Here is a 43,289-nt window from a genome sequence, read left to right as displayed (position 1 = left end):
CACCACGATCATCGACGGCGCCGGCGAGAAGTCCGACATCGAGGGCCGCATCTCGCAGATCAAGGCGCAGATCGAGGAGACCACCTCGGACTACGACCGTGAGAAGCTGCAGGAGCGTCTGGCCAAGCTCGCGGGCGGCGTCGCGGTGATCCGCGTCGGCGGTTCGACCGAGGTCGAGGTCAAGGAGAAGAAGGACCGCGTCGACGACGCCCTGCACGCCACCCGCGCGGCGGTCGAGGAAGGCATCGTCCCGGGCGGCGGCACCGCGCTGCTGCGCGCCATGGCGGCCGTAAAGGCGCTCTCGAACGACAACCCCGACGTCCAGGCCGGCATCAAGATCGTCCTCAAGGCCCTCGAAGCCCCGCTGCGCCAGATCGCGCAGAACTCAGGCGTCGAGGGCTCGATCGTGGTGGGTAAGATCCTGGCCGACAGCTCGGAGACCTTCGGCTTCAACGCCCAGACCGAAGAGTATGTCGACCTGCTCCAGGCCGGCATCGTCGACCCGGCTAAGGTCGTGCGCGCGGCGATTCAGGGCGCTGCCTCGGTCGCCGGCCTGCTGGTGACCACCGAGGCGATGATCGCCGAGGCGCCGCGCAAGGAGGCTCCGGCCATGCCCGCCGGCGGCGGCATGGGTGGCATGGGCGGCATGGATTTCTAACCGGCCGAAACAGGTCCGTAGCGCTCTCCGGCACGCCGCCAGACGGATCGTCGGGGGGCGCTTCGGGGCAGGACGCCGTGTTGGATTGACCCGGTCAGGCGATCGACCCGGGATCTACGGTTCGCTCGGCGCAGGCGTCGGGTTCATGACGGGGATCTGGTGCTCGGTCGTGAGCGTGCTTCCCGTGCCCAGACGCAGTCACGTCGTTCCTGCGCGTGAGCCCGAGGTCCTCGTTGACTCGAGCAAGTCGAACGCCGGACTTCGCGCGACAGATCCTTGCGGCCGACGCTACCGGGCCGCCAGAGGGCTGAATGGATGGTCGGCACGGTCGAGCGGATCGTCGCCGAGTCTCGGGCCTGACTTGGTCTCGGGCCTGCCTCGGGAGCCGAGATCTCGCTCCGGGACGAGAGTCTCGAGCGCAAAGCCGCGCTCACCGATCGGGCGTCGGCTCGTCCTCAAGCAGGGCGATCGCGGTCGCGATCGGGCCGTCCGGCGGTCCCACGTGGGCTATGAAGCGTGCCCGCGACCAGAGTTCGACCCGGTCTCCGTCGCTCAGGTAGAGGGCACGTTCCGTCGCGTCCGCGTCGGTGGCGGCCTCGATCGGGATGGTCGACCTGACGCTGCCATCCGGCGCGAACCGGTAGGCCCGGTACGGCGAGAGCGCGCAGGAAGAGGAGCGGCCGTTCGGGAAGCTCACGACGTCTGCCATTCGCGCCTGCCCGCTCCCGTTGCGACGACCCGCCCCAGCTATTGGAACGCGAGGCCCTCGATCCGCCGAAGCCGGCATCCTGCGCCTCCCTGCGCGGCAATGATAGCCCCGATGACGGGGCCGCCCGAGCGAACGCCGGCAACGCCGTGAAGGCCCATGCGATCGCCCGCTAGCGTCATCGGGGTGATCCAACGTATGGAACGGTCGGCCGATACGGCCGGTTCGAAGCTCACGGCACGCCGCGTTGGCGTGCCGGCGACCAGGGTTATTGCTATGGCTACCGGCACTGTGAAGTGGTTCAATGAGACCAAGGGCTACGGCTTCATCCAGCCCGACGACGGCGGCAAGGACGTGTTCGTCCACATCTCGGCGGTCGAGCGGGCTGGGATGCGCAACCTGATCGAGGGGCAGAAGGTCTCCTACGACGTCGAAGCCGACCGGCGCAGTGGCAAGGAGAGCGCCGCCAACCTGAAGGGCGCCTGAGCCTTCCTTGGTCGGGATCGCGGCACGTGCCGTCGTCCCGCATCGGCTGACTCAAGTCCGCCGACCCTCATCGCCGCGAGCCACGTTGCGTATCGGCTCGCGCCGATGAACCGATGACCTGTCTGTCCCCGCGCGCCATCGATGTCACCGCGCGGGGATCGCTCCGCCCCGGCTCACCAGGGTGGCATCCCGGTCGGATGCCTGCCACACCGGCAACGACCCCTCCCGAACGAACATGGCGAACGCCTCGACCACCTCCGCTTGGTCGAAGGCTTGCGCCCCGTCCGCGGCGCGCCCGACGATGCAGGCTGCGTCGGGCGCCTCTGCGATCGGTGGCCGGCTCTCCAGCGAGAACACCACGCCCGACCGATCCGGTCTCAGTTCATCCGGCAGGGCTCCAATCTTACGCCACAGGCAGTGCCAGCGGGCGCAGGCCTCCGGGCGCTCGGGATAGATCCCGCACGCCGTGCCGGTGTTGTGGCGGCACAGGATCCCCGCGGGCTTGTGCAGGGCCTTGATCTCCAGGACCCGACAACACACCGTGCACGGGCCGCATGATCGGCCCCGCGCGAGAGCGGCGGTCTTGTGTGGGGCGTCCACCGGGCGATCGCCTTGCCCATGAGGCTTCTTGATGATGGGTCGGTCCTCGGTGTCACGTCGTCGCGGCCTGACGCGGGGGGCGAACGTCACGGCCGTCGGACGATACCACGTCCGCGATCCGGCCGCGGCCTGGAGTGCCTCGGGCCGCGCGCGGATCGAGGTCTCGACAGCGACCTCGGGCTCATGCGCAGGAACGACGTGACTGCGTCCGCGCCCTAGGCGGCCCGAACGGTGGCCAGGAAGCGGGCGACCTGCGTACCCAGGTGTTCCGAGTGCTGCGACAGCTCGGACGCGGAGGCCAGGACCTGCGTGGCCGCCGCCCCCGTATGCTCGGATGCCTGCGCCACGCCCGCGACGTTGGCCGTGACCTCCCCCGAGCCGGTCGCGGCTTGGCTCACGTTGCGCACGATCTCCTGCGTGGCTGCGCCCTGCTCCTCGACGGCTGCCGCGATGGTGGATGCGACGGCGTTCATCTCCCGGATCCGGCCGGTGATGCCATCGATCGCCGCCACGGACTGCAAGGTCATTGCCTGGATGCGGGTGACCTCGCCACCGATCTCCTGCGTCGCACGAGCCGTCTGCTCGGCCAGCGCCTTCACCTCCGCGGCGACCACCGCAAAGCCCTTGCCCGCCGGACCGGCCCGCGCGGCCTCGATGGTGGCATTGAGGGCCAGCAGGTTCGTCTGGCTCGCGATGTTGCTGATCAGGCCTGTCGCCTCGCCGATCCGCACGGACGCGGTCTGAAGCGCATGCACCAGGTCCGTCGTACGGAGCGCTTCCGTGTCCGCGGCTCGCGCCAGCTGGGCCGAGCCACTCACCTGCCGGGCGATCTCCTCCACCGATGAGCCGAGTTCCTCGGCGGCCGCGGCGACCGTACCGATGTTGGTCGAGGTTTGCTCAGCCGCCACCGCCACGGTCGTGGACTGGCTCGCAGTCTCGGCGGCGATCCCGGCCATGCTCTGTGCCGTCGCCTGCAACTGGGTCGCCGCCGACGTGACGCTTGCGACGATGCCGCCGACCGACCGCTCGAACCCGTCTGCGATGCCGAGGAGCGAGGCCTTGCGCTCCGCCTCGGCCGCCGCTTTGGCTTCGACCGCTTGCCCCTCAAGGGCGCGAGCCCGTATCAGGCCTTCCTTGAACACACGGGTCGCCTCGATCATCCGACCGATCTCGTCGGTGCGGCGCGCGTTGGGGACCTGCTTGGTCAGATCGCCCGCGGCCAGCGCGGCCATGACGTCCGCCAGCGCGAGCGCTGGCCGTGCGATCCCGCGGCCGATCAGGAAGGCGATGGTGCCGACCAGAGCGGCGGTGACGAGCAGTCCGGCGAACAGGCTCAGCATCGTCGGGCGCATCTGCGCGGCGGTATCGTTTGCGTACACGCCGGAGCCGATAATCCAGCCCCACGGCGCGAAACCCTTCACATAGGAGATCTTATCGACAGGCTGATCCGCTCCGGGCTTTGACCACTGGTATGGCACGAACCCGGCGCCTGCCGCCTTCACAACCTCGACCATTTCGCGGAACAGGGCCTTGCCGTTCGGGTCGCGCATCTCGCCGAGATCCGTCCCATCGAGCTGCGGTTTGGCGGCATGCATGATCATGCGCGGTTGCATGTCGTTGATCCAGAAGTACTCGCTGCCGGCGTAGCGCAGGGCCTTGATGGTCGCGATGGCGGCGGTCTGGGCTGCGGCGCGCTCCATCCGACCGGCGCGCTCGTGGGCCTCGAAGTGGGCGAGGATGCCGTGGGCGGCCTCGACGAGATCCCGGGTTTTGAGCGCGCGCGCCTCAGTGACAGCGCCGTACAGCCCGTGGGCAGCCAATCCGACGAGGGCGGCGAGACCGATGAGTGCGACGATCGTGATGGCCTGAATCTTGGCGGCGACGTTGAGCTTCATGACTGGGTACCGGCATGATGAAGAGGAGCCGAATGCAGCCCAGTTAAAGATTATCGGGCGCGTCAGGCGGGTTAGACAAATCTATTTCTAAGTCGCTGTTCCGCTACGACTGATTACCCGCATCGTCGAAATCCGGTCGCTTCGCAATAAATTGCCCGCAAAAAATGGACGATATACGCTCATTTCGACCGTGTGCCGGCCGCTTGTGGCCGATTAGAAGGCTTTTGCAACCAAAAAATGCAGTATTCAGATCGAACAATCTGTGACTGATTAAATTGTCGTTCAGTCACCGGCCTCGGAACGCGTGCTCATTCGTCAAATGATTGAGATCCACTGTGACTGCAAACGTAGGTTGAATTCCCGGTGAAAATCGCGTGGTTGTCAACAATCGAGGCGCCTGGTGAAACCGAGAGGGGGGATCGGAGCTGCCTCCGTGCAATTCGCGTCCGGGTCCGCCAGGGGCGCTCATATCGATCGTTGACAGGCGCCGGACCGGATCGCCTTCACGGTGAGGCACAGCGCCCAATTCGGGCCGCGAGCAGGTCCGATGAACGCTGTTTCAGTGCATTGGCCTCTCCGAAGCGGACCGTCGCCACACCACGCGACTGAGACGCTCGACGCCTCCGACCGGCATTTCCGAACATGACTTGGGACGGTCCGTGCGCGTCCGAGTGGATGTGCCTGGAGTCCCTGACCATCGGACCGGATCCTGCCGCCTCTCCTCCGACCTGTCGGACTGGGAGGTTAGGCGGCTCGCGGGCTGACGGCAGTCATGTGGGCGCCGGCGCCGACACCTCGGATGCGGCGCGTCCCATGCGACCTTCTCTCCCCTGCCGGCATCCCTGCTGACGCGGGCGGTTGGGGCCGCATGCCGGACGGGTACCATTCCGCTCTCGCAACCGGCCCGATCGGGGGCGTCCTGTTTAAACCCTGGCACCGTCCTCACGCGCCGGTGTCTGCCCGCGCCGACGCGCCGTGCAGCCGTGGCGCGGAGCGGGACGCAGGCGAGGTCCGGTCAGCCAAAGATCGGCGCATCAAACAGCGAGACGGCACCGAGGTCCTGTCCCGCGACCGCCCTGTAGCGGCCGGTCCCGCCGCCCGCGGGCCTGCCCCGCCTGCGGACGACCTCTCGCTCGAAGGCGATGAACGCCTCCAGACGCCCATCCAGTGCGTAGAACGGGCGGATGTCGATCTCGCACAGGTAGGCTTCGCCGGTCCTGCGGTAGTTCTGCAGGCGTCCCAGGAAGCGGCCCTCGCTCCGCAACGCACGCTGGACCTGCCGCGTGCCCTCCCGGCTCGTGCCCGAACCCTGCAGCATCCGAGGCGACCGACCCAGCACATCGTCCGCCCCATAGCCGCTCATCTTAAGAAACGCGTCGTTCGCGTACAGGATGGTCGGTCCAGGTCTGTCGAGTTCCGCATCGGTGACCAGAACGCCCACGTCGAGCGGGGCGGCGATGTACCGGACGAGATCTTTCAGAGTCATGGCCCGCTCCTCGGCAGCCCGAGGAATATTCAGCATCCATTAACCCCCACTTAAAGGGCATGACAGGAAATATATCACCGATTTTTCGCGTGTGGCCCTCCAAGTTCAGGAGCCATTAGGAACTTACGAATTAAGTCTTCGCAGACTGATCTGATTGCAAAATCATAGCATTTGGCAGGCTCAATCAGAATTCATCGATGACGTTCGGTGTTTTGGAGGGTGTGATGAATTGGATGCGGAAGATCACGCCGGCCGGCGGCGCCAGCGAGATCGCTGCCTTGGCTGCGCTGCGCACCAACGTGATGATCGCCGACGCGGGCATGAACATCACGTACATGAACCCGGCTCTGACGCAGTTCATGCAGGAGGCTGAGGGCGACCTGAAAGCCGAGCTGCTCCGCTTCGACGCGGCCAAGCTGGTCGGCAGCAACATCGATATCTTCCACAAGGATCCATCCCATCAGCGCCGGATGCTGGCGACGCTCGACACGCCGCACGAGGCGACGATCCGCGTCGGCAAGCGCGTGTTCGACCTGCTCGTGACGCCGCTCACGGCCGCCGGGCGTCGCATCGGCTTCGTGGTGGAATGGGCCGACTCGCAGGAGCGGCTGCTCAACCTCGACTACTCGGCGCAGATCGCCGCGATCAGCCGCTCTCAGGCGGTCATCGAGTTCCAGCCCGACGGCACCATCGTCACCGCCAATCACAACTTCCTCGCCCTGATGGGCTACAGCCTCGACGAGGTCCGGGGCCGGAACCACAGCATCTTCGTCGAGCCCGAGAGCCGGGCAGGCCGCGAGTACAGCGACTTCTGGGATCGGCTTCGGAGGGGGAATACCAGGCCGCGCAGTTCAAGCGGCTGGCGCGCGATGGTCGGCCGGTCTGGATCGAGGGCTCGTACAACCCGATCCTCGACCGCCACGGCAAGGTGGCGAAGATCGTCAAGTTCGCGACAGACGTCACCGCCGACGTGATGCGACTCACGGAACTGAAGGTCCTCATCGACGAGAATTTCGCCGAAGTCGATCGCGCGGTGGGACGCTCGAACCGGGAATCCGAGGAAGCGCGGATCGCGGCCGGCAAGACGTCCGACAGCGTCCAGTCCGTGGCCGCTGCCGCCGAGGAGCTTGCCCGCTCGGTCAACGAGATCGCGGCCAGCATGAGCAAGGCGCGCGCGACCAGCGACGCGGCGCACCATCAGACCCAGGCGGCCGGCGCGCTGACGCAGAAGCTGAGCGACACGGCGACGGCCATGAGCGGCATCGTCGGCCTGATCCAGAACATCGCCAGCCAGATCAACCTGCTGGCGCTGAACGCGACGATCGAGTCCGCGCGGGCCGGAGAGGCCGGCCGCGGCTTCGCGGTCGTGGCCCAGGAGGTGAAGAACCTCGCCAATCAGGCCTCGCGCGCCACCGACCAGATCGCCGGCGAGATCGGCAACGTGCAAGCCGTTTCCACCCAGGTGGTCGGATCCCCGCAGACCATTCTGGCCTCGGTCGAGACGATGCGCGACTGCGTGGTGCGCACGGCCGCCGCGGTCGAGGAGCAGAGCGTGGTCACCCAGGACATGTCGGCCAACATGCAGGACGCGGCCGGGGCAGTCGGTGCGATCGCTCAGAACATCGGCGCGATCTCGCAGGCGGTCGGCAGCGTGTCCCAGGCGGTCGAGACCACCAAAGGCGCGGCCCGCGTTCTCGCACGCTGATCGGCGCCGCGGGATCGCGGCTGCGGCCGCGCCTCACGCTGGGACACCGCAAATCCTTTCGTCATCCGACCATCAGAGCGGAAGAAACGATCATGGCCGCCATCCACGCCCTTCCCGTACGGCTCGACGGTGCTGCCAGTCGTCGCCTGATCGCGGAGCTTGAGGCCTGCATCGCAGCGGGCGCCGATCCAGGCCCGCGTGTGCATCAGATCGAGGTTCTACGGCAGTCGCTGCACACGTCGCTTCGCGCACTGTCCGTGGCCTTCGCCTCCGTGGCGGACGCCCTTCCGCCTGACGACCCGGGCCGTCGCGCGGCGGAGATGTCGATCCAGCGCTTCGTTCAGTCGGTCGAGAACCTGATCGCGGATGCAGAGGCGTCGCGGGCGGCACGACCGGGCATCGCGTTGATCCCCGCAGCCTGAGACACCCCGATGGGAGGGGCGACGAGGATGCTTCGGCGGTCCTCGCCGCTCCCTTCGGAGGCGGGTCTCGGCGTCCGCCGGTCCACCGCCGAACGGTCGGCTCGGCGCCCCGCTCCGCATGCAGCCGGGGCGATACTTCGGCGACGTTCCGCTCCACCCGCGCCAGCGATTCCGGTTCGGCCGCCGGCCTCTCGTCCAAGGAATCCGGAACGCGCTTGAGCCCGTCGGCCGAAGCCCGCGGCCTGCCGGCGACCGGGGAGGCCCTGTCCGCGCCGGCGTCGACGGCGCCGGTCACGGTTTCGATCGCCGGGTCGCCGGCGTTGACGATATCCTGCATCACCCCGCTTCCGGCCGCCCGCACCGGGGCGTGGAAAACGGCCCTCTCGCTTCCGAGCCGCTCGGGCTGGAGCGGGGTCCGGGGGCGGACGCCAAGTCTCGGCCTGCCACCGCGCCGGTCTCCTCAGAGACTGACGCCGCGCTGTCGATGGTCGAGGTCACTTCGCGCGTGCCGCTCACGGCTCGAGAGGCGTTGTGCGACCCCTGCGCACGATCTCCTGTGCGGGGGCGCAGTGCGGCTCGAGAGTTGCGGCCACCGCACCGATCTCACGGATGCGTCCTGCGATGCCGCCGCCAAGCCGGCCTCACACGATCTGGTGTCTGTCTTCCGGCCGTCGCAGCGTTGCGTGCACCCTGCCGGTCATGAAGCGCGAACCAGCGACAGGACCGGGCGCGGGGCGGATGCCGGCATCGCCTCGGCCGCCGGAGCGAACCCCGTCGCGACCGGGTCGCCCTTCGGATGGTCCCCGCTGGCGCAAGGCGCCGGAGCCGCACCTTCGATCCGCCGAATGAGGGCCGCGACCTCGGAGGCCGGACGCGCAGGGCTGTAGAGGAAGCCCTGCGCGATGTCGCATCGCTTGTCCCTGAGGACGTCGAGTTGCTGGCGCGTCTCGACCCCCTCCACCGTCACGTTCATCGACAGGGCACGCGCCATCCGGGCGATGGCCTCGACGACCGCGATCTTCTCGGGGCGCCCCTGCAGGTCGCGCACGAACGAGCGGTCGACCTTCACCTTGTCGAACGGGAACTCGGTCAGGTAGCTCAGGCTGGAATAGCCGGTGCCGAAGTCGTCCAGCGCGATGCGGACGCCCGTCGCGCGCAGACGCTTCAGGTTCTCCAGCACCTCCGGCCCGTGGTCGAGCAGCACCGACTCGGTGATCTCGATCTCCAGCCGCTCCGGGGCGAGGCCGGTCTCGCGGAGGACGGCGGCCACCTCCGCGTGGAAGCTCGGCATGCGCACATGGATGGAGGAGATGTTCACCGCGACGTGCAGGTCGGGCCAGGTGCGGGCGTCCGTGCAGGCGCGGCGCAACGCCCAGCGGCCGATCTCGACGATGAAGCCCGTGGCCTCGGCGATGGGGATGATCTCGCCCGGCGAGATCCAGCCATGCCCGGCCGTGTTCCAGCGCAGGAGCGCCTCGAATCCGGTGACCCGGCCGCTCCGCATGTCGACGAGGGGCTGGTAGTGCAGCTCCATCTCGTCCGCCGCCAGGGCGGCGCGCATGTCGAGATCGAGCTGGCGTTGGCGGACGACCCGCGCCTCCAGCGAGGGGTCGAAGGTGCGCCAGCGGCCCTTGCCATCGGCCTTGGCGGCGTAGAGGGCGAGGTCGGCGCGCATGAGCAGAGTCGTCGGCTCGATGGCATCCTCCGGCACGTAGGCGATGCCGACGCTGACCCCGACCTCAAGCTGGGCCTCGTCGATCCGGAACGGGCGACACAGCGCGGCCACGATGCGCGAGGCCAGATCCTCGGCCTCGACGCGTCCGACGTCACGCACGACCACCGCGAACTCGTCGCCGCCGAGCCGGAAGACGCCGTGCGGTTCTCCGATCGCGCGCAGGCGCACGGCGACCTCCTGCAGGAGCCGGTCCCCGACCAGGTGGCCGCGGGTGTCGTTGACGGCCTTGAAGCCGTCGAGGTCCAGGTAGAACAGGGCGCTCCGGCGCTCGGCCGTGGTGCGGATATCGCGGCACAGGGCGACCAGCGCCTCCTGGAAGCCGCCGCGGTTGGGCAATCCCGTCAGGTTGTCGTGCCCCGCGAGGAACGCGATGCGGGCCTGCGCCTCCCGGCTCTCGGTGGCGTCCGAGCCCACGCCGCGGTAGCCGGTGAAGGCCCCCTGCGCGTCGCGGACGAGCTTGCCGTTGAGCGTGAGCCACCGCGTGCCATCGGCCGTCTGCAGGCGGACGGTCCGGTCGCGGAAGGGCGCGCGCGCCTCCATGGCGGCGGCGACCGCCGCGGCGTCCGCATCGCCGCCGTCCGGATGGGCGAACGTCCGCAGAAGGGCCGGCAGCGTCCTGTGGCGCAGGCCGGCGGCGTCGACGCCGAGCAGGGCGGCGACCGCCGTGCGGGCCTGTCGGAGCCGACCGGCCGTGTCGGTCTCCCACAGCCAGTCGCTCGTGCCTTCGGCGAAGTCCTTGAGGAGGAACCCGATGGTCTCGCTCTGCGTCTGCACCATGACCCGGTCGCGGATGCGCTGGTAGGCGTGCCGGCACATCCGGCGTGCGCTGACGAACACGAAGGCCGCATAGATCGCCAGAAGGACCCCGACATACGGCCCGACCGGACCCTCGCAGCCGGCGAGCCCGACGAACGTGCCGACCACGACGGGCGCCACCGCAAGCACCGCCAGGGAAAAGATCGAGCCCGCGACGTAGGCATGCGAGATCAGGGCGGCGCAGACCGCGCCGACCACGATCCGATAGGCGTTGTCGAGGGTCGGCAGCAGGACCGCCGGCATGCTCGCCCAGGCGAGGCCGCGCCCGAGCGCGAGCGCGTGAAGGACGAAGAAGGCTTCCCGGGCGCGCGCACCGTCGCCGAGCCGGCCGCGGTAGCGCCGCAAGGCAACCATGGCCGCCATGCAGAGGGCGGTCACCGCCGCGGCGAGGCCGGCGAGGTAGGCGTGCGGAACGATGTCCCAGAAGATAACGGCCAGCGCCAGCACGACGGCGGCCTGGGTCACCGCCGAGTATCTGCCGAGCTGGAGCGTCTCGGCGAGCATCGCCGCGCGCGTCGCCGCGCGCTGGCGGGCGTCCTCGTCCTGAACGAGTGCGCTGTCGTCGGCCTCAGCCGGCAGGATGATCTCGCTCATGGCGGTCCACCTCTACGCGGCCATCGGCGGCGCGCCGCGATCGGGCGATCCCGGACGTGCGGCGGGGCATGCGCGGGAACGCGCCCGCATCGTCGATCGCAAGCCCGAAGGTCGCCTCGATCCGTCCTTCCGCGGGCCGCCATGGGCGGACGCCACCTGGCCGTCGGAGCCGCACGCGACCGATGCCCGCACGGGATCGAGCGCGTCGAGCCCGACCCCGAGATCAATACTTCGAATGAGCATGTGATATCCCAATGCTGAAGGGAGCCTTCGCCGCTCTTTCTGTGAATATAAAATTCCCACGCTGCCAGAGCCTCAAAGCGGTCCATGAAACACGCGCGTATTCGCCGGTTTGTCGGACTGATTTTCTGTCTTTTCGGAGCCTTGCCGGCGTGCCGGGTCTGGATGGCGGTTTTTCTTCCATCGGCGACCATCGTCACTAACTGAGCTCAGGCCATTCGTTGCCGAGATATGAACTTGGTCTCGGCACGGCCGCGATGCTGTTCGTGCGCCGCCCTTTCGCCCTTACCTCCTATTCCGCGAGCGAAAACCTTCCGGTATCGGCTCCGTGTGACCCGATGCGTGCCTTTTTAACGATCCGGACACCGTGGCCATGGCATGAAGATATCCACGACCTGCGGGGCTGGTGACGGACGGAGAGACGATGCCCACACGGACTCTGATGCGGCGCCAGGGCTCCGCCGAGGCCGGCGCGGCGCCGCGCCCGATCTCCTCACGCCACTTCCTCAAGCTGATCGAGGACACCGGCAAGGTCGGATTCTGGTCGGCCGACCTGCGCTCGGAACGGCTGGAGGCTTCGCCGGGCCTCTATCGCATCCTGGGCCTGGACCCAGCCTCCGACATGACGTTCGGCTTCGGCCTCGACATGATCCACCCCGAAGATCAGGCTGCGCACGGCGACCAGATCGCGGTGCTGCGCTCCGGTCAGCCGATCAGCCGCGAGTTCCGCATCGTCCGGCCGGACCGGACCCAGCGCTGGGTGCTGCACCATGCCGAGGTCGTCCTCGGGTCGGACGGTCTCCCGAGTCAGGGCGTGGGCGTCGTGTTCGACGTGACCGTGCAGCACGACACCATGACCGCGCTCATGCAGCGCCACGACCGGCTGAACGCCCTCATCGCCGCTACGGCCTCGGTCTTCTGGGTCAACAAGGCCAACGGCGAGCCCAGCGAGATGCCGCAGTGGATGGCGCTGACCGGCCAGACCCACGCGCAGATGAAGGGCCTGGGCTGGCTGGATGCCATTCACCCCGACGATCGCGCCCGCACCCTCGCGGCCTGGACGACGGCGGTCGAGCACACCGAGCCCTACAATACGGATTACCGCGTGCTCTGCGCGGACGGCATCTACCGCTGGTTCAACGCCCGCGGCGCGCCGGTCCTGAACCGCGACGGGGCGGTGCGCGAGTGGGTCGGCGTCTGCCTCAAGGTGGCGGGCCGTACCCGCTACGGTGCCCCGTCCTCCGCGACCGATGCAGCGGTGGCGACCGCCGCGCCCAAGCCGTTCCACGGCGAGGAGCTTCTCACCCCCGGGCAGATCCGGGCGGCACGAGCCCTGACTGGCCTGTCGAAGGACGAGTTGGCCGCGCTGGCCAACGTCTCGGTTTCCACGCTCAACCGGATGGAGGATCCCGCCTCCGCAGTCCGATCGCGCTCCGAGACACTCCTGGCCGTGCGCCGTGCCCTGGAGGAGGCCGGCGTCGAGTTCATCTTCGAGGCGGGCAAGAAGCCCGGCGTCCGCGAGGCGTGACGGCGCGCGGTCGCCAGMGCCGACGCGGGCGGGGTGGTCAGCGGCGGGGGCTGGGTCGGGTTGCCCGACCAGCCCCGCCCCGAGAGAGTTCCGTTAAGCGACACGGTGATGGCACCCAAGGGTAGTCAAGCGCTGCGCACCTTTCGCGAGGGGCTGGCCGAGAAGGCCCACCGTGCGCTCGAGGGCCACATGGACGCTCTCGATCGGACAGCCGCGTTCGCGGACGCCCGGGATGACGAATTTCCAGGCTTTGCGCCGAGCACCGAAGAGGATGCCTGAAATGATCGAGCAGACCGCAACTCCTGCCGCCGAGCCTGAGGTCGACGACGCTCGGGAACGGGCCATCGTCGAGGCGACGGGTCACCGCCGCCAAATCGGCCGCTGCCGCGAGATGGAGCGATACGGCATCAAGATGGTCCTCGTGGATGCACCAAGGAAAGGCGATCCCGAGGCGCATGGCTGGACGACGCACTTCTCCACTGGCTCGTCCCTGTTCGGCGTCCCGCTCCGCACGGTGCGATCCGCCGACCGGGCGTCCGGGATCCGGATGAACTCGGAGGATCGCAGATGACCCGGACGCTTTTAGGGGTTCAATCCAGCATGGGGCTTCCGCACCAAGCGGACCGGTTCTGCTGAATCGACCTGCGAACGAGCCTCGATCCGATGCGACATGCGACCGACGCCCATCATGGATTGAAGCTTCGCGGTCACGCCGATCAGGACCAGCAGTCCCATCACCAGCGCGAAGACGGTCAACGTGTGCCGGATTGCGTCATCGTACTGCCGCCCGGCGTAGATGATCAGCCAGCCCACGCCGACGAACGCTGAGGCCGAGATCAGCGGGATCATCGGATCGAACATCGCGGCATCAACGGCCAGGGCTTTAGTCGGGTTCAGCGGCTCGGCGTCGCGCCCCTCCCGGCGAGCGAGGAGGGCGTCGCGGCATGAATGACTTAGTCGGTGCCTCCGCGAGCGATCCCGACTTGGAAGCCGCCAGGGCGTGTCATTGCTTGAGCCAGTCGAGGGCTGCAGCGCGGGAAAGGACGCCTATGAAGCTGGCGGTGGTTTTCTCGTAGCGGGTTGCGATRGCACGCCATTCCTCGAGCCTGGCCCAGAGGCGCTCGACCTGATTGCGGTTATTGTAGATCCAGTCCGGGAAGGCGGCGGGGGCCTCGTGGCGCTGAGGCGGGATCGCGGGACGCGCACCCATGTCCCAGATGTGCTCGCGGAAGGCGTGACCGGTGTAGCCGCGGTCTCCGACGACCCACTTGGGCACCGCCGGGCAGTTGGTCGAGCAGTGGAACCGCATGGGGCAGTTCATGGGCCTGCCCCGGTGCCAGCCGGAAGGCGATGGCGCGGCCTTGCCCGTCGGCGATCACGCAAGCCTTGGTGCCATAGCCGCCACGCGAGCGGCCAACAGCCTCACGAGTGTCTCGCTCGGCCCCAGATCCCCACTTTTGGCGGCACCGGCCGCCGTCGGGTGCGCGTGAATGTTCGTGCCGTCGAGGAACACCATGCCGAGTTGAACCCCACGCTCCTGCACGAGGCTGAGGAGCCGTTCCCAGGCGCCAGCACGAGACCAGCGGATGAAGATCTGCGCGGGCCGCCACCAGGGACCCAGATCCTCCGGAATGGCCCGCCATTTGGCCCTGTTCTGATGCCGCCAGAGAATGGCCGAGAGCGTGCGTTGCAGGTCCTGCGGTGACGTCTTGGCCTTCGGCCGGCATGCCTCGACCAGGGGCTCCAGCTCAGACCATTGCGCGTCGCTCAGCATCATCCTTCTTATCTTGGAGAGAGTAAAACGCGAGCCTCACCAAACCGTTCAGGCGACAACAGGCCCTAAGGGTGGATTTCCGCCAGTCAGCTTCGGAGCTTCGAAAGTTGATAGCTGCCGGTATGGGAGACGTTTGATCTTTGCACCGCAGCCATGCTGAGCCCGCTGGTTTCGCGGCCATGCAGTCGGCAGCGGCGGGATCGTCATAGCCAGCGGCGAACCGCGGCCCTGTAGCGGCGGTAGTCGTCGCCGAACTTCGCTTCGAGATAACGCTCCTCGCGGGCGATCACCTGCGTCTGGATCGCGATCAGCACCAACGGGAGCAGGGCCAAGGCGACCGGCCCGTCGAGGCTGATGGCAAGGCCGGCATAGATTAGCGCCATGCCGAGATACATGGGATTACGGGTCCACCGATAGGGACCGGTCGTTGCAATGAGGGCCGTTGGCTGCGACGGCCGCACGTTGGTGCCTAGCCGCCGGAACAGCCCCGCCGCAGCGAGCATCRTGGCAACGCCGGCGACGAACAGCAGCCCGCCCGTCGCGACCAGCACCCGCCCGTCGATGCCGAACGAGCGAAGGGTGACGAACCGCTCGGTCGTCAGCCCCAACAGCAGCGCTCCCAGATAGATGAGGGGCGGAGGGAAGCGCACACCCGCGCTGTCCTGTTCGATGGTCATGCTCATTCTCCAATCGGTGCCGTCAAACCAGCATCGACTGCTGGGCGAAGATCCCCGCCATCGCACCTTGCGAGGATGCCTGGGTGACCGAGGGCATGCCGGGAGTGGTGAGGTCGCCGGCGGCATAGATGCCGGGCATGCTGGTCTCGCGGCGCTCGTCGACCTTGAGGGCAAGGCCCAGAGGCGTTTCAGCCGTGGCGAGGCCCAGCGTTTCATGGAGGGTTGCGGACGGCTTGTTGCGGGGATGCGCGAACAGGATGTCGACCGCGACACTGCGGTGATCGAGGCTGACAAGCGCGCTATGGCCCCCGGCATTGGCGACCTGCGTGATCCGGCCGTCGACGACGGGGACGTTGCGCCGCTCCAGATCGGCCCGAATATCTGGTGGAATGTCGTGGCCATCGGCGAAGACCGTCAATCTATCGGTCCAATCGTGGAACAGCCGGGCTTGATTGTGCGACTGCCGGCCGGACCAGACGAGACCCCAATGCTGGCCGGCAGCTTCGAAGCCGTCGCACTAGGGGCAGGGCACGATGGACGTGCCCCAGTTTTCGGCAAATCCCGGGACATTGGGCATCTGGTCGACGACGCCGTAGCTGAGGATCAGGCGGCGCGCCCTCAAGGTCTCGCCGTCGCCGGTGTCCACAGAGAAATCGTCGATGGCGCCGGTGACGCTGTCGGCCCGAGCGTTGACCAGCCTGATCGTAGGATAACGCGTCAGCTGCTGCCGCGCCTCGGCCARGATGTCCAAYGGTGGCTTGTGATCGTGGCCGAGCAGGCCRTGCGAGYGGCCWGCGAAGCGRTTGCGYGGCAGGCCGGTATCGAGAACGGCGACCTTACGACAAGCACGGCCGASCTGCAGGGCGGCTGCAAGRCCGGCAAAGYTGCCGCCGATGATGATGACATCATCCATGAGTTGGGCTCCGGGTTGCGGATGGAGTGGCTTGCCCATTTCGGAAACCGCGTGGTATCGTAATTCGATAATTAAGATACCGTCAAGGACTGAAAATAAGGTGACCGGTAAAAGCCAAGGCCGTCGCGGCCGCCCCGCCAACGAGACGCTTGGCCAAACGATCATCGACGCCGCGGGCGAACTCTTTAAGGAGTTAGGTTTTCAAGCGACGACTTTGGACAAGGTCGCTCGGCGAGCGAAAATATCTAAGCTCAGCATCTATCGGCATTTCGAGAACAAGGAGGCACTGTTCAGCGCATCCGTCGCGGCGAACTGCCATCAGTTAGCACCGGTAGCCCTTTTTGAAGGCGTCGACGGCTCGGCTGAAGATCAGCTCATGGTGGTGGGATCATCCCTGCTTCGCACGCTGCTGAGCACAGACGTCCGCAGCGTCGAAGCCATGATCATGACCGACAAGACAAACCAAAAATCGCTAAGTAAAATTTTCTACGACGCCGGATCCGTTCATGTCATGGCTCAAATCGAGGCCCTGCTGCGTCAGATGCATGCGAAGGCGCTTTTGAAAGTGCCCGATCCTTTCCAGTCCGCCCGTTTGTTTGCCGCGCTCATTAAAGGATCCGACCTCTTGATCATCGCACGCTTCGATGAGGCCAGAGCAGAGGACAACACTGAAATCGAAGCCTATTGCCGGTCGGCAGTCGCCATGTTCGTCGCCGCGCATCGCGGCAACGAACATGCGGGCAAATAGCGTCGGTGTAGACCCATGGTCAGTCCCTCCCCCGGTTACGGACGAAGGTCTGCTTCAGGGAATCACTGATGGCTATCCGTGCGACTGACTTGGTTCGATGGGAGGCCGTCCGCTTTTTCGGCGAACCTACTCGGAAGCGGACCTGCTGCTTTCGGCCGGATCCGGCCAGCACCAATGGCCTGCCGAGCATCATGATCGCGTGGGCTTGCGAGGGCCCGATTCGAGGCGGGAGGCGGATAGGATTCAGGCGGCCCTACCGTCCTGGCCCGGTAAACAAGCTGGTGCGACGCAAGGCCCCGGAAGATCTGTCGCAAATCCACGCGCCTGAGGGTCAGCATTTCGGCCCCCTGGCCGGGATCCACCCCCGCCGGAACGGGGATGGGCACAGGGGCGCAATGTGGCTGGTCATCCCCCAGCGCCGGCGACGTGCACGATCAAATGAGCGCTGTCACCCTGTGAGGCATCCACGGCCCGTGCAAGCTCTGTCCTGGCTATGCCGTCCGCAAGCGCCAGTAGGCCGGCGAGCACGAGCACGATCGAGGCGCCACGAAGAACGATGGAGTGGTTGAGCATGGCCGGCGCCCCAAGGACGCTCGAACCATAGCTGAGCCTTCGTCCAACTGCTGCCGCACCATCGCCACAGCAGTACGAAAAGTGAACGACTGTGTCGGGGCCGCGAGCCTGCCTGCGGCCTGAGCCGGTGAACGAGGTGCCGCGCTGAGACGGCGGTATCGAACCGGCCCTCAGGCAAGCGCCTGCGGATGCGGTGATGGAGTTCCGCTATAGGTTTCAAGCTTGAGCAAGCAGCCGGTGTGGGATCGACGGTGCTGAATCTTCAGACTGCCCGCGCCGACGGTTCCCTGTAAGGTTCACTCGGCCGTGACAGGATGGGCAACGCTTCTGCTCCATCGTGTACAAACCGCGCGCGTCAGCGAGGGTGATCAAGCGCTACGTTCCATTCACCTTTACTTCGCGCGTCGGATCGCCAGCCATCAGTATACTCGTTCCGTCGAAGTTGCTGCATCGACCTGCGCTCGAGCGCGCATGCTTGCGCTGCCATGGCTGATGGTCCGTTGCCTTATCCGACGTGGCGGGCCGTCCTTAACCGGGACGGGCGGCAGGGCGCCGCCCCCCCACTTCCTACTGGCCATCGCGGCACGGGCGACGACTGCGCCCGCAACGGCTCAATCGAAACCTTCTGCTGATGCAGCCGCGGCGCTCACAACGCCACATGGCACTGGTCCGGAAGGACACGTCGCGTCCTGCGCGTCATATCCTTGCATGCCGTCCGTGAAGCCGAGGCCGGACCGTCGCGTGAGGGTCGACGCAGCCGGAAAACCGGACACCGCGGAGCCCTGGCCCACGGATTTCGCGTCACTCGGTCTCCGCCAACTGTTCGGCACTGGATGCAACCGTGAAACCCTCGCGGTCGAACACGTTATAGAGGACACAGGCTGGATCGAGCCCGAGGCCAGCTATGTGCCCGACCGCGGCGTCCTTGGCTTCGGCCAACGTGCTGAACGGATCTGACAGCTGATACAACCTCGCTGGCTGATCTTCGCCGTCGATCTGCGCCGCCGGCGTCGTGATCTCGACTGTGTAGGGCATGATTAGGATCTACAAAGCCTAGTGGAATACGCCAAAGAACCACAACAACAGGATAATTGGCAGGGGTATCCCTAGAAGCCACAGCAATCCGCCGCGCATCATTCGCGCCTCCTCAAGGTGTGAAAGTGTACCGAATATCGATCCACTCAGGAGTAGAACGCGGGAGCAGGGGAAAGCGATGCAAATTATCTGCGACTGTGCGCGGGGGCCGGGAACAGAAGCACTTCAAGTGGCCCACACATAACTCTCAGCGTGCACGGACTGCCTCAACCTATCCCCAGCGGTCTTGAGGCCGGCGACGGAGTGCGGACTTTGATCATCCGTCCGGACGGGAGATGGATGGTCCGCATGGCCTCATCTCGCCGGATCATTCCGATTTTTGAATAACGATTGAACGTCGCGGCGTTGTGCCGGGATCAGGCTTGATCCATCGACTAAGCGATTCAGAGATCCGGGATTATTTTGCCAGAAAAGGATCTTTTATTAAAACTGGAACGGATGGTTGCCTCAAGGGATTGCTTGGGTCCAGACAAATTCGGAGCTTGCCATGCGTACCCCCGTCACCGTCGCTCTGCTTGTGACCCTGCTTGGGTCAAGTGCTTACGCTCAGACTACAACGACCGGCTCACCGGCTCCTTCAGATGCGAAGACGAGCCAGCAATCCGGCGGCCAGGAAAGCGTTACGCGCCCGAACACTGATAAGCTTGGCCCGGACGGCAACGCTACTGGCGCCCTCGCGAACGTCAAGCTCGAGAAGGGTGCCAACAGCTTCACGGAGGGAGAAGCCCGGTCACGTCTCGACAAGGCCGGCTTCAAGGACGCCAAAGACCTCAAGAAGGACGATCAGGGCATTTGGCGCGGCACGGCCATGCGCGGTGGGAAGTCCGTCGCCGTGGGTCTCGATTTCAAAGGCAATGTCGCAGCGCAGTGATATTATAATTTTACCTTAAGGATATACATCATGACTCAGCAGACCATCACGGCACTATTCGACCGCTACGAGGACGCGAGCATCGCTGTCGGGAAGCTTGAAGCCGGCGGGATCCCACACGGCGACATCAGCATCGTCAGCAACAACGAAAATGATCGACACGCCGGCATGATCGCGCGTCACGGCGACCATGTGAGCGCCGACACGAAGGAGAAGGCTAAGGACGGCACTGGCGCGGGGGCTACGCTCGGCACCGTGGTGGGCGGCGCAGCCGGATTGCTGGCCGGTCTCGGCTTGATAGCGATCCCTGGGGTTGGACCGGTTGTCGCCGCCGGTTGGCTCGTTGCCACACTGACCGGCGCAGGCGTTGGTGCAGCCGCTGGAGGACTTGCTGGCGGCCTCACAGGAGCGGGCGTCAGCGAGAAAGACGCTCATGCCTATGGCGAGGGCGTGCGCCGCGGTGGCACGCTGGTCACAGTCCGGGCGGACGAGTCACGCGGACCGATGGTGATGGACATCCTGGAGCAGCACGGCTCAGTCGACTTGGACCAGAAGGCGGCCGCTTGGCGCCAAGACGGTTGGACACCGGCAACAGCATCGGATGTCGGCACCTCGGCTCCGATGGGAACGAGCCTTGCCGGAACGAACGCCGGCCGGCGGGGTGTGCGCTCTTACCCCGGCACGGGTAGCGGACTCTAATTCCCGCAGATCGCGAAGAGGCCGGGGATGTTCCCTGGCCGTCCCGAGTTTGCCGAAGGTCCCTCGAATTCAGGGCGCGGCAACGGATCCGCCCCTGATTTCGCAGAGTCGGGGAGCCAGGTTCGTGTTTTGTTTGGCCTGCCTGGGCTTGAGATAGCCGAGCGTCGAGTGGATGCGCTGCCGATTGTGGCAGCGCTCGATGTCAGTGAACGGGTCGCGGAGAGCCTCATCCCGGGTCGCCATCTTCGCTGATGGACGAACGCGACCTTGAGGTTATGGAAGAAGCTCTCCCTTGGGGCATTGATGCTCCTATACCGGTCAAGCCGTTTTTGCGTCGCGCACTGAAGCTCCCCCAGAACAACGATGCCGGTCGATTTCTCGGGCGATGTAGCGCTTCACGCATCGGCGGATCTCGCGAGGCGACTGGCCTTCGTTAGTTCGGCGCTGGATGTATTCCCGAGTTGGCCGATGATACCGCATCCGGACTACAGCGACGCGGTACAAGGCGGCGTTTGCCCGGCGATTACCACCGCGGTTCAGACGATGGCGGCTGATCTTTCCGCTCGATGCCGGCACCGGGCACACGCCGCAGAGTTTCGCGAATGCGGCTTCCGACCGGATCCGCTGGGGATTGTCGCCCAGAACGACGCGCATCTCGGCAATGGTACCGGTCGACACGCCAGGCGCATCCATCAACGCTGGCGCCTGGGTCCGCACCCACTGCTCGAGGACGGCGTCGTGCTCCTTGATCGCGGCATCCAGTACCAGCCATCGATTGGCCAGCGCGCGGAGCGCCAGCTTGGCGGACGCCGTGATGGACACCGGCGCTCCCGGCCGCAAGGCGGCGATCGCGCGGATGAGTGTCATCTTGCCGGTGATGCCGATGAACCGTTCGCGGAGCGCCTGTGGTGCATTGACCAGCAGCGTTTTGAGCGTGACCCTCGCCTGGGTTCGCGCCTTGAGCGCGGTGTCGCGGGCGATCTTGAGGTGACGGATCATCTCGACGGCCCCGTCGCCGAGCTTGGGCTCGTCGGTAGCCTCACCGGCCAAAACGGCCCGTGCGGCCGACTCGGCATCGACGGTGACAGTCTTGCCATAGCGGCGACGGAGCTGCCGGTTGACCCGACCAACGTCGATGACGCGCAAGCCCAGGGCGGTCAGAGCCCGCGTGAGGCCGGCACCGTACGAGCCGGTTCCCTCGATGCCGAAGGCATGCCCGACACCGTGCTCGGCCGCCCAGGCGGCCACCTCGCGATAACCCGCGCTGGTCACCGGGAAGGATGCAGTGGCAAGCCGTGCGCCCAGTCCGTTGATCGCGACGGCGACGTGGACATCCTTGTGCGTGTCGACGCCGATGACGACGGCGTCCGGCGCGATAGCGTGCATACAGGCCCTCCTGGTCGATGGAACCCGAAGGCGATCTGCGAGCGGACAGGACTGTGACGGGACGGCACTCCCTCAAGCTCCTATCAGGTCACGTCTCGTGACGCCCTGGGTGCAGCCTGGAGGGCCGACAGATCAACGCCATGACACGTGGTCAATCGGAAGCACGGGTCGGCCTTCCAGGCTGCACGCACCTTCTCACAGTCGTAGCAGCGGCCGTCGGTTCATGGAGGGCGTCGCCCCCAGGCTGGCAAGCTGCCTCCGGTAGGCCTCTGCCGCGTACGGGCTGCCGCGATCCGCGTGGCAAATGAGCCCTGTGACCGCTCGCAGCCGCTTAACGAAGATGCTGATGGCCTTTTTTGGTACGTCGCGATCCTTGCGCTCAAGCTCACACCGCAGCCGGGCGATCTCAGCGGTCAGATCGGACGAGGATGCGAGCTGATGCGGGACGAACGCTAGGGCGTCTCTGCAAAGGGTTCATAGGTTGCGGGGTCGACTCCATGTGGTCGGGATGCGACGCTTTGAATTGACTGACGCGCAGTGAGAGCCGATCGCCCCGATGCTGCCTTCGCAGAAGCCACGCACGGGCCGGCCTGCGGAGGATCACCGCCAAGTACTCAACGGAACTGCGGCAGGGCGACGGCGTCGCGTGCGAACTCACGCCGCGTCTTCTCCTTCCAACACCTCGCCGCGCAGCCAGGACGTATCAGAGGTGTCCGCGGAATCGAGGGCGGATCACATTTAGACCCGCAAGATCGACCTTGCTGTACAAGGTCTGATCGGATGACCTTGGCAGTGAAATGGGAATGGCGCGCCAGTCCGAACAAAAACGCGAACACCTAAGTCATTGGGCTAGTGAGATATATCCAGTGGTCCTGCCGCTCCGCGTCGGTTTTCCGCCGTTGTGCGCCCTCGTCAAACCGCAACGCGTCCTCCAAAAACGGACGTTCCGCAAAGCGCACATCTCGGTCATTCAGCCTATTCAGGCGAATGCTCCGAAGTGGGCGTAGCAATGGTCGAGGTCGTGGGTCTGAATCGCGCCAACTACAGACCTTCACTTTCGATGGGTTGAGGGTCGGCTCATTCGTGGGAAGCGGACGCTGATTCTGCAGCATGGCGAATCCCGCTTAGAGGCATTGCGAACGTAACCGGCTGGCTCGTGGACCAATAGAGGCTTTTGAACGCCGATCGTGAACGGCACGAGAAACTCGCCAGCTCGCTTTGCGCCGAGATCCAGTTCTGTTTGACATGTTAAATGCTACAAAAATACACAATATCAAATACAAAATCTGTAGTTATGCTGACAACATGAGCGAAACACGCTCGTAGTCGGGATTGCTCATCACTCAGGACCGCGCGACAGCTAAGACCTTACCTTCGAAGACAGTTCCCGATACAGGGATGTTATTGATATTCGCCGGATCGACAGTCAGCGGGTCATTTTCGAGGATGCTGAAATTGGCGAGCTTACCTGGGACGATGCTGCCCATGTCGTTTTCCATGCGCAAGGAGTGGGCGGCGCTGAGGGTCACGCCCTTCAGGGCGCCGAGCCGGCTCGCGCGCTGATCCGGCGCCGCGATGCGCCCGGACACGGTCGTGCGGTTCACCGCGCAATGCATCAGGAACAGCGGCTGACCGGGCGCCATGGGCATGTCGGAGTGAAGCGAAAAGGAAACGCCCGCGCGCTCGATGTCTCCGAGGCGCACCATATTGTTGGCCCGCTCGGGACCGAGGCCGTCCTTCGAATAGGCGTCGGCCAGCGCCCGCACGTAATAGGGGTTGGCGCTGACGATCACGCCGAGCCGCTTCATGCGCTCGAGGAGCGCCCTTGCCCTCGGGCGCGGCGACGTTGGTGAGCACGCGCCGGGTCATCTCCATGGTGATGAGCGGGTAACCGTAGATGTAGGCGTCCGTCGCCAGCTCCAGCGGATCGGCCACCGCGTTGTTGCTGATGATCGGCGCATCCTGAGCTGTACTTTGCGCCCACGCCGAGGGCCGGCTGATGCCGATGAAAGGGATCGTGGCGGCTCCCACTGCGGAGATCCGTCTGGTGACATCCATGCCTGCCTCCTGGGACTGGCCTGCTCAGCCGGACCGCTTCGTGGCAATCCGATGGTTGTCATGCCTTCATCATGGCGCGCTGCCGCAAAGCGGCCTGGAAGATCACCGCTGCTTAGACCGCGCTACCAGCGGCGAAGGCCACGCCGGTAGACGACCCGACGCGGGCCATAAACGCCGCGCCGCACGGCGACCGAGCCCCGTGGCCCGACGCAGCCGGCTCGGTACACGCCTCGGGCACAGACAACGGCATTCGCCTCAATCGGCACGAATGTGACGAGGCCCGCGAGGAGACCAAGCATCGGCAGGACGTATCTCATGATGAGCCTCCGAACGTTTTCGAGGTGACTGTTGCAGCGATACCGGGCCTGAAGGGAGAAATTACGATAGCGGCCTCCGGAGAGGCTGCTTGACCGCTTGGGACGTCAGTTGGGGCGGGCCGCCCAGCCTTGTGATGGCCTATCCGCCGCGATCGCGGGTGCGACGTGGCTACGAAGGTCGAGTTGCGCGGCTGAACGTGGGTCTGGAGGAGCCTTGAGACCTCATCGCCGCCTTGCGGCAGGTACTGGCCCAAGATGCGTAGGACGCGAAAGGTGCCCAGCATCGTAGGGCCGCCATGATTCGGAAGTGAGGTGTCCGCTTTAGCGTGTTAGTCGTCATAAAACGGACCAGCTGCTTTCGGCCAAAGCCGGCCAGCAGCTCTGCACAGCCCTCAAGGCGCTTTGCGGTTCAAGCCGGTAAAGTGGTGCTGATCAGGAGAGAGCCTATGCGAGACATTTCCTTGGGCGCAAGGGTAGCTTCGCCATGCTTGTTCGTACCCCGCATCTGGCGATTCAGTTCAAGGACACCATCCTGCCGCTCGTCTTTGCCACACCGATCATGATCTTGATGATGGAAAACGCAGCTCTGAACGCCACCCGGCAGTTCCTTGAGCCCGGCGAGAGCGCCGTCGGAACGAAGGTCGACGTGAGCCATATGGCGGCGACCCCAGGCAAGCACCGGGTGAGAGCGGAGGCCGAGATGGCGGGCGTGATGGGACATCAGATCCAATTCCGAGCTGCGGCTGGGATGAGGCAGGGCAGATCGGATCTGGGACGCACGAGCGCAGGGTGGTCGACCTGGAGCGACTCGAAAAAAGTCTCGTCGACAAGCGGCCCGCCACATCATGAAGCGTGTGCGCGCCTGTCCGGCTCTGAGGCGGATCGTCTCTGAAGCGGATGTGCGCCTTTTCGGCCAGATTGCGTCACCCCCTGATCGCCACTGCGCGCCGGATCGGACGTTCGGCTTGGCGCCCACTTCAGCCACTCACGCCCGGAATAGAGTTCCAAGGAACTACCGTTCGTGGAGCGAGCGTTTTGCCCGGGGATGAAGTCGGCCTGAGGCTCGATGCGGCGAGAGTGCTGGTCTCGGCTTGCGGCATGGGCGTGAGGTAGCCCACACGCCGCTCCTGCAGCGGCTGGCGTGGGCTTACACCGAAGCACTCGACAGCGTGTCGGCAGGTCGCTTCGGCGGGAACGGCCAGCGCGCCGTTGCATCGAACACTCTCTCAATCGAAAGGCTTTCAACCTCAGTCTGAAGTTAATCCCGCTACTCGAGACGAATTTTCTTCTTTCATAGCCTGCGATTAAATTGCGCTCGACAACGGAGCGTAGAGGAATTTGATCTTGCCTCAGCAATTACATATTCGGGCCGCTCTTGAACAATATTCCTGCCTGTGCAAAGAAGCGGTGTCCGTAAGAGGCGATGCGGGAGAGCCCAGGCTGGCGTGAGCCGGTTATGGCGTCGAGGAGCGACCGCCCCCGGAAGCTCTGAGGCACAATCTCGTATCGTTGGACGATCTGGAGTGCGACGCATCCTGCGTCACTGACGAGCCGCGACCGCCGACGTAACGGTGGGATCGGCCTGCTGGCACCCGCGACAGAGGGGGGCGACCGAAATGCTGAGACGGGCATTTCCTCGCCCGTTTGTCGAGGGATCGCGGTATGTTTCCAGACGACGAAGAATTCGAATTCAGCGCCCCAGACCGCGGCTGGAACTACGAGCCGCCGCGTGCCGATCTCTTCCGGGAGTTCAGGTCACCGGTCTACACGACCGACGCCGACGGCTGGCTGACCTACTACAACGATGCGGCGGCCGACCTTTGGGGCTACCGCCCCGAACTCGGCAAGACGCGCTGGTGCGGGTGCTGGCGTATCTATACGCCTGACGGAAGGCTCCTGCCACTCGACGAGTGCCCAATGGCCGTAGCCCTTAAGTCAGGGCAGCCCATTCGCGGGGTGCAGGCCGTGTTGGAGCGGCCGGATGGTACACGCATCCCGTTCATGCCGTACCCGACGCCGCTTCGAGATCCGTCCGGCAATCTGGTCGCCGCGTCCAACGTCCTTCTCAAGATCACGAACCTGAACGAGTCCGACCCGATCGATCTTCCAACCGAGCAATGGGCCGACCCGGTGCTGGGGATGCGGGTAGCAGCTCTCCCTCTCGACGACCTGACAGGCTCACTCCAGGCCACCTTGGCTGCCTTGGCTGACGTCGAGTTCATCTACCAGGTCGACTGCGAGCGCCTAGAGGGCTGGTCTGGTTCTGACGACGAGAAAGACCGGATTCTAAACCAGCTTGGACAGAAGCGGCAGCGTCAGCGCGAAGCTCTGAACACGCGGTTCCAGCAACTCCAGCAGTACGCCAGACGAGCCATGATGCGAGGCTCGTCCGACCCGGAGCGAGAGACAACACTCGTCCCGTCAGGCTACGACACGGTCCATTGACTGCACTTACGCCTTGTCGAGCTCAGTCGGACGCGTCGGCTGAGTTTACGGGCGCAACGCGGGCGCGGCCTCGCTGGCCTGACACGTACCGTGCGTGAGTAGCGCCACCGGAACGGAGAGGTCAGGCTCAGCGACTTCTGGAACGAGACGGGAGAGCCTGATCGGTGGCGCAGCCATCGCTGGCTCGGCATGAGCCTCCGTGAACGCGACGATCTCCGGCACGATCTCGGTTCGGAACCGCGATCCGTTGAAGATGCCGTAGTGACCCGCCCCCATCTGGAGAAGGTAGGCTTTCTTCTCGGCTGAGAGGTTGAGGGTAAGATCAAGGGCCGCTCGGGTCTGGCCGATGCCGGTGATGTCGTCCTTCTCGCCCTCGATCGCCATCAGCGCGCAGCGCCGGATCGCAGTGAGATCGACAGGCTTCCCCCGGTGGCGCATTTCGCCCCTGGGCAGGAGGTGCTCGATGAACACGGTCTCGACCGTCTGAAGGTAGTATTCCGCTGTGAGGTCCATCACGGCGAGGTACTCGTCGTAGAACTCACGATGTTTGGCCGCCGAGTCGCCGTCGCCCTGCACGAGATGCTTGAACATGTCCCAGTGCGCCGTGTGGTGGCGGTCAAGGTTCATGCTGATGAAGCCCGCCAACTGGAGAAAGCCGGGGTAGACATCACGGCCGTGGCCTCGGTGGGTCCATGGGACCGGGTGAATGCAGTGCTGCTTGAACCAGCCGATCCGCTTCTCCTGCGGCAGCCTGTTCACCGCAGTGGGTGAGCGGCGGGTATCGATGGGGCCGCCGACCAGCACGGCTGAGCGAGGCACCATGGGGTGAGCCTCGTCTTCCATGCGTGCTATAGCCGCCAGAACCGGGACTGAGGGCTGGCACACCGCCATGACGTGCAGGTCGGGCCCGAGCGCCTCGAAAATGGCCGTGCAGTAATCGATGTAATCGTCGAGGTCGAAGCGTCCGGCGGAGAGCGGCACCTTCTTGGCATCGGCCCAGTCGGTGATGAACACCTGATGCGTGTTGAGGAAGGCCGCCACCGTCCCGCGGAGCAGGGTCGCGTAGTGCCCGGAGAGGGGGGCGACCAGCAGAAGTTTCGGCTTGCTCGCGTCTTGCGAGGCCTCACCGAAGGCGATCACGCGGCAGAACGGCCGCTCCCACACCACTCGTTCACATGTGGGGAGGTTGAAGTCCGGCTTGTGATAGGTGCGCGTTGCCCGCTCGAACAACTCGCAGGAAGCCGCAACGGCTCGGCCGTTGGGCGTGTAAGCGAGGGGACTGAACGGGTTCTCACACGCGGTCCGGGCCATCTCTGCCGCCATCCGCATAGGAGAGAGCATCTGGTCGTAGGCATCACGCATCAGGTACAGCATACGACCAGTTCCTCCGGCTGCCTCACGGCCGCCCGTCTCCGAGATGCCCAACGCTTCAGCACTATGATGCGTTGCATGCACCCGGTCTGGGCGAACCGCTCGCCAGATCGGCACAAAATTGCCAGCACGAAATTGTTTTGACCATGGCGGTCTCGGGTGCGTGCTGGCAATTGCGGGGCTGTGATGCCGGCGAGCAACAGGATCGCATGCAAGCCCTTCGGGAGTGCCTGGCGGTGGCAGTCGATCAACCGCGACTTCCAAGTTCGCGTTGAACCGGGGTTCCTCCACAATATTCTCGTTTAGTGCGGCTCCCGAATTATTTCCGCCGCTCTACAAGAAGTGAGCGGAGGATGCGCTCGTGAACATCGCCCCGAACCTTGAGTACCGAACGCGTTGTGCAAGCTGACTGAGAAGGGCATCGACCAAGCGCGCCATGGCCTGACCGGCTGGCTTTGGGCCGGGCTCATTGAGAGGATCAGCCAGGACCGAAGGAGTGGGACATGCGGCGAGGTCAGAAGACGAGCGCGGAGCAGGTTGTGCTGAAGCTGCGCTAGATCGAGGTGCAGACGGCCGAGGGCAAGAGCTTGGCGCTGGCGTCCAAAGAGGCGGAGATCTCCGAGCAGCTGCGCGACGAGTGCCTGCGCCAGGAAGTCTTCTACTCGTTGAGGGAAGCGCAGATTGTGATGGGGCTGTGGAAGAACACCGATAGCTGCGTCGGGACTGTCAGGAATTTCGTGTGGGGGCGGCCATAGTGGATCCGAAGGAGGTTCCCGATGGGACGACGCAAGGCACCCCGTATCCCTGACGCGCTCCTGGATCAGCTTCTGGGCAGGGTCATAGGAAGTGATCCATTTGGATGAACGAATGACCGCTCACGCTTGTGTGCGCTTCGGCTCGACGCAGATGGAAGGGTGACTGACGCCATTCCACTTCACGCAGCGAGAGGCGGCCCGGCTTGCCCGAGCGGTCACCTGGTTCGAGGACAGCAGGCTCTTAGGGTGGCGAGAGTTTCCTTCGCGAGGTTCAGGCGGTTGGCTCGCCGTGAAGGGCGCTCGTTGAAGGGCGTTTGTTGTCCTTTCGAGCTACCAGGGGCAATAGAGCGTCGCTGGCCCTATATGTTAGATCGTGATAAATAAGTTAATTCTAATTTATCGGACGTGCTCGCATGGATGCCGCGTTACCCGCTGATCTGCTGCGCCTCCAGGACAAGGCCGCCGACGCCGCGCGACTGCTGCGCCTGCTCGCCAACGAGAAGCGCCTACTCATCCTGTGCCTGCTGATCGCGCGCGGCGAGATGGACGTGAGGAGCCTCGCCGAGGCGGTCGGGCTCAGCCAGTCGGCCCTGTCGCAGCACCTCGCCAAGCTCCGCGAGGACGGGATGGTCGCGTACCGCCGCAAGAGCCAGACGCTCCATTACAGGTTGGAGGACCCCCGCGCCGCCCGGGTGCTGGCGACGCTCAAGGACATCTTCTGCCAGGACCTCGGCTGACCGCGTCAGGCGCGGAGGATCTCTGCCTCAAGCCCCGTCCGGTCCAGCCGGTTGCGCAGCCGCAGGCTCAGCCCGCTTCGGCGCGACGCCATCTCGGCGATGGCAAGGCCGAGCCCGCTGCCCGTCGCGCTCTTGTGTCGGCCCCGGAAGAAGCGCGTCGTGACATGGGGAAGTTCCTCGGCGGGAATCCCGGGACCCTCGTCGCGCACGAGGACGCCCTCCCCACCGGGATGTGCGAGCCATTCCACCGTGCCGGCCTCCATGTGCTGCACCGCGTTCTCGTGCAGGTTGCGGACTGCCAGACGCAGGCTCTCAGGATCGGCCCGCAAGGTATAGCCGCGCAGCCTCGGGTCGATCAGGGTGCGGACCCCCGGCGGCACCCGCATCCCGTCGACGGTCTCCGCTACCAGCGCGCCCACATCAACCTCCGCCAGGGTCGGCGTCTCCCCGGCGGCGTCGAGCCGGGCCGCGTCGAGCAGTTGCCGAACGAGGCGGGTGGTGCCGTCGACAGCCGCCAGGATCTGGCGGAGCGCCGCCTTCGCCACGTCCGGGTCGGTCGTGGCCATGGCGACCTGTGCCTGGGTCTTCAGCCCGGCGAGGGGCGTGCGCAACTCGTGCGCGGCGAAGGCCGTGACCTCCCGTTCGTGCCGGCGCGCCGCCTCAACCTTGTGGAACAGCCCGTTTAGGGCGTCAGCCAACGGCCGGACCTCGGCGGGGGCCCGGCCGACGTCGATGGCGCTCATGTCGTCGGCGGCGCGGCCTGCAAGGTCGCGGGCCATCAGATGCAAAGGGCGCAGACCCCTTCCGAGGCTCGCCCAGATCAGCAGCCCGAGAAGTGGCACGACGAGGAGCGCGGGCGTGACGAGGCCCATGATGAGGTCGGTGACGAGGCGCTCGCGCAGGCTCAGGCGGTCGCCGACCATCACGCGCACGCCCTTCTCGGCGTCCTCCACCGTGAACACCCGCCACGTCTCGCCATCGACCTCGCGCTCCGAGAAGCCGGCCGGCGCATCGGTCAGGCGTCGTTCCGGAGCCCCACTCGACCGCGCGACCATGCGCCCGTCCAGGGACCAGATCTGGCAGGAGAGCTGTCGCTCGTAAGCCGTCGGCGCCGGGAAGGTGGACGGTGTCCCGTCGGAGGCCGTGCCGCCGACCGCCCCCACCAGGGAGCCGACCATGCGCGCGGCTTCCTGCAGGCGGGTGTCGAGGACCCGCTCCACCTCGTGCTTGGAGCTGAGATAGATCCAGGCGACCGCGCTGAGCCAGATGAGTCCGGTCGCGAGGACCAGGATGGCGAAGAGCCTAACGCGCAGGGACCTCATGCGGGCGCCCTCATCCGGTAGCCGACGCCGCGCACCGTCTCGATGGCGTGCTTGCCGATCTTGGCGCGCAGGTTGTGCACGTGGACCTCGACGGCATTGCTCTCGACCTCTTCCTGCCAACCGTAGAGGCGCTCCTCCAGCTCGGCCTTCGAGCGGAGCACGTCCGGGCGTTCCATCAGCGCCGCCAGGACCATGAACTCGCGCCGGGACACGCCGACCGGCACGCCGTCGACCGTGACGGCGAGGCTTCCGGGATCGAGCCGGATGCCGCCGTGCTCCAGGAGCGCGGCGGCCCGCCCCGAGGCCCGCCGGACGACGGCGCGGATGCGGGCCGAGAGTTCGTCGAGGTCGAAGGGCTTGCCGAGGTAGTCGTCGGCGCCGCCGTCGAGCCCGGCGATCCGGTCGGCCACCGCGTCGAGGGCGGTGAGCAGGACGACGGGCGTCCGGTCCTTCCGGCGGCGCAGGCCGCGCAGCACGTCGAGGCCGGAGCCGTCGGGCAGCATCAGGTCGAGCACGATGGCCGAGAACGCACTCGTGGCGAGCGCCGCCTCTGCGTCGGCGCAGGTCGCGACGCAGTCGACCGTCGCCCCGCCTAGCTCGAGCCCCGCCCTGAGCCCGTCCGAGAGGATGGGATCGTCCTCGACGACGAGGATGCGCATGCGTGTCTCCCCCTGACCGTCCCTCATCCTCCGGGCCTGGCTTAAGCCTGGCTTAAGCTGCGTTTCGGACCCGCGGCGGACCGTTCCGAGCCCGGACCCCGCCCATGCCGAAACCGCTCGCCCCCCTCATCCTCGCCGCCTTCGTCTGGGCGGGCGCCTCGCCCTGGTCGCCGGGATGGTCCCAGGACGGCGCCGCGCGGCAGACACCCTTCCCCCTCGTCGCGACCCGCGACGCGAACCTCGCCCTGCACCTTCGCTGGACCATCGCCCGCGGCACCTATCTCTACCGCGACAGGATCCGCGCCGAGGCCGGAGCCGGCGCGGAGCTTCTCGTCAGCACGCCGCCCGCGGAGACGAAGGACGACCCAAACTTCGGGCCGACCGAGGTCTACCACGACTCCGTGGAGGCCATCGTGCCCGGCGCGGCGCTGGCCAGCCTGCGGGAGGTCCGGGTCACCTACCAGGGCTGCGCCGAGCGGGGCATCTGCTACCCGCCGGTCACGAAGCGGCTGGACCTCGCCTCCCTGGCGAGCGCCGGCGCATCCCCAGCCGGCGAAGCCACGCCCGCCGCCGAGCACACGAGCGGGACGGTCGCTGCGGAACCCCGCCAGGGCGTCTTTCCCTCCGGACCTGCCATCTTCCTCGTCGGCAACTTGATCGGCGTCCTGATGGGGATGTTCGGGCTCGGCCTCCTCCTGGCGTTCACCCCCTGCGTCCTGCCGATGGTACCGATCCTGTCGGGCATGCTGGTGCGCTCGGGCCAGGGGCTCACGCCGGGGCGGGGCCTCGCGCTGTCCGGGAGCTACGTCCTCGCCATGGCGGCGGCCTATGCCAGCCTCGGCGTCGCGGCAGCATGGCTCGGTCGCAACCTGCAAGTCGCCCTCCAAACCCCGCTCGCCCTCGGCCTGATGGCCACCGCCTTCGTCGCGCTCGCCCTGTCGATGTTCGGCCTGTTCGATCTGCAGGCGCCGCGCTGGTGGCGGGACCGGTTCGGCGCCCCGGCGGCGCAGGGAGGGTCTGTCGCGGGCGCCGCGCTCCTGGGTTTCAGTTCCGCCCTCGTCGTCGGGCCCTGCGTGACGCCACCGCTCGCGGCCGCGCTCCTCTACGTTGCCCAGACGGGCAACGTCCTGCGCGGGGCTCTGGCTCTCTTCGCCCTCGGCCTCGGGATGGGGGCGCCGCTGGTGCTGGTCGGCACGTTCGGGGCCGGCATCCTGCCGCGGTCCGGCCCGTGGCTGGAGCGGGCGAAGCAAGCGTTCGGCTTCGTGTTCCTCGCTCTCGCGGCCTCGCTCGTGACACGCCTGCTGCCGGACGGGTTGTCCCTTCTGCTTTGGGCGGCGCTCGCCCTCGGCACCGGGCTGGCGCTCGCGGCGGTGACCACGAACGGCCGCCCGTCACGCGCCGGTCGCGCGGCGGGCTTGCTGGCCTTCGCCTATGGGGGGCTCCTCCTCCTCGGGGCTGCCACGGGCGCGGACGACCCGCTACGGCCCCTCGCCGGCCTCGGCCCGTCTCGACCGGACCACATCGCCGGGGCCCGTACGGTCTCCTCCGTCCCGGATTTCGAGGCCGCCCTCCTTGCAGCCCGAGCCGAGGGTAAGCCGGTGCTCGTCGAGTTCGCCGCCGACTGGTGCACCGTCTGCAGGACGAACGAGCGGACGGTCCTGGCGAACGCCGACATCCGGAAGCGGCTCAAGGCCGTCTCGGTCATCCGGGCCGACGTCACCCGCGACGACGACGCCACCCGGGCCCTGATGCACCGCTTCGAGGTGGTCGGCCCGCCGACCCTCATCCTGATGCGTCCCGACGGCGGCGAGGTCCGGGAGGCCCGCACCGAGGGCGAGCTGACGGTCGAAGACCTAGTGCGCCGCCTCGCCCTCGTCGGAGCCTGAGCTCCCCCTCTCGAACCACCCATACCTACGGAGACCGTCATGAACCGCAGGACCCTGCTCGCCCTGATCCCCGCCGTCGCGCTCGCGCCCGCCCTGGTGTCGTTGGCGTCCCATACCGGGGAGGCCTTCGCCCAGGGCGTCGACCCGAACGCCATCCTCAACGACCCCGAGGCGCCGGTCTCGGGCAACCCGAAGGGCGACCTGACCATCGTCGCCTTCCTCGATTACAACTGCCCTTTCTGCAAGAAGGCCGAGCCCGACCTCATTCGGCTGGTGAAGTCGGACGGACGCATCCGCCTCGTCCACAAGGACTGGCCGATCCTCGGCGACGCCTCAGTCTACGGCGCCCAGCTCGCCCTCGCGGCGAAGTACCAGGGCCGCTACGACGACGCGCATCGCGCGCTCATGGGCATCCCCGGCCGCAAGATCCCGAAGGAGCGGATGCTTGAGGCGGTGTCGGCTTCCAGCATCGACATGGCCCGGCTGGACGCGGACCGGACGTCCCATCAGGGCGAGATCTCCGCCTTGCTCCAGCGCAACCTCGACCAGGCGGACGCCCTCGGCCTGCAGGGCACGCCGGTCTTCCTGATCGGCCCGCTGAAGGTCGCGGCCGCCCTCGACTACGACGGCTTCAGGCAGGCAGTCGCCCAGGCGCGCGCCAAGGGCCGCTCGTGATGCGGCCGGTCCTGCGCCTCCCGGCGTTCCTTGCGCTCGCCGCGGCGCTCGGGGCCTGTTCGGCATCGATGGGCGCCCCCGGTCCGGTCGCTGAGGCGGGGCCGCGCCTCCCGGCGGATGCCGTCCGCCGCTATACGGCCATCACGGACGAGCCGTTCCCGGTCGATGCGGTCGAGCCGCGGGACCTGAAGGCCCGCAACGTCCGCCAAGTCGTCGATTATCCGACCAAGCGGCCGCCCGGCACCCTCGTGGTCGACCCCTACCGGCGCTTCCTCTACCTCGTGATGGAGGGCGGCAAGGCGATGCGCTACGGGGTCGGGGTGGGCAAGGCTGGCTTCGAGTTCACCGGGGAGGCCACGGTCGCCCGCAAGGCGTCCTGGCCGCGCTGGACGCCGACCCCCGACATGCTCCGGCGTGACCCGGAGCGGAACGGGCGCTGGGCCGGCGGGATGCCGGGGGGCGCACGCAATCCCCTCGGTGCCCGCGCGCTCTACCTGTTCAAGGACGGCAAGGACACGCTCTACCGCATCCATGGCACCACCGAGCCCTGGAGCATCGGCGAAGCGGTATCCTCAGGGTGCATCCGCATGCTGAACCAGGACGTCATCGACCTGCATCGCCGCGTGCCCACCGGCACGAAGGTCGTCTTGCTCGGGTCGCGGAGCACCGGTCAAGCCGCGCGGCCTGCAGCGCCGGAGACGACCGGCAGCCTCGGCGGCGACGCTGGGACCAGGCCGGCCACGAGCGGCGGCCTCGACCGTGCGCGCCTCGACGACCTATCACGCGGCGCCTCGGAGGCGCCCGAACCCCTGACGGACGAAGGAGCGGCGGATGACGACGGTCTTTAGGAGCCTGATGCTCGCGATCGTCTTCGCGACCATGGGCATCGGGACGATTCACGCCGGCTCGGAAGCGCCGGCCGGCTACTACGCCGACCAGAAGGTAGTCTACCACAACGGCGGAGGCGGCCCGGACGGAGCGGCCTACTTCAAGCGATTGCTGGCCAACCTGCGCAACCACGTCGAGGCCGTGGGCAAGGCGCATGTCGAGATCCGCGTTGTGAGCCTGGGCGACGGGGTCGGCCTCTTCCAATCGGCCGCGAGCGACAAGGAACTCGCTGGCCGCATCGACGCCCTCAAGGGGATGGGCGTGCGGTTCCTGGTCTGCGCCAACACCCTGCGCGAGCGGAAGATCGACCGCAGTACCCTTTACGGCGTCGGCGAGGACGACCTCGTGCCGAGCGTCGTCGCCGAGCTGGCGCGCCTGCAGGGCATGGGGTTCGCCTACATCCACCCCTGACGCCTGGCACGGCTTCGGCGATCGACCGCGAAACCCCGCTGGTGCGCCGCCGCACGTGACCCTCGGCCGCTCCTCCGCCGGGCCGCATTCCCGCTTGTCATAACATTAGATAATGCTAATTGAGTGTCAGCTAATGTTTGTGCGGGGGCAGCGTTCCCCGCGGCCGGCCCGGGCACCAACCCGGACCGCAATTCGGGACAGATCGAGATGGAAGGCTTCACCCCCGTCAGCGCGATTCTCGGCGGAGCGATGATCGGCGCATCCGCCTCGCTGCTGCTGCTGCTCAACGGGCGCATCGCCGGCATCAGCGGCATCCTCGGCGGACTGCTCGCCCGACCATCGCGCGAGACCGGCTGGCGCGCCGCCTTCGTCGCAGGCCTCGTCCTGGCGCCATTCGCCTACGCCGGCCTGGGGGGCAGCCTACCGCCGGTGAAGGTCGGCGTGTCGTTCCCGCTCTTGATCCTCGCGGGCCTGCTGGTCGGGTTTGGCGCGCGCCTCGGCGCCGGCTGCACCAGCGGCCACGGGGTCTGCGGCATCGGCCGTGGCTCGCCCCGCTCGCTGGCCGCGACCGGCACCTTCCTGGCCGTCGCCGTCCTCACCGTCCTCGTCGTGCGTCATCTCGTCGGAGCCTGAGCCATGGCCAAGACCGCCTCCGCCTTCGCCGTCGGCCTCCTGTTCGGCCTTGGCCTCCTCGTCTCGGGCATGGCCGACCCGGCCAAGGTCCTCGCCTTCCTCGACGTGACAGGGCGCTGGGACCCCAGCCTCGCCTTCGTCATGGCTGGCGCCGTCGCGGTCTCAGCCGCCGGCTACCAACTGGCGCGGCGGCGCGGACGGCCTGTGCTCGCGCCCAGGCTCGACGTCCCGGCCCGGCGCGACCTTGACGCACGCCTGATCGCCGGGGCCGCGATCTTCGGCCTCGGCTGGGGACTGGCCGGCCTCTGCCCCGGCCCCGCCCTCACCATCCTGACGGTGGCCCCGACGGAGGCCGTGACCTTCGTGGCGGCGATGGTCGCCGGCATGCTGCTGTTCCGCCTCGTGCCGGCGGCGCGCCTGAAGCCGACGACCGTGCTGGGAGCCGACGCATGATGCCCGGTCCCCTTACATCCGGCCTCGCCGCCGGCTCGGGCGGGGTCGTGGGCGTGATCCTCGGCCTCGTCGGCGGGGGCGGCTCGATCCTGGCGGTCCCGCTCCTGACCTACGTGGTCGGCGTGTCCTCGCCCCATGTCGCCATTGGGACGAGCGCCCTGGCGGTCTCGGTCAGCGCAGCCGGCAACCTCGTCCCGCATTGGCGGGCCGGGACCGTGAAGTGGCGCTGCGCGGCGGCGTTCTCGCTCGCCGGAATCCTCGGCGCGCTCGTCGGCTCTGCGGCCGCCAAGGCGGTCGACGGGCGGAGCCTGCTCGCCCTGTTCGGAGTCGTGATGCTCGTGGTCGGCGGCCTGATGCTGCGCAGGCGGCGCGGGGACGGCGACCCGGACGTGCGCCTGACCTGGGCGAGTGCCCCGATGCTCCTGCCCTGGCTCCTCGGCATCGGCCTCGCGGTCGGCCTGTTCTCCGGCTTCTTCGGCATCGGCGGGGGATTCCTGATCGTGCCGGGCCTGATGCTGGCGACGTCGATGCCGCTGCCCGTGGCCATCGGCACCTCGCTGGTCGCGGTCAGCGCCTTCGGGGCGGCGACCGCCGCGAGCTACGCCGCCTCCGGCCTGATCGACTGGCCGCTGGCCGGCCTGTTCATCCTGGGAGGCGTGCTCGGGGGCCTCGTTGGCTCAAAGCTCGGCCAGCGCCTCGCCGGGCGCAAGCGCGCCCTGACCGTCACCTTCGCTGGCCTCGTCATCTTGGTCGGCCTGTACGTCGTCGCCCGCGGGGCCCTGCCGCTCCTCGGTATGAGCGCCTGAACCCGAGAAGGAGGAGATCCATGTCGAACCAGACCGTCGGAGCCCTGCGCGGGCATCCCATCGTGACCGGCTTCCACGACGAGCCGACCGGCAGCATCCAGTACGTCGTCGCGGACCCCGAGACGAAGCGCTGCGCCATCATCGACCCGGTCCTCGACTTCGACCCGAAGTCCGGCGCGACCGCGACCCGCTCCGCCGACGCCCTGCTCGCGCATATCGAGGGGGAAGGCTACACGCTGGAGTGGATCCTCGACACCCACCCGCACGCCGACCACTTCTCGGCGGCCGGCTACCTCCACGACCGGACGGGCGTCCCGACCGCCATCGGCGAGAAGGTCGTCGACGTGCAGCGGCTCTGGAAGGGGCTGTACGACCTGCCCGACACGTTCCGGACGGACGGTTCGCAGTGGTCCCGGCTCCTCGCCGACGGCGAGCGCTTCCGGATCGGCGACCTCGACGTCGAGGTGATGTTCACGCCGGGCCACACCCTGGCCTCCATCGCCTACCGGGTCGGCGATGCCGCCTTCATCCACGACACGCTGTTCATGCCCGACAGCGGCTCGGCACGGGCCGACTTCCCGGGCGGCAACGCGCATGCCCTATGGCGCAGCATCCAGCGCATCATCGCCCTGCCGGACGACACGCGGCTGTTCACGGGGCACGACTACCGCCCGGGCGGCCGAGCGGCGGCCTGGGAGAGCACCGTCGCCCGGCAGCGGAGCGAGAACGCGCACCTCGTCGAGACCCCGACCGAGGAGGCGTTCGTGGCGATGCGCGAGGCGCGCGACCGCGAGCTGCCGATGCCGAAGCTCATCCTGCATGCCCTGCAGGTGAACATCCGCGGCGGGCGCCTGCCCGAGCCCGAGGCGAACGGCCGCCGCTACCTGAAGATCCCGCTCGACGCCCTCGACGGCGCGGCGTGGGGCGAATGACGGAGACGAGCATGACCACGACCAGCGCAAAGGACCTGGTGGCGCAGGCCAACCGGGAGGTGGAGACCCTGTCGGCCGAGGAGGCGCTCGCCCGCCTCGGACAGCCGGGCACGGTGTTCGTCGACGTGCGCGAGGGCGAGGAGCTGGCCAAGACCGGCAGGATCGCCGGCGCCGTCCACGTGCCCCGCGGCGTCCTGGAGTTCCAGGCCGATCCCGCGAGCCCGACCCACCGGGCCGAGCTCGGCGGGGGCAAGCGCCTGGTTCTCTACTGCGGTTCCGGCAACCGCTCGGCCCTGGCCGCCAAGACGCTCAGGGACATGGGGCTCACGTCCGTCGCCCACGTCGCCGGGGGCTTCTCTGCGTTAGAGAAAGCGGGCGGCCCAGTGGAGCGGATGTGACTGGAGCTAACTGCACGCGGTGCTTGGCCCCTACAACGGTTATCCTGGGCGATTATGTCCCTACCTGGGGCAAGCGTCGGCGTGTAGCTTGAGGCATCAGGTACAGGCCGAAGTGAACTAGACGAGTGTCTACCTCAAGCCAAGAAGTGAGCCTCACAATTGTCTCCGCTCACGGTCCGCTTTGAGTCACATGAAGATTGACTGAGCCGCAACGAAGGTCCGCTTCTGCGGTCTGAGCGCCGGAAGCGGACGAGCCGCTTTCGGCCACTTTCTGCCGTCCGGATTGCGCCATAAGCGGACATCAGCTCAACGCCCGGTAGCGGACACTCAGATCCGGATGGTCGACCGTCCGGTGTCGACCCAGTCCAGCCGCCTGAGAGGCCTTTGGCGCTTCCCGAAAGCGGCCGTTCGTTAGCCCTCCGGCAGCTTCGGTTCCGGGTGGTGATCCACCGTTGGATTGCCGCCCGAAAGCCGACATTCAGCTTCGCTCACCTGGACGCCTTAAAACTGCGTAAGACCGCATCGTCGGTGCAGTGAAAGAGGTTCCCAACACCAAGCTCTTCTGTCAAAATGAGCTTCAGGCCGATCGCTTCGGTCTACAATTTCCTTCAAAAATACTGACTGTTCTCAATTTTTCCAGCCGACTAGGCAGTGGAGCGCCTCGCAATAGCTCACCAGATTTGTGCGAGCCGAAACGAATGCCTTCAGCGGCGTTTCGATGTCATAGAAGTGAATGTTCGCAAGGAAGCCATAGATGGCTGCATCAATGCTGGTCGGGCTTCTTCCAAACACGAAAGCTCCCTTTGGCACAAGGTTCGCCAGAACTTGTAGGTCGGCGGTTCCGCGCACGTACGCTTCAGCTTCGCTGTAGCGTCCAATTCCTTGGTAGTAGTACCGTTTGAAATTAAACTCCCGAGCATTCAGAAGCTGATCTTTGGTGAATTCAGAATGCTCTCGGAGCAGTGCGTCCCGGAACGCAGGCCAGAACCTTTCGTCTTTCCAGCGAGAGTAGGACATCACCCAATACAGATCGTCGAGCAAACGGTTGGTGAGTTGTCCTATATCCCGCTGAATCGTCGTCAGACCATCGTCGACAGTCAAGCCGTAGCGACGCGTGAGATGCGAGATGATGCTGTCACTATCCCCGATTATCTCCCCGCCGTCTTCGATGTACGGAAGCTGACGACGTGGCGCCGACGACGCATCCAAAATATGCCTGTGTGTAAAAGATAATCCCGCCAGCTTAAGAAAGGCGAATACCTTGAGGCCGTAAGCGTTGTTGTCGGCGACACCGAACAGACCTGGATACGAGTAAAGAGTGATCATGCGCCTCCTCCTTCGTGACCGGCTAGCTTCGCGAAACGCTTCCGAGCTTGTACCGGGCTCTCCAGAGCGTTCCTTCAGCCCCGTCCTGTTAGTCTGCCATCCAACAATCTATCGGCTATCGGTGCTCACATCCTCGAGAGCCCTTTGCTAGACCTTGGCCGGCCATCAGTCCTTACGAGCGGCATGTTGACGGCGGGCGGCCCACCGAAATGAAGCCAATATAGCCTCTCGATAGCCCGTAGGCGAAAACGTCGGATTGCGATTGATAACAGAACCTCTGCATCCAGCGGATCAGCTTGGCTCAGAGATGGCGGATAGGCAAATTACGATCGGCACCCTATAAAATATTCAATGTGCCGCCGAATTCGGCCGGAACAGGGCATAAGCCGAATGACCTCTGATCCTAATCTGAGCGGCCGAAGCAAGCTTGTTCAACCGCCGCCAGGGCGCCCCCGTTTATTCCGTGACCCGTTGAGTTGGTTCGCGGGTTGGCGATCCATCCGTAGCAAAATCTTGGCTGTCGCGATCGCTCTGATCGTTTTTATGCTAGCGACCTCTATCGTCTCAATGCTTATGTCGGCGACCGTCAGCATCCTACTTGAGGAACTGACAGGCCGGTACATACCCGCATATAGTCACCTAGCGCGCGCGAATGTGCGATCGCTTGAGCGTGCGTTGGCACTGAGGCGAATGGCTGTCGCCAGGATGCAAGTTCCGCCTGATGATGACGGCTACAAAGTCCAGCTGCGGATCGCTACCGAAAAGGGTACGCAGGTTACGCTTGAGGCTGGCGAAGCGCGAAATCTTATCAACGCCATTATTGATGACAAGCGTACGCCGTCGGACAACGCTGCCCTCGGGCGATTGGACGCCCGCATTGAGAACGCGACGTCTGAGCTTCTTCAAGAAATTTCAGCTGAGGATACCAAATTAGTTCAACGACTCGATGCGAACGATTTCGCAGAAGCTCGTCAATCAATGGTCCGCATCGATCTGATGCGTGATCAATTCATTCGTAGAATTGATGAAATTAGGTCGGACATGCTCGCGCAGGTGGATGCGAGTTCTTCCAATGTGATTCGAGATCAGCGTCGCGTTCTCGTGACCTCTGTGGTTGTCAGCCTTCTCGCTGCATTTCTTGGGATTGGCGTGGCGATGATGGTCGCTAGCGGCATTACTCGCCCGGTTAGAGAACTCTTGAAAGGCACGCGTGAGGTGGAGCTAGGCCACCTCGACGGTCGCATTAATGTGTCCACTTCGGACGAAATCGGCGAGCTGTCAGCCGCCTTCAATACCATGCTCGATCAGCTTCGAAGGACGAGACACGCCAGGGAGACTTTCGGCCGGTACATTGATCCGAAGGTGGCAGAAAGACTTATCGACTGGTCGGAGGCAGCCGCCCCCGACGGCCAGAGGCGCGTTATGACGGTGATGTTCTGTGACATGAAGGGCTTCACGTCGTTATGTGAGGGGATGACGCCGCAGGGGTTAGTGAAGGTCCTCAACCTCTTCTTGTCGACGATGTCGGCTTCGATACGTGAGAGTGGTGGCATCGTCGACAAGTACATAGGCGACGCGATAATGGCCTATTGGGGCTCTCCATTCGTAGACGATGCCGAGCAGGCGTCATTGGCCTGCGCTGCTGCCTGCGCGATGGTGCAGCAGTTGCCCACTCTGCGGCAACAATTTCCAGAGTTGCTCGGCTTGCGGCACATGCCCGGCGAGCTCGACATACGGATCGGGATTGCGACCGGCGAGGTCCTCGCGGGTAGTATCGGATCCGAGTTGATGATGAGCTATACCGTGATGGGCGATGCGGTTGTTCTTGCTTCTCGACTTGAGAGCCTGAATAAGGCTTACGCGACCCGCATCCTCGTTGCGGATCGCACTGCAAATATGGCGCGTGGGATCTTTGAATACAGAGAGGTTGATCGCGTAATCGTGTACGGTCACGAGTCCCAGACCACGATCCACGAATTGCTCGGGAAGTCTGGAGAGCTGTCGGCTGCCCAAGAGGCAACACAGACGGCGTACGCCTCGGGCTTGGAAGCTTACAGGCAGCAACGTTGGGAGGAGGCGCGGGAGGCTTTCGAAAATGCGCAGGAGGCCGTCCCAGGAGATGGGCCGTCCCGTGTACTCTTGTCTCGCATCAAGGATCTTGAGACCAAATCGCAGTCTAGCGCTTGGGATGGCTCCTGGAGAATGGACAAGAAATGAGAGCAGCTTAGCTGCTTGGGCAGCTAGAACCGTCACCGTTCGAATCTTTAGTGAGCGCCTCAAGGCGCGAGGTGCGCGTGGGCGACACCAACGTCGCAGACCTGCGCTTCTACGTTGCGCCGACCCGAAGATAGAGTCTGCGTCGGCATGCGAGCCTTGCGGAAGCGGCTGCACTGCTTTCGGCTAGCAGCCGCCCACTTTGACCCGTCAAAGTGCTCGGAAGCAGACGTTCCATGCTTCTGCAAAGGGTCAACAGCTTCCGTCAGCATGTAAGCAGTGGATTGCTGCGAGCCGGGCCGAGCTCAATCAGTGAGGTGCTGGACCTGCCCTGGACTGTGCCGACAAAGCACGCATTGCTCTGGGCGTGACAGGCTGATGATCCGCAGCCCGGTCCGACCCCGCTGGCCCATAGCCACTCGCGGGGTCTGCTCAGTGACAGCGCTACGCTGCCGCCAAAACCGGATCATGCCGTGTACCGCAAATTCAAGTCCGACACGCTCAGCCCGATCCAGCACCTCATCCTCACCGCCGCCGTCAGCCATCCAGGACACCGGCTCGCCCGGCCTGAGGACATCAAGCCGCCGACCTATCGCTCTGCCCTTCGGGCCCTGCGCCGCCGCGGTTTTGTCATCGACAGCGTTGCAGAGGATGGTTCGGGACGCCGGTCCGCCGCTCCCGTTTTGTCGGAGGCCGGCTTCGCCCACGTGGCCCCCGCCACTCACGAGGTGCAGACGGTCGCGAAGCCCGAGCTGCCCACGGTCCGCTCCCCGCGTGCCGGCTCGAAGCTCGATCGCCTCGTCGCCATGCTCGCTCGCCCGGACGGCGCGGGCAGCGACGAGCTCGTTGGTGCCCTGGGATGGCTGCCACACACCACCCGCGCCGCGCTAATCGGGCTGCGCAAGCGAGGCTGGACTTGCCTCGAGAAAGTGGAGAGCTCTTTTCCTGAAGGAGGGGGTTTCCGATGGCGGACCGGAAGCAGACCTTTACCCCTGAGTTTCGCGCTGAGGCGGTGCGATGAGCGCAGACGAGCGGGCGGTCCCGCCGCGAGGTAGCCGCCGATCTCGGCGTCGGGCTCTCGACGCTGCGCACCTGGATCGACGGCCGGCGTGAGCGGGAGATGGATCACCCGCCGGCCGATCGGCAGGAGGACATGGCCGCCGAGCTCAAGCGCCTGCGGCGCGAGAACGAGGTGCTGCGTCAGGAACAGGAGATCCTGAAGCGGGCCACAGCTTTTTTCGCCAAGGAGGGAAGTCGATGAGGTTCCGCCTCATCGACGCGGCGAAGAAGGACTTCCCGGTCGCGCGCCTGTGCAAGGTCCTCGACGTCAGTCCGAGCGGCTATTTCGCCTGGAAGAACCGCCCGGCCTCGACGCGCCAGCGCGAGGATCTCGTGC

At 66.0% G+C, this 43,289-nt stretch carries 37 protein-coding genes and 11 pseudogenes; 29 read left to right on the top strand and 19 right to left on the bottom strand.

The genetic code is table 11. The features are described from left to right. The coding region (locus AC1DXK_RS15910; RefSeq protein WP_477298308.1) for a TCP-1/cpn60 chaperonin family protein at positions 1-658 on the top strand (658 nt) is incomplete at its 5' end. 430 nt (positions 659-1,088) lie between these two features. Here AC1DXK_RS15910 and AC1DXK_RS15905 read toward each other — a convergent pair. Beyond that, complete coding sequence (locus tag AC1DXK_RS15905) at positions 1,089-1,367, bottom strand: hypothetical protein (RefSeq protein ID WP_457107683.1); 279 nt, start codon at positions 1,365-1,367, stop codon at positions 1,089-1,091. Between the two features lie 273 nt (positions 1,368-1,640). Between AC1DXK_RS15905 and AC1DXK_RS15900 the strand changes: the two genes are divergently transcribed. Then, entirely contained in the window at positions 1,641-1,850 is a 210-nt protein-coding gene (locus tag AC1DXK_RS15900) for a cold-shock protein (RefSeq protein WP_457107682.1), read from the top strand. 144 nt (positions 1,851-1,994) lie between these two features. On the opposite strand, the gene AC1DXK_RS15895 is transcribed toward AC1DXK_RS15900, so the two are convergent. The 3 genes from AC1DXK_RS15895 to AC1DXK_RS15885 all read right to left on the bottom strand — a co-directional run bounded on the left by AC1DXK_RS15895 (position 1,995) and on the right by AC1DXK_RS15885 (position 5,831). Then, entirely contained in the window at positions 1,995-2,390 is a 396-nt protein-coding gene (locus AC1DXK_RS15895) for a hypothetical protein (protein WP_457107681.1), read from the bottom strand. 275 nt (positions 2,391-2,665) lie between these two features. Continuing rightward, positions 2,666-4,345, bottom strand: a complete 1,680-nt coding sequence (locus AC1DXK_RS15890) for a methyl-accepting chemotaxis protein (protein WP_457107680.1) — start codon at positions 4,343-4,345, stop codon at positions 2,666-2,668. Positions 4,346-5,360: 1,015 nt separating this feature from the next. Continuing rightward, entirely contained in the window at positions 5,361-5,831 is a 471-nt protein-coding gene (locus AC1DXK_RS15885; RefSeq protein ID WP_457107679.1) for a PAS domain-containing protein, read from the bottom strand. A 197-nt stretch (positions 5,832-6,028) separates the two neighbouring features. On the opposite strand from AC1DXK_RS15885, the pseudogene AC1DXK_RS15880 reads away from it, so the two are divergent. From AC1DXK_RS15880 to AC1DXK_RS15865, 4 genes and pseudogenes are all read left to right on the top strand, one after another. Beyond that, positions 6,029-6,616: pseudogene (locus AC1DXK_RS15880) on the top strand (PAS domain S-box protein); the annotation flags it as partial. A 26-nt stretch (positions 6,617-6,642) separates the two neighbouring features. After that, positions 6,643-6,738 (top strand): annotated as a pseudogene (locus tag AC1DXK_RS15875) (hypothetical protein); the annotation flags it as partial. A 21-nt stretch (positions 6,739-6,759) separates the two neighbouring features. Continuing rightward, the gene (locus tag AC1DXK_RS15870) at positions 6,760-7,536 is read left to right on the top strand and encodes a methyl-accepting chemotaxis protein (RefSeq protein WP_477298312.1); all 777 of its coding nucleotides are present in this window, start codon (positions 6,760-6,762) and stop codon (positions 7,534-7,536) included. A gap of 92 nt (positions 7,537-7,628) precedes the next feature. Then, positions 7,629-7,958 (top strand): hypothetical protein, encoded by a 330-nt coding sequence (locus tag AC1DXK_RS15865; RefSeq protein WP_457107677.1) that lies wholly within the window; start codon positions 7,629-7,631, stop codon positions 7,956-7,958. Between the two features lie 697 nt (positions 7,959-8,655). On the opposite strand, the gene AC1DXK_RS15860 is transcribed toward AC1DXK_RS15865, so the two are convergent. Beyond that, positions 8,656-11,103, bottom strand: coding sequence for a putative bifunctional diguanylate cyclase/phosphodiesterase (locus tag AC1DXK_RS15860; protein ID WP_477298305.1), 2,448 nt, complete (start codon positions 11,101-11,103; stop codon positions 8,656-8,658). A gap of 664 nt (positions 11,104-11,767) precedes the next feature. On the opposite strand from AC1DXK_RS15860, the gene AC1DXK_RS15855 reads away from it, so the two are divergent. The 3 genes from AC1DXK_RS15855 to AC1DXK_RS15845 all read left to right on the top strand — a co-directional run bounded on the left by AC1DXK_RS15855 (position 11,768) and on the right by AC1DXK_RS15845 (position 13,442). Then, positions 11,768-12,871 carry a PAS domain-containing protein gene (locus tag AC1DXK_RS15855; RefSeq protein WP_457107675.1) on the top strand — a complete coding sequence of 368 codons (1,104 nt, stop codon included), beginning with the start codon at positions 11,768-11,770 and terminating at the stop codon, positions 12,869-12,871. A gap of 108 nt (positions 12,872-12,979) precedes the next feature. Further along, positions 12,980-13,150: a hypothetical protein gene (locus AC1DXK_RS15850; protein ID WP_457107674.1), complete on the top strand. Its 171-nt coding sequence runs from the start codon at positions 12,980-12,982 to the stop codon at positions 13,148-13,150. Position 13,151: 1 nt separating this feature from the next. Beyond that, complete coding sequence (locus AC1DXK_RS15845; RefSeq protein ID WP_477298303.1) at positions 13,152-13,442, top strand: hypothetical protein; 291 nt, start codon at positions 13,152-13,154, stop codon at positions 13,440-13,442. Between the two features lie 11 nt (positions 13,443-13,453). Here AC1DXK_RS15845 and AC1DXK_RS15840 read toward each other — a convergent pair whose 3' ends face one another. The 4 genes and pseudogenes from AC1DXK_RS15840 to AC1DXK_RS15825 form a co-directional block, all read right to left on the bottom strand. After that, entirely contained in the window at positions 13,454-13,720 is a 267-nt protein-coding gene (locus AC1DXK_RS15840) for a hypothetical protein (RefSeq protein ID WP_457107672.1), read from the bottom strand. Between the two features lie 154 nt (positions 13,721-13,874). Next, positions 13,875-14,645 (bottom strand): annotated as a pseudogene (locus AC1DXK_RS15835) (IS5 family transposase). A 203-nt stretch (positions 14,646-14,848) separates the two neighbouring features. Beyond that, positions 14,849-15,322 (bottom strand): methyltransferase family protein, encoded by a 474-nt coding sequence (locus AC1DXK_RS15830; RefSeq protein ID WP_477298301.1) that lies wholly within the window; start codon positions 15,320-15,322, stop codon positions 14,849-14,851. Positions 15,323-15,344: 22 nt separating this feature from the next. Next, positions 15,345-16,235 (bottom strand): annotated as a pseudogene (locus AC1DXK_RS15825) (NAD(P)/FAD-dependent oxidoreductase). 100 nt (positions 16,236-16,335) lie between these two features. Between AC1DXK_RS15825 and AC1DXK_RS15820 the strand changes: the two are divergent. Beyond that, the gene (locus AC1DXK_RS15820) at positions 16,336-16,983 is read left to right on the top strand and encodes a TetR/AcrR family transcriptional regulator (protein ID WP_457107670.1); all 648 of its coding nucleotides are present in this window, start codon (positions 16,336-16,338) and stop codon (positions 16,981-16,983) included. Positions 16,984-18,357: 1,374 nt separating this feature from the next. Here the strand turns inward: AC1DXK_RS15820 and AC1DXK_RS15815 are convergent. After that, complete coding sequence (locus AC1DXK_RS15815; RefSeq protein WP_457107669.1) at positions 18,358-18,591, bottom strand: hypothetical protein; 234 nt, start codon at positions 18,589-18,591, stop codon at positions 18,358-18,360. A gap of 547 nt (positions 18,592-19,138) precedes the next feature. On the opposite strand from AC1DXK_RS15815, the gene AC1DXK_RS15810 reads away from it, so the two are divergent. Together AC1DXK_RS15810 and AC1DXK_RS15805 are read left to right on the top strand one after the other, a co-directional pair. Beyond that, positions 19,139-19,522, top strand: a complete 384-nt coding sequence (locus AC1DXK_RS15810) for a hypothetical protein (RefSeq protein ID WP_457107668.1) — start codon at positions 19,139-19,141, stop codon at positions 19,520-19,522. A gap of 30 nt (positions 19,523-19,552) precedes the next feature. Next, positions 19,553-20,221 (top strand): hypothetical protein, encoded by a 669-nt coding sequence (locus AC1DXK_RS15805; protein WP_457107667.1) that lies wholly within the window; start codon positions 19,553-19,555, stop codon positions 20,219-20,221. 69 nt (positions 20,222-20,290) lie between these two features. Here AC1DXK_RS15805 and AC1DXK_RS15800 read toward each other — a convergent pair. From AC1DXK_RS15800 to AC1DXK_RS15790, 3 genes and pseudogenes are all read right to left on the bottom strand, one after another. Then, positions 20,291-20,523: pseudogene (locus AC1DXK_RS15800) on the bottom strand (IS3 family transposase); the annotation flags it as partial. A gap of 16 nt (positions 20,524-20,539) precedes the next feature. After that, positions 20,540-21,607 (bottom strand): IS110 family RNA-guided transposase, encoded by a 1,068-nt coding sequence (locus tag AC1DXK_RS15795; RefSeq protein ID WP_457107666.1) that lies wholly within the window; start codon positions 21,605-21,607, stop codon positions 20,540-20,542. Between the two features lie 200 nt (positions 21,608-21,807). Then, positions 21,808-21,931 (bottom strand): annotated as a pseudogene (locus AC1DXK_RS15790) (IS3 family transposase); the annotation flags it as partial. Between the two features lie 184 nt (positions 21,932-22,115). On the opposite strand from AC1DXK_RS15790, the pseudogene AC1DXK_RS15785 reads away from it, so the two are divergent. Further along, positions 22,116-22,229 (top strand): annotated as a pseudogene (locus AC1DXK_RS15785) (IS5-like element ISMra2 family transposase); the annotation flags it as partial. Between the two features lie 721 nt (positions 22,230-22,950). Here AC1DXK_RS15785 and AC1DXK_RS15780 read toward each other — a convergent pair. Both AC1DXK_RS15780 and AC1DXK_RS15775 read right to left on the bottom strand, forming a co-directional pair. After that, on the bottom strand, positions 22,951-23,415 hold the full coding sequence (locus AC1DXK_RS15780) for an amidohydrolase family protein (RefSeq protein ID WP_477298298.1): 465 nt from the start codon (positions 23,413-23,415) through the stop codon (positions 22,951-22,953). A gap of 7 nt (positions 23,416-23,422) precedes the next feature. Further along, positions 23,423-23,665: pseudogene (locus AC1DXK_RS15775) on the bottom strand (DUF1254 domain-containing protein); the annotation flags it as partial. A gap of 801 nt (positions 23,666-24,466) precedes the next feature. Between AC1DXK_RS15775 and AC1DXK_RS15770 the strand changes: the two are divergent. Continuing rightward, positions 24,467-24,874 carry a thioesterase family protein gene (locus AC1DXK_RS15770; RefSeq protein ID WP_457107664.1) on the top strand — a complete coding sequence of 136 codons (408 nt, stop codon included), beginning with the start codon at positions 24,467-24,469 and terminating at the stop codon, positions 24,872-24,874. 770 nt (positions 24,875-25,644) lie between these two features. Next, positions 25,645-26,427 (top strand): histidine kinase, encoded by a 783-nt coding sequence (locus AC1DXK_RS15765; protein ID WP_477298296.1) that lies wholly within the window; start codon positions 25,645-25,647, stop codon positions 26,425-26,427. 45 nt (positions 26,428-26,472) lie between these two features. On the opposite strand, the gene AC1DXK_RS15760 is transcribed toward AC1DXK_RS15765, so the two are convergent. Beyond that, a complete protein-coding gene (locus tag AC1DXK_RS15760) occupies positions 26,473-27,801 on the bottom strand; it encodes a polyhydroxyalkanoate depolymerase (protein WP_457107662.1) in 1,329 nt (442 codons plus the stop codon). 500 nt (positions 27,802-28,301) lie between these two features. Here AC1DXK_RS15760 and AC1DXK_RS15755 point away from each other — a divergent pair. Further along, positions 28,302-28,424: pseudogene (locus tag AC1DXK_RS15755) on the top strand (IS3 family transposase); the annotation flags it as partial. 542 nt (positions 28,425-28,966) lie between these two features. Next, positions 28,967-29,290, top strand: a complete 324-nt coding sequence (locus AC1DXK_RS15750) for an ArsR/SmtB family transcription factor (RefSeq protein ID WP_457107661.1) — start codon at positions 28,967-28,969, stop codon at positions 29,288-29,290. Between the two features lie 5 nt (positions 29,291-29,295). Here AC1DXK_RS15750 and AC1DXK_RS15745 read toward each other — a convergent pair whose 3' ends face one another. Further along, entirely contained in the window at positions 29,296-30,612 is a 1,317-nt protein-coding gene (locus AC1DXK_RS15745) for an ATP-binding protein (protein ID WP_457107660.1), read from the bottom strand. Further along, positions 30,609-31,271, bottom strand: coding sequence for a response regulator (locus tag AC1DXK_RS15740; protein WP_457107659.1), 663 nt, complete (start codon positions 31,269-31,271; stop codon positions 30,609-30,611). Before AC1DXK_RS15740 ends, AC1DXK_RS15745 begins: the two co-directional genes overlap by 4 nt. 104 nt (positions 31,272-31,375) lie before the next feature. Between AC1DXK_RS15740 and dsbD the strand changes: the two genes are divergently transcribed. From dsbD to AC1DXK_RS15695, 9 genes are all read left to right on the top strand, one after another. Beyond that, the gene (gene dsbD / locus AC1DXK_RS15735) at positions 31,376-33,157 is read left to right on the top strand and encodes a protein-disulfide reductase DsbD (RefSeq protein WP_457107658.1); all 1,782 of its coding nucleotides are present in this window, start codon (positions 31,376-31,378) and stop codon (positions 33,155-33,157) included. 39 nt (positions 33,158-33,196) lie between these two features. Next, positions 33,197-33,832, top strand: a complete 636-nt coding sequence (locus AC1DXK_RS15730; RefSeq protein WP_457107657.1) for a DsbA family protein — start codon at positions 33,197-33,199, stop codon at positions 33,830-33,832. Further along, on the top strand, positions 33,832-34,680 hold the full coding sequence (locus AC1DXK_RS15725) for a L,D-transpeptidase (protein ID WP_477298310.1): 849 nt from the start codon (positions 33,832-33,834) through the stop codon (positions 34,678-34,680). The genes AC1DXK_RS15730 and AC1DXK_RS15725 overlap by 1 nt, the downstream gene beginning before the upstream one ends. Beyond that, a complete protein-coding gene (locus tag AC1DXK_RS15720; RefSeq protein WP_457107656.1) occupies positions 34,664-35,131 on the top strand; it encodes a DsrE family protein in 468 nt (155 codons plus the stop codon). The genes AC1DXK_RS15725 and AC1DXK_RS15720 overlap by 17 nt, the downstream gene beginning before the upstream one ends. Before the next feature lie 207 nt (positions 35,132-35,338). After that, the gene (locus AC1DXK_RS15715; protein ID WP_457107655.1) at positions 35,339-35,764 is read left to right on the top strand and encodes a YeeE/YedE family protein; all 426 of its coding nucleotides are present in this window, start codon (positions 35,339-35,341) and stop codon (positions 35,762-35,764) included. A 3-nt stretch (positions 35,765-35,767) separates the two neighbouring features. After that, positions 35,768-36,217 (top strand): DUF6691 family protein, encoded by a 450-nt coding sequence (locus AC1DXK_RS15710; RefSeq protein WP_457107654.1) that lies wholly within the window; start codon positions 35,768-35,770, stop codon positions 36,215-36,217. Continuing rightward, positions 36,214-37,023, top strand: a complete 810-nt coding sequence (locus AC1DXK_RS15705) for a sulfite exporter TauE/SafE family protein (protein WP_457107653.1) — start codon at positions 36,214-36,216, stop codon at positions 37,021-37,023. The genes AC1DXK_RS15710 and AC1DXK_RS15705 overlap by 4 nt, the downstream gene beginning before the upstream one ends. A 20-nt stretch (positions 37,024-37,043) precedes the next feature. Beyond that, positions 37,044-37,955 (top strand): MBL fold metallo-hydrolase, encoded by a 912-nt coding sequence (locus AC1DXK_RS15700; protein ID WP_457107652.1) that lies wholly within the window; start codon positions 37,044-37,046, stop codon positions 37,953-37,955. Positions 37,956-37,966: 11 nt separating this feature from the next. Then, on the top strand, positions 37,967-38,353 hold the full coding sequence (locus AC1DXK_RS15695) for a rhodanese-like domain-containing protein (RefSeq protein WP_457107651.1): 387 nt from the start codon (positions 37,967-37,969) through the stop codon (positions 38,351-38,353). Positions 38,354-38,980: 627 nt separating this feature from the next. On the opposite strand, the gene AC1DXK_RS15690 is transcribed toward AC1DXK_RS15695, so the two are convergent. After that, positions 38,981-39,679 carry a glutathione S-transferase C-terminal domain-containing protein gene (locus AC1DXK_RS15690; protein ID WP_477298291.1) on the bottom strand — a complete coding sequence of 233 codons (699 nt, stop codon included), beginning with the start codon at positions 39,677-39,679 and terminating at the stop codon, positions 38,981-38,983. A 690-nt stretch (positions 39,680-40,369) separates the two neighbouring features. On the opposite strand from AC1DXK_RS15690, the gene AC1DXK_RS15685 reads away from it, so the two are divergent. From AC1DXK_RS15685 to AC1DXK_RS15675, 3 genes and pseudogenes are all read left to right on the top strand, one after another. Continuing rightward, positions 40,370-41,896 carry an adenylate/guanylate cyclase domain-containing protein gene (locus AC1DXK_RS15685; RefSeq protein WP_457107649.1) on the top strand — a complete coding sequence of 509 codons (1,527 nt, stop codon included), beginning with the start codon at positions 40,370-40,372 and terminating at the stop codon, positions 41,894-41,896. Between the two features lie 470 nt (positions 41,897-42,366). Further along, positions 42,367-42,798: pseudogene (locus AC1DXK_RS15680) on the top strand (DUF3489 domain-containing protein); the annotation flags it as partial. A 59-nt stretch (positions 42,799-42,857) separates the two neighbouring features. Next, positions 42,858-43,289, top strand: a pseudogene (locus AC1DXK_RS15675) (transposase); the annotation flags it as partial.

It is taken from the genome of Methylobacterium sp. P3_A11 (assembly GCF_056403155.1).
Note: the sequence above shows the minus strand (reverse complement) of the source record. Positions and strands in the feature narration are given on the sequence as shown.

What these genes read in the sequence shown, in the direction of transcription:
- AC1DXK_RS15905 (WP_457107683.1), bottom strand. Translation starts at nt 1,367, where the DNA reads ATGGCAGACGTCGTGAGCTTCCCGAACGGCCGCTCCTCTTCCTGCGCG.
- AC1DXK_RS15900 (WP_457107682.1), top strand. Translation starts at nt 1,641, where the DNA reads ATGGCTACCGGCACTGTGAAGTGGTTCAATGAGACCAAGGGCTACGGC.
- AC1DXK_RS15890 (WP_457107680.1), bottom strand. Translation starts at nt 4,345, where the DNA reads ATGAAGCTCAACGTCGCCGCCAAGATTCAGGCCATCACGATCGTCGCA.
- AC1DXK_RS15885 (WP_457107679.1), bottom strand. Translation starts at nt 5,831, where the DNA reads ATGACTCTGAAAGATCTCGTCCGGTACATCGCCGCCCCGCTCGACGTG.
- AC1DXK_RS15865 (WP_457107677.1), top strand. Translation starts at nt 7,629, where the DNA reads ATGGCCGCCATCCACGCCCTTCCCGTACGGCTCGACGGTGCTGCCAGT.
- AC1DXK_RS15860 (WP_477298305.1), bottom strand. Translation starts at nt 11,103, where the DNA reads ATGAGCGAGATCATCCTGCCGGCTGAGGCCGACGACAGCGCACTCGTT.
- AC1DXK_RS15855 (WP_457107675.1), top strand. Translation starts at nt 11,768, where the DNA reads ATGCCCACACGGACTCTGATGCGGCGCCAGGGCTCCGCCGAGGCCGGC.
- AC1DXK_RS15850 (WP_457107674.1), top strand. Translation starts at nt 12,980, where the DNA reads ATGGCACCCAAGGGTAGTCAAGCGCTGCGCACCTTTCGCGAGGGGCTG.
- AC1DXK_RS15845 (WP_477298303.1), top strand. Translation starts at nt 13,152, where the DNA reads ATGATCGAGCAGACCGCAACTCCTGCCGCCGAGCCTGAGGTCGACGAC.
- AC1DXK_RS15840 (WP_457107672.1), bottom strand. Translation starts at nt 13,720, where the DNA reads ATGATCCCGCTGATCTCGGCCTCAGCGTTCGTCGGCGTGGGCTGGCTG.
- AC1DXK_RS15815 (WP_457107669.1), bottom strand. Translation starts at nt 18,591, where the DNA reads ATGCCCTACACAGTCGAGATCACGACGCCGGCGGCGCAGATCGACGGC.
- AC1DXK_RS15810 (WP_457107668.1), top strand. Translation starts at nt 19,139, where the DNA reads ATGCGTACCCCCGTCACCGTCGCTCTGCTTGTGACCCTGCTTGGGTCA.
- AC1DXK_RS15805 (WP_457107667.1), top strand. Translation starts at nt 19,553, where the DNA reads ATGACTCAGCAGACCATCACGGCACTATTCGACCGCTACGAGGACGCG.
- AC1DXK_RS15795 (WP_457107666.1), bottom strand. Translation starts at nt 21,607, where the DNA reads ATGCACGCTATCGCGCCGGACGCCGTCGTCATCGGCGTCGACACGCAC.
- AC1DXK_RS15780 (WP_477298298.1), bottom strand. Translation starts at nt 23,415, where the DNA reads ATGAAGCGGCTCGGCGTGATCGTCAGCGCCAACCCCTATTACGTGCGG.
- AC1DXK_RS15770 (WP_457107664.1), top strand. Translation starts at nt 24,467, where the DNA reads ATGCTTGTTCGTACCCCGCATCTGGCGATTCAGTTCAAGGACACCATC.
- AC1DXK_RS15765 (WP_477298296.1), top strand. Translation starts at nt 25,645, where the DNA reads ATGTTTCCAGACGACGAAGAATTCGAATTCAGCGCCCCAGACCGCGGC.
- AC1DXK_RS15760 (WP_457107662.1), bottom strand. Translation starts at nt 27,801, where the DNA reads ATGCTGTACCTGATGCGTGATGCCTACGACCAGATGCTCTCTCCTATG.
- AC1DXK_RS15750 (WP_457107661.1), top strand. Translation starts at nt 28,967, where the DNA reads ATGGATGCCGCGTTACCCGCTGATCTGCTGCGCCTCCAGGACAAGGCC.
- AC1DXK_RS15745 (WP_457107660.1), bottom strand. Translation starts at nt 30,612, where the DNA reads ATGAGGTCCCTGCGCGTTAGGCTCTTCGCCATCCTGGTCCTCGCGACC.
- AC1DXK_RS15740 (WP_457107659.1), bottom strand. Translation starts at nt 31,271, where the DNA reads ATGCGCATCCTCGTCGTCGAGGACGATCCCATCCTCTCGGACGGGCTC.
- dsbD (WP_457107658.1), top strand. Translation starts at nt 31,376, where the DNA reads ATGCCGAAACCGCTCGCCCCCCTCATCCTCGCCGCCTTCGTCTGGGCG.
- AC1DXK_RS15730 (WP_457107657.1), top strand. Translation starts at nt 33,197, where the DNA reads ATGAACCGCAGGACCCTGCTCGCCCTGATCCCCGCCGTCGCGCTCGCG.
- AC1DXK_RS15725 (WP_477298310.1), top strand. Translation starts at nt 33,832, where the DNA reads ATGCGGCCGGTCCTGCGCCTCCCGGCGTTCCTTGCGCTCGCCGCGGCG.
- AC1DXK_RS15720 (WP_457107656.1), top strand. Translation starts at nt 34,664, where the DNA reads ATGACGACGGTCTTTAGGAGCCTGATGCTCGCGATCGTCTTCGCGACC.
- AC1DXK_RS15715 (WP_457107655.1), top strand. Translation starts at nt 35,339, where the DNA reads ATGGAAGGCTTCACCCCCGTCAGCGCGATTCTCGGCGGAGCGATGATC.
- AC1DXK_RS15710 (WP_457107654.1), top strand. Translation starts at nt 35,768, where the DNA reads ATGGCCAAGACCGCCTCCGCCTTCGCCGTCGGCCTCCTGTTCGGCCTT.
- AC1DXK_RS15705 (WP_457107653.1), top strand. Translation starts at nt 36,214, where the DNA reads ATGATGCCCGGTCCCCTTACATCCGGCCTCGCCGCCGGCTCGGGCGGG.
- AC1DXK_RS15700 (WP_457107652.1), top strand. Translation starts at nt 37,044, where the DNA reads ATGTCGAACCAGACCGTCGGAGCCCTGCGCGGGCATCCCATCGTGACC.
- AC1DXK_RS15695 (WP_457107651.1), top strand. Translation starts at nt 37,967, where the DNA reads ATGACCACGACCAGCGCAAAGGACCTGGTGGCGCAGGCCAACCGGGAG.
- AC1DXK_RS15690 (WP_477298291.1), bottom strand. Translation starts at nt 39,679, where the DNA reads ATGATCACTCTTTACTCGTATCCAGGTCTGTTCGGTGTCGCCGACAAC.
- AC1DXK_RS15685 (WP_457107649.1), top strand. Translation starts at nt 40,370, where the DNA reads ATGGCTGTCGCCAGGATGCAAGTTCCGCCTGATGATGACGGCTACAAA.